At 32.1% G+C, this 57,671-nt stretch carries 52 protein-coding genes, 1 tRNA gene and 1 pseudogene (1 of these 54 running past the window's edge); 28 read left to right on the top strand and 26 right to left on the bottom strand.

Going from position 1 to position 57,671, the window contains the following annotated elements:
* The 3 genes in view from mreD to rodA are tightly spaced (each overlapping or abutting the next) and all read left to right on the top strand, a layout consistent with a single transcriptional unit that may run on beyond the window.
* On the top strand, nucleotides 1-140 hold the 3' end of the coding sequence (gene mreD, locus IF125_RS09265) for a rod shape-determining protein MreD (protein ID WP_225542288.1). The gene continues 376 nt to the left of window position 1, outside the view; the window shows 140 of its 516 coding nt (coding positions 377-516); the start codon falls outside the window, past its left edge; the stop codon is at nucleotides 138-140.
* On the top strand, nucleotides 137-2,122 hold the full coding sequence (gene mrdA / locus IF125_RS09260; RefSeq protein ID WP_225542287.1) for a penicillin-binding protein 2: 1,986 nt from the start codon (nucleotides 137-139) through the stop codon (nucleotides 2,120-2,122). Before mreD ends, mrdA begins: the two co-directional genes overlap by 4 nt.
* Nucleotides 2,091-3,635: a rod shape-determining protein RodA gene (gene rodA / locus IF125_RS09255; protein WP_225542286.1), complete on the top strand. Its 1,545-nt coding sequence runs from the start codon at nucleotides 2,091-2,093 to the stop codon at nucleotides 3,633-3,635. The genes mrdA and rodA overlap by 32 nt, the downstream gene beginning before the upstream one ends.
* A 54-nt stretch (nucleotides 3,636-3,689) precedes the next feature.
* Here rodA and IF125_RS09250 read toward each other — a convergent pair whose 3' ends face one another.
* The 14 genes from IF125_RS09250 to IF125_RS09185 all read right to left on the bottom strand — a co-directional run bounded on the left by IF125_RS09250 (nucleotide 3,690) and on the right by IF125_RS09185 (nucleotide 18,629).
* On the bottom strand, nucleotides 3,690-4,982 hold the full coding sequence (locus tag IF125_RS09250; RefSeq protein ID WP_225542285.1) for a TlpA disulfide reductase family protein: 1,293 nt from the start codon (nucleotides 4,980-4,982) through the stop codon (nucleotides 3,690-3,692).
* Nucleotides 4,983-5,047: 65 nt separating this feature from the next.
* The gene (locus IF125_RS09245) at nucleotides 5,048-5,284 is read right to left on the bottom strand and encodes a hypothetical protein (protein WP_225542284.1); all 237 of its coding nucleotides are present in this window, start codon (nucleotides 5,282-5,284) and stop codon (nucleotides 5,048-5,050) included.
* 15 nt (nucleotides 5,285-5,299) lie between these two features.
* A complete protein-coding gene (locus IF125_RS09240) occupies nucleotides 5,300-7,360 on the bottom strand; it encodes a T9SS type A sorting domain-containing protein (protein WP_225542283.1) in 2,061 nt (686 codons plus the stop codon).
* A gap of 95 nt (nucleotides 7,361-7,455) precedes the next feature.
* Nucleotides 7,456-8,604, bottom strand: coding sequence for an ATP-dependent Clp protease ATP-binding subunit ClpX (gene clpX / locus IF125_RS09235; RefSeq protein ID WP_225542282.1), 1,149 nt, complete (start codon nucleotides 8,602-8,604; stop codon nucleotides 7,456-7,458).
* A 232-nt stretch (nucleotides 8,605-8,836) separates the two neighbouring features.
* Nucleotides 8,837-9,502 (bottom strand): ATP-dependent Clp endopeptidase proteolytic subunit ClpP, encoded by a 666-nt coding sequence (clpP, locus tag IF125_RS09230; RefSeq protein ID WP_225539713.1) that lies wholly within the window; start codon nucleotides 9,500-9,502, stop codon nucleotides 8,837-8,839.
* Nucleotides 9,503-9,552: 50 nt separating this feature from the next.
* Entirely contained in the window at nucleotides 9,553-10,872 is a 1,320-nt protein-coding gene (locus IF125_RS09225) for a trigger factor (RefSeq protein WP_225539712.1), read from the bottom strand.
* A 278-nt stretch (nucleotides 10,873-11,150) separates the two neighbouring features.
* The gene (accC, locus tag IF125_RS09220) at nucleotides 11,151-12,515 is read right to left on the bottom strand and encodes an acetyl-CoA carboxylase biotin carboxylase subunit (RefSeq protein WP_171622392.1); all 1,365 of its coding nucleotides are present in this window, start codon (nucleotides 12,513-12,515) and stop codon (nucleotides 11,151-11,153) included.
* Between the two features lie 19 nt (nucleotides 12,516-12,534).
* Nucleotides 12,535-13,017, bottom strand: a complete 483-nt coding sequence (gene accB / locus IF125_RS09215; protein WP_171622393.1) for an acetyl-CoA carboxylase biotin carboxyl carrier protein — start codon at nucleotides 13,015-13,017, stop codon at nucleotides 12,535-12,537.
* A 125-nt stretch (nucleotides 13,018-13,142) separates the two neighbouring features.
* The gene (gene rpmF / locus IF125_RS09210) at nucleotides 13,143-13,340 is read right to left on the bottom strand and encodes a 50S ribosomal protein L32 (RefSeq protein WP_019975824.1); all 198 of its coding nucleotides are present in this window, start codon (nucleotides 13,338-13,340) and stop codon (nucleotides 13,143-13,145) included.
* A 54-nt stretch (nucleotides 13,341-13,394) separates the two neighbouring features.
* Nucleotides 13,395-13,976 (bottom strand): YceD family protein, encoded by a 582-nt coding sequence (locus IF125_RS09205; RefSeq protein ID WP_225539709.1) that lies wholly within the window; start codon nucleotides 13,974-13,976, stop codon nucleotides 13,395-13,397.
* Between the two features lie 72 nt (nucleotides 13,977-14,048).
* On the bottom strand, nucleotides 14,049-15,122 hold the full coding sequence (gene pdxA, locus IF125_RS09200) for a 4-hydroxythreonine-4-phosphate dehydrogenase PdxA (RefSeq protein WP_171622395.1): 1,074 nt from the start codon (nucleotides 15,120-15,122) through the stop codon (nucleotides 14,049-14,051).
* 9 nt (nucleotides 15,123-15,131) lie between these two features.
* Nucleotides 15,132-15,608: a hypothetical protein gene (locus IF125_RS09195; protein ID WP_171622396.1), complete on the bottom strand. Its 477-nt coding sequence runs from the start codon at nucleotides 15,606-15,608 to the stop codon at nucleotides 15,132-15,134.
* Between the two features lie 9 nt (nucleotides 15,609-15,617).
* Nucleotides 15,618-16,004, bottom strand: coding sequence for a RidA family protein (locus tag IF125_RS09190; RefSeq protein ID WP_171622397.1), 387 nt, complete (start codon nucleotides 16,002-16,004; stop codon nucleotides 15,618-15,620).
* A gap of 12 nt (nucleotides 16,005-16,016) precedes the next feature.
* Nucleotides 16,017-18,629, bottom strand: coding sequence for a putative LPS assembly protein LptD (locus IF125_RS09185; RefSeq protein ID WP_225542281.1), 2,613 nt, complete (start codon nucleotides 18,627-18,629; stop codon nucleotides 16,017-16,019).
* A 72-nt stretch (nucleotides 18,630-18,701) separates the two neighbouring features.
* On the opposite strand from IF125_RS09185, the gene IF125_RS09180 reads away from it, so the two are divergent.
* The 14 genes from IF125_RS09180 (at nucleotide 18,702) to IF125_RS09115 (ending at nucleotide 29,712) form a co-directional block, all read left to right on the top strand.
* Nucleotides 18,702-19,997: an N-acetylmuramoyl-L-alanine amidase family protein gene (locus IF125_RS09180; protein WP_225532447.1), complete on the top strand. Its 1,296-nt coding sequence runs from the start codon at nucleotides 18,702-18,704 to the stop codon at nucleotides 19,995-19,997.
* A 59-nt stretch (nucleotides 19,998-20,056) separates the two neighbouring features.
* Entirely contained in the window at nucleotides 20,057-21,031 is a 975-nt protein-coding gene (locus IF125_RS09175) for an MlaD family protein (RefSeq protein ID WP_225542280.1), read from the top strand.
* Between the two features lie 57 nt (nucleotides 21,032-21,088).
* The gene (locus tag IF125_RS09170) at nucleotides 21,089-22,414 is read left to right on the top strand and encodes a (Fe-S)-binding protein (RefSeq protein WP_225542291.1); all 1,326 of its coding nucleotides are present in this window, start codon (nucleotides 21,089-21,091) and stop codon (nucleotides 22,412-22,414) included.
* A gap of 68 nt (nucleotides 22,415-22,482) precedes the next feature.
* On the top strand, nucleotides 22,483-22,911 hold the full coding sequence (locus tag IF125_RS09165) for an LNS2 domain-containing protein (protein ID WP_225542279.1): 429 nt from the start codon (nucleotides 22,483-22,485) through the stop codon (nucleotides 22,909-22,911).
* A 30-nt stretch (nucleotides 22,912-22,941) separates the two neighbouring features.
* The gene (locus IF125_RS09160; RefSeq protein ID WP_225542278.1) at nucleotides 22,942-23,733 is read left to right on the top strand and encodes a (Fe-S)-binding protein; all 792 of its coding nucleotides are present in this window, start codon (nucleotides 22,942-22,944) and stop codon (nucleotides 23,731-23,733) included.
* A gap of 305 nt (nucleotides 23,734-24,038) precedes the next feature.
* Nucleotides 24,039-24,458, top strand: coding sequence for a cold shock domain-containing protein (locus tag IF125_RS09155; RefSeq protein WP_171622403.1), 420 nt, complete (start codon nucleotides 24,039-24,041; stop codon nucleotides 24,456-24,458).
* An 18-nt stretch (nucleotides 24,459-24,476) separates the two neighbouring features.
* The gene (locus IF125_RS09150) at nucleotides 24,477-24,668 is read left to right on the top strand and encodes a cold-shock protein (protein WP_171622404.1); all 192 of its coding nucleotides are present in this window, start codon (nucleotides 24,477-24,479) and stop codon (nucleotides 24,666-24,668) included.
* A gap of 116 nt (nucleotides 24,669-24,784) precedes the next feature.
* Nucleotides 24,785-25,252, top strand: coding sequence for an ABC transporter ATPase (locus IF125_RS09145; protein ID WP_225542277.1), 468 nt, complete (start codon nucleotides 24,785-24,787; stop codon nucleotides 25,250-25,252).
* Between the two features lie 115 nt (nucleotides 25,253-25,367).
* Nucleotides 25,368-25,979: a LemA family protein gene (locus IF125_RS09140; RefSeq protein WP_171622406.1), complete on the top strand. Its 612-nt coding sequence runs from the start codon at nucleotides 25,368-25,370 to the stop codon at nucleotides 25,977-25,979.
* A 15-nt stretch (nucleotides 25,980-25,994) separates the two neighbouring features.
* Nucleotides 25,995-26,435 carry a TPM domain-containing protein gene (locus IF125_RS09135; RefSeq protein WP_225542276.1) on the top strand — a complete coding sequence of 147 codons (441 nt, stop codon included), beginning with the start codon at nucleotides 25,995-25,997 and terminating at the stop codon, nucleotides 26,433-26,435.
* Entirely contained in the window at nucleotides 26,416-27,228 is an 813-nt protein-coding gene (locus tag IF125_RS09130; protein ID WP_171622408.1) for a TPM domain-containing protein, read from the top strand. The genes IF125_RS09135 and IF125_RS09130 overlap by 20 nt, the downstream gene beginning before the upstream one ends.
* 11 nt (nucleotides 27,229-27,239) lie before the next feature.
* Nucleotides 27,240-27,737, top strand: coding sequence for a hypothetical protein (locus IF125_RS09125; protein ID WP_171622409.1), 498 nt, complete (start codon nucleotides 27,240-27,242; stop codon nucleotides 27,735-27,737).
* 80 nt (nucleotides 27,738-27,817) lie between these two features.
* A complete protein-coding gene (locus tag IF125_RS09120) occupies nucleotides 27,818-29,185 on the top strand; it encodes a deoxyguanosinetriphosphate triphosphohydrolase (RefSeq protein WP_225542275.1) in 1,368 nt (455 codons plus the stop codon).
* Between the two features lie 74 nt (nucleotides 29,186-29,259).
* On the top strand, nucleotides 29,260-29,712 hold the full coding sequence (locus IF125_RS09115) for a GNAT family N-acetyltransferase (RefSeq protein WP_225542274.1): 453 nt from the start codon (nucleotides 29,260-29,262) through the stop codon (nucleotides 29,710-29,712).
* Between the two features lie 66 nt (nucleotides 29,713-29,778).
* Here the strand turns inward: IF125_RS09115 and IF125_RS09110 are convergent, their stop codons facing one another.
* Entirely contained in the window at nucleotides 29,779-30,309 is a 531-nt protein-coding gene (locus IF125_RS09110; RefSeq protein WP_225539700.1) for an RNA methyltransferase, read from the bottom strand.
* An 80-nt stretch (nucleotides 30,310-30,389) separates the two neighbouring features.
* Here IF125_RS09110 and mutS point away from each other — a divergent pair, with 80 nt between their 5' ends.
* The 7 genes from mutS (at nucleotide 30,390) to IF125_RS09075 (ending at nucleotide 40,439) form a co-directional block, all read left to right on the top strand.
* On the top strand, nucleotides 30,390-32,945 hold the full coding sequence (mutS, locus tag IF125_RS09105) for a DNA mismatch repair protein MutS (RefSeq protein ID WP_225542273.1): 2,556 nt from the start codon (nucleotides 30,390-30,392) through the stop codon (nucleotides 32,943-32,945).
* Between the two features lie 10 nt (nucleotides 32,946-32,955).
* Complete coding sequence (locus tag IF125_RS09100; protein ID WP_225542272.1) at nucleotides 32,956-33,759, top strand: M48 family metallopeptidase; 804 nt, start codon at nucleotides 32,956-32,958, stop codon at nucleotides 33,757-33,759.
* Between the two features lie 90 nt (nucleotides 33,760-33,849).
* On the top strand, nucleotides 33,850-35,754 hold the full coding sequence (gene acs, locus IF125_RS09095) for an acetate--CoA ligase (RefSeq protein ID WP_225542271.1): 1,905 nt from the start codon (nucleotides 33,850-33,852) through the stop codon (nucleotides 35,752-35,754).
* 125 nt (nucleotides 35,755-35,879) lie between these two features.
* Nucleotides 35,880-36,326: a hypothetical protein gene (locus tag IF125_RS09090; protein WP_225542270.1), complete on the top strand. Its 447-nt coding sequence runs from the start codon at nucleotides 35,880-35,882 to the stop codon at nucleotides 36,324-36,326.
* Nucleotides 36,327-36,415: 89 nt separating this feature from the next.
* The gene (locus IF125_RS09085) at nucleotides 36,416-37,063 is read left to right on the top strand and encodes an O-methyltransferase (protein ID WP_171622417.1); all 648 of its coding nucleotides are present in this window, start codon (nucleotides 36,416-36,418) and stop codon (nucleotides 37,061-37,063) included.
* Nucleotides 37,063-37,824, top strand: coding sequence for a C40 family peptidase (locus IF125_RS09080; RefSeq protein WP_225542269.1), 762 nt, complete (start codon nucleotides 37,063-37,065; stop codon nucleotides 37,822-37,824). The genes IF125_RS09085 and IF125_RS09080 overlap by 1 nt, the downstream gene beginning before the upstream one ends.
* Nucleotides 37,825-37,949: 125 nt before the next feature.
* Nucleotides 37,950-40,439 carry a cation-translocating P-type ATPase gene (locus tag IF125_RS09075; RefSeq protein ID WP_225542268.1) on the top strand — a complete coding sequence of 830 codons (2,490 nt, stop codon included), beginning with the start codon at nucleotides 37,950-37,952 and terminating at the stop codon, nucleotides 40,437-40,439.
* Nucleotides 40,440-40,475: 36 nt separating this feature from the next.
* On the opposite strand, the gene IF125_RS09070 is transcribed toward IF125_RS09075, so the two are convergent.
* The 8 genes from IF125_RS09070 to hemH all read right to left on the bottom strand — a co-directional run bounded on the left by IF125_RS09070 (nucleotide 40,476) and on the right by hemH (nucleotide 47,734).
* Nucleotides 40,476-41,246, bottom strand: coding sequence for an alpha/beta fold hydrolase (locus tag IF125_RS09070; RefSeq protein WP_225542267.1), 771 nt, complete (start codon nucleotides 41,244-41,246; stop codon nucleotides 40,476-40,478).
* An 87-nt stretch (nucleotides 41,247-41,333) separates the two neighbouring features.
* Nucleotides 41,334-41,900: a guanylate kinase gene (gene gmk / locus IF125_RS09065; protein ID WP_171622421.1), complete on the bottom strand. Its 567-nt coding sequence runs from the start codon at nucleotides 41,898-41,900 to the stop codon at nucleotides 41,334-41,336.
* A complete protein-coding gene (locus tag IF125_RS09060; protein WP_225532446.1) occupies nucleotides 41,900-42,760 on the bottom strand; it encodes a YicC/YloC family endoribonuclease in 861 nt (286 codons plus the stop codon). The genes gmk and IF125_RS09060 overlap by 1 nt, the downstream gene beginning before the upstream one ends.
* Before the next feature lie 137 nt (nucleotides 42,761-42,897).
* Nucleotides 42,898-44,127 (bottom strand): imidazolonepropionase, encoded by a 1,230-nt coding sequence (hutI, locus tag IF125_RS09055; RefSeq protein WP_225542266.1) that lies wholly within the window; start codon nucleotides 44,125-44,127, stop codon nucleotides 42,898-42,900.
* An 82-nt stretch (nucleotides 44,128-44,209) separates the two neighbouring features.
* Nucleotides 44,210-44,419, bottom strand: a complete 210-nt coding sequence (locus IF125_RS09050) for a hypothetical protein (RefSeq protein ID WP_171622423.1) — start codon at nucleotides 44,417-44,419, stop codon at nucleotides 44,210-44,212.
* A gap of 70 nt (nucleotides 44,420-44,489) precedes the next feature.
* Nucleotides 44,490-45,542, bottom strand: coding sequence for a DUF3078 domain-containing protein (locus IF125_RS09045; protein ID WP_225539694.1), 1,053 nt, complete (start codon nucleotides 45,540-45,542; stop codon nucleotides 44,490-44,492).
* A gap of 26 nt (nucleotides 45,543-45,568) precedes the next feature.
* Nucleotides 45,569-46,669, bottom strand: a complete 1,101-nt coding sequence (locus IF125_RS09040) for a DUF3078 domain-containing protein (RefSeq protein WP_225542265.1) — start codon at nucleotides 46,667-46,669, stop codon at nucleotides 45,569-45,571.
* Between the two features lie 81 nt (nucleotides 46,670-46,750).
* Complete coding sequence (gene hemH, locus IF125_RS09035; protein ID WP_225542264.1) at nucleotides 46,751-47,734, bottom strand: ferrochelatase; 984 nt, start codon at nucleotides 47,732-47,734, stop codon at nucleotides 46,751-46,753.
* Nucleotides 47,735-47,842: 108 nt separating this feature from the next.
* Here hemH and ruvB point away from each other — a divergent pair, with 108 nt between their 5' ends.
* Together ruvB and queG are read left to right on the top strand one after the other, a co-directional pair.
* Nucleotides 47,843-48,880 carry a Holliday junction branch migration DNA helicase RuvB gene (gene ruvB / locus IF125_RS09030; protein ID WP_171622427.1) on the top strand — a complete coding sequence of 346 codons (1,038 nt, stop codon included), beginning with the start codon at nucleotides 47,843-47,845 and terminating at the stop codon, nucleotides 48,878-48,880.
* A 189-nt stretch (nucleotides 48,881-49,069) separates the two neighbouring features.
* On the top strand, nucleotides 49,070-50,017 hold the full coding sequence (gene queG, locus IF125_RS09025; protein ID WP_225542263.1) for a tRNA epoxyqueuosine(34) reductase QueG: 948 nt from the start codon (nucleotides 49,070-49,072) through the stop codon (nucleotides 50,015-50,017).
* Between the two features lie 85 nt (nucleotides 50,018-50,102).
* Here the strand turns inward: queG and IF125_RS09020 are convergent, their stop codons facing one another.
* From IF125_RS09020 to IF125_RS09010, 3 genes and pseudogenes are all read right to left on the bottom strand, one after another.
* On the bottom strand, nucleotides 50,103-50,879 hold the full coding sequence (locus IF125_RS09020) for a superoxide dismutase (RefSeq protein WP_225542262.1): 777 nt from the start codon (nucleotides 50,877-50,879) through the stop codon (nucleotides 50,103-50,105).
* 323 nt (nucleotides 50,880-51,202) lie between these two features.
* Nucleotides 51,203-52,079: pseudogene (locus tag IF125_RS09015) on the bottom strand (IS982 family transposase).
* A 454-nt stretch (nucleotides 52,080-52,533) separates the two neighbouring features.
* Nucleotides 52,534-52,618: transfer RNA gene (locus IF125_RS09010), tRNA-Ser, on the bottom strand.
* Nucleotides 52,619-52,940: 322 nt separating this feature from the next.
* Here IF125_RS09010 and IF125_RS09005 point away from each other — a divergent pair.
* Both IF125_RS09005 and IF125_RS09000 read left to right on the top strand, forming a co-directional pair.
* A complete protein-coding gene (locus IF125_RS09005; protein ID WP_171623745.1) occupies nucleotides 52,941-54,380 on the top strand; it encodes a glyceraldehyde-3-phosphate dehydrogenase in 1,440 nt (479 codons plus the stop codon).
* 182 nt (nucleotides 54,381-54,562) lie between these two features.
* Nucleotides 54,563-57,538 carry a hypothetical protein gene (locus IF125_RS09000; protein WP_225542261.1) on the top strand — a complete coding sequence of 992 codons (2,976 nt, stop codon included), beginning with the start codon at nucleotides 54,563-54,565 and terminating at the stop codon, nucleotides 57,536-57,538.
* Nucleotides 57,539-57,671 lie beyond the last annotated feature (133 nt).

Genomic DNA, 57,671 nt, shown 5'->3' with positions numbered 1-57,671 from the left:
ACGTAGTTTTATTACTTTTAGAAAACTTTAAACCATCTGGAATCGGATCTTTGATGCTAAAAGCTTTAATTAATTCGGGAATAACTTTTGTGTTTGTTTTCATTTATAAAATTTTATTTAAAAATAAAGTTGGAGTATGAAAAAGTTGATGGTTGTTTATGCGTTAATCCTGTTTATAGTTGTACTATTTATAGGACGTTTAGCGTATTTGCAATTGTTTACAGATCGATATACGCTGAATGCGTTTAATACATCTATCAAGCAAGAAATTGTATATCCTAATCGTGGTGATATCCTTGATCGTAACGGAAAATTATTGGTGAGTAATACTTATTCGTACGAATTAGATGTTATTCCAGCCAAAGTTGTGGACAAAGATGGAGAAGTTATAAATGATTTTGATAAAGCAAAATTCTCTAAAATGGTTGGTATTTCAACCAAACAATTCGATTCGATTTTAACTAAAATTACTTCAGCCAAAGATTATAAAAAATTATCTCCATATCCTTTTCTAAAAAATATTTCGCGCGAAAATTTTGCTCGAATGCAAGAACAATTGTACTTGTATCCAGCATTTAGTATCATCAAACGTCCCGAACGCAAATACATGGTAAATTCTGCAGGAAATATATTAGGTTATATAAACGAAGCGAATCAAGCATATATTAAAACAGATTCTACCTATTATCAACCAGGTGATTTAGTAGGAATTGCAGGTGTTGAGAAATCGTATGAAAAAGATTTGCGTGGTGTAAAAGGTGTGAAAAACTGGATTGTAGATCGAACAATGAATGTTGTTGGACCTTATAAAAATGGAGATTACGATCGTGCAGTAAAAAGTGGTAAAACAGTAAACTTAACTATCGATTTTCGCTTACAAGAATTAGCAGAACAAATGCTCAAAAATAAACGAGGAGCTGTGGTTGCAATTGATCCTACGAATGGAGAAATTTTAGCTTTAGCTTCAGCGCCTACCATTAATCCAAATGATTTTTTGAATTCTAAATTAAGAAATGCTTTAATCAATGACTCAATTTCTCGTCCTACCTATGATAGAGCTTTACAAGGATCATATCCGCCAGGTTCTACGTTTAAAGTTTTGACTGCTTTAGCAGGAATGCAAATGGGGACCATGACAGAGCAAACGACTTATGTTTGTAAGCACGGTTATCGATACGGACGTATGCATATTGGTTGTCACTGTGGAATGTATTATGAACCACAAGGTTTAGAACGGGCAATAGGAAAATCTTGTAACAATTATTTTTCTGAAGCTTATCGAGATATTGTCAAGAAAGATCCCAATAATTATGGCGTTGGAATGAATGAATGGGCAGCGATTATGAATAGTTTTGGACTTGGTAAATTCATGGGAACTGATTTACCAGTAGGTAGTAAAGGTCTTATTCCAACGGAAGATTTTTATGACTCTCGCTTTGGAGAAGGGGTTTGGAATCCTTATCGAATTATTTTTAACGGTATGGGACAAGGAGATATCAATACAACGCCTTTGCAAATGGCAAATTTTACAGCTGCAATTGCGAATAAAGGATATTTTTATACCCCACATATTGTGCGTAGAATTGATGGAAAACCTCTGAAAGATTCTACTTACATAGTAAAGAAAAATACGTTAGTTGATCCGAAATATTTTGATATCATTCATAGAGGAATGCGAAATGTTTTCACAATAGGAACAGCTCGTGGCTTTGAAACAAGTAGTTTTGTTCAATATGGAAAAACGGGAACGGCACAAAACTCGCATGGACAAGATCACTCTTTGTTTATTCTTTTTGCACCTGCTGATAAACCAAAAATAGCCGTAGCTGCAATTGTCGAAAATGGACATTATGGAGCAACTTGGGCAGGTCCGATGACGAGTTTAGTAGCAGAATTATATCTTACAGATACGATTAAACGTACACCTTTATTAGAACGAATGAAAAATGGTAATCTACAAGGAGAATATCGTCGTCAGTGGATAGATTATTTAAAGAGAAAAGGTTTGTATATAGAACCAGTGAAGAAAGATTCTTTAGGAACGAAAGCAGGTGAATTAAGAACAAATAAAGATTCAACAAAATTTAAAAATGAGTCAAAACAGATTACTAAAAGGAATTGATTGGACCGTTTTGATCCTTGGGTTTCTAATAGTAACCTTCGGAATTATGAACGTTTACAGTGTCAATCCAGATTTAGGTCAAAAACAGCTAATTTGGTTTGGACTTGGGATGGTCATGATTTTAATTTTGATCATTGTGAGTGGAAACAATCGTAATTTTTTCGAAATTTATAGTCCCGTTTTTTATATTGTCTCCTTAATCCTCTTGGTAGGGGTTTTGATTTTTGGTAAAGAGATTAATGGAGCAAAAGCTTGGTACCGTTTTGGTCCGTTGAGTTTGCAACCCGCTGAGTTTGCAAAAATTGGTACAGCTTTGCTGATTGCTAATTTTATTAACCATTCCAATGCCAATTTGAAGGATATCAGTTTTGTAGGAAAAGTCTTGCTTGTTATTGCAATTCCAGTGGCTCTGATTCTGTTGCAACCCGATTTAGGATCAGTGATTATTTTCTGTTCGTTTAGTATAGCGTTGTATCGAGAAGGATTAAACCCGTGGATTATTATCGCACCAATCATTTTATTGGTTATTTTCCTTATATCAATTGTACAAATTCCTTTTTATGTTTTATTAATTTTAGGATTTATAATTCTTACAATTGCACTATTAATTTTGGCTTTCAATTACAATCAAAATGTAATTGATGTGATGCATGGGATATTAATAGGACTATCGATTTTCTTTCTATTATTGATAGGAATATGTTATTTGGTCGAAGATTTATCCGAATCAACGAGAGAATCTTTTGGACATCTTTTTCCTATGCGTTCCTTATTTTTCTCGGAACCAATCTTTTTTAACACTGTTTTCTTTGGATTAATTGGTTTTGCAATATCGATAATTCCTGTGTTAATTTTGAAGTTAACCGAACAAAAGGAAATGAATAATTCACCTTTCAAAACTCAAAATGGGTTGTCTGCAAACGTGTTGAGTTTTAGTATTATTGTTTCGATTGTTTTATTACTATTTGCAAGTACGGTTAGTTTTATTTCACCTATTATTTTCGAAAAATTACCAAAACACCAAAAAGAGCGTGTAATGGTTTTATACGAAGGAGAAGCAAAATACCGTGATACTTCTGGATATAACTTATTGTATGCAAAAACAGCAATCGGTTCGGGAGAATTATATGGAAAAGGATATAATCAAGGAACGATTAAGAAAGGAAGATTTGTGCCTGAACAACAAACAGATTATATTTTTACCGCAGTAGGCGAGGAGTGGGGCTTTATAGGAAGTACAGCTTTGGTTATTGTCTATGCCATTTTTGTGGGACGATTATTTTTCTTAGCCGAAAATCAAAAGAATAAGTTTGCACGATTTTATGGATACTCCGTTGCGTCAATTTTATTCTTTCACTTTTTTATCAATATTTCGATGGTAATCGGACTTTTCCCAACAGTTGGAATTCCCTTACCATTCTTTAGTTATGGGGGAAGTTCCTTATGGGGATTCACTATTTTGATAGGAATCTTCTTAATTATTCATTATAAGAACAGTCAAGGATTTATATAAAAACATATAGATTAAAAAAGCTACATTCCAAGGATGTAGCTTTTTTATTTGTGATTATTTGGATACTTCTAATTCAGAAATATGACTTACTTTTTTGATTAATTTATTGTCTTTATCGATTAATAATAAAGTAGGAGTAGATTCAATTCCAAATTCAGTAGCAATTGGTGAATCCCATCTCAAGAGATCAGAATAATTGTACCACGATAAATCTTTTGTAGCACTCTCAAAAGCATTTTGATCATAGTCTAAAGAGATTGCAACTATTTCACCACCTTTTGCTTTAAAGTCTTTGTAAAACTCTTTAATATGAGGAACCTCTTGTTGACAAGCAGGACACCAAGATGCCCAAAATACAATTAGTTTTTGATTGGCTTTAATATCATACAATGATTTCTTTCCCTTTACAGCTTTATCAAATGTGATATTTGGAACCTGTTGTCCAACCTGTATTAAACTAACACCAGCTATCTTCTTTAATTGATCTGTAACTTTTCCTTTTAGTCCATTTATTTTTTCACCATATTTTTGATGAAAATTAGCATATTCTTTTTTTGGAACAAATTTTAGAATTGCCGTCAAAACATTTTGACCTCTTGTAGTTTCAATATTTGTTTTTCCTAAAATTTCATCTGTCGCAGCAATCAAATTATCTTCGATATTTTGGTTTCCAGCAGTAGATAATTTGGTGTTGATATAAGCAAAAATCAAATCATTGAACATTCCAGATTGCTCCAAACGAAGATCGTCATTTGAAAAATGATTCAGAATCGATTCTATAGTCGAAGTATCTCTATTATTTTGTGCTTGTTGCTTTAGATCATTTAACACATTTATATAAGTGACTAAATCAGAAAATTTTTCACTTCTTTTTAAATCATTGATTCGTTTATCTTCTTTTACCATTGCCGTATAAAACTCATCAGTTGGTTTATACATTTGCATTAAATATGGAAAAACTTGATTTTGAATTTCGTTTAATGGTTGTAACGCCAAAACTTTATTATATTCATTTTGTGCACTACCTTCAATAACTTGAAGTTTAGAATTTATTTCTTGACCTGTAACTGTTTTAAATTTCAAATCTTTGTTATCTGTCAGTAACGATAAATTTTCTCCTGTTGGTAAATCGATACGTACAAAACCATTGTATTTTGATGGTACTTTTGCAGTGAAATTACCATTGTTGTCAGTTTTGGAATTGTTGATTAATTTCAATTCAGCATTTTCGTAAACCTTTACTAAAACTGGTTTATTGGCGTAATTTTCTAATTGACCAGAAATTGTAAACTGTCCAAAAACAGAGCTTCCTAAAACAATAAGAGGAATTAAAAATTTATTTTTCATAATTTTTTGTGATATAAAAAAACCTCAATCATTTGATTGAGGTTTAAAAGTATGATTATTATTAATTAAATCAAAGATTTTTTGTATTTGTTCATAGCGAAATATACAACAGCTACTGCAATTGCAAATCCAATTAAATAAATTGTATACTCATCGATTGGAGTTGCTGGATTTCCAGGAGTATTTGTATCTGGAGGTGGTGGACCACAATCTGGATCTAGAGGATCGCACCCTTGAGCATATGTTGTTAGAGCAAATACATTAAATATAAATAAGGTTAGTAGTAATCTAAAATTTTTCATAAGGTTAGCGGTTTATTAATTAATTGTTTTTTGAGATACAACTTTTCCATCTTTATATGTAATAACTACTACATGTACTCCTGTAGTAAGATTTAATTTGTAATCTGAGTTAGTAGAAATATCTACATTACGAGAAATTAATCTTCCTGTTATATCATAAATTTCAATCTTGGCATTTGTATTTTTATCCTCAAAACGAACGTATTTGTTCGTCTTATCTTTATAAATATAAGTTGCATTATTTTTATTTAAATCATCAGTTCCCAAAACTAGAGGAGCTTCATTCCAATAAAGCTCAAATTGATCATTTATGTTAGGATTTGCAACAAATTTTATCTGAGTATTAGCATCTACTTCAACAACATTATTTTTAGATTTATCTAATAAATAGTATTTACCGACAGAAAAGTTATCCACTCTATTTAAAATTGATTGTTCAAATAATCTTAAATTGATCGTATAGTTATGCCCTTCAATTAAATTATTAAATCCAATACCGATTGGTTTTCCTATATAATCTAGCGAGTTAAATTGGTTCAATAAAGTTTGTGAGTTAGTTACAATAGTTCCATCATTTTTTTCTTCAAAAATGAATATTGGATTTTTTGAAATAGATTCATTTACTGAATTCCCTGTAGTATAAAAATTTGAGTTCACTAAATAAGCAGCATCTCCAAGTATTGAATTATCTTCCAATAAAAATAATTCTAACTGAGTAAAATCATTACCTGCAATTAAACCTTTACTTTGTAAGCTTGTATCTTCTAGTAAATTATAACTACTTGTGTCGTTACTCGATCTAGCATAAAGGCCTGAAGTGCTTCCATTTGTAAAGTCATAAATAAAAGTTTTTTGTCTATCCGCTATATTAAAATTTGCTGTAACGATATTACTACCACCATTATTAGCTTTAAGCATTGTATAGTAATCAATTTCGAAGTACTCAAATGGTTTAACTATTAAAGCGTCAGGATTTCCTGCCCAAAAATATGGATTAGCTCCAGTTTCAGATTTTTGTAAATAAGCAGTAATTCTAGTCGTGTTAGTATTACTTCCACCTGTTTGATCATCCCAGTTAACAAAGTAATTATTAGCTAATTTATGTATTCTGAATTTAATTGTAGTAGGTTCAAAAGTTTCAGTAGGACCTTTAATCGCTCCATTAACAACAAATTTTATCCAAGAATTAGCAATAGATACATCACTTAAATCCAAATTTGATGTAAATGGATTTGAAAAACGATGTAAATTCTTTCCATAGCGAGAATTTGTATCAGGAGCATTATTTCCTAAGTATGATACGAACTCCTCGTTATAATTATTTCTAAGATTTTTCCAATTACCCCAAGTTAATTCAGAAAACTGTTCTTTAGTTTTATTTACAATTCCACTTTCGACATTGTTTAATGTTACAGCTTTGTTATTTGGCTTACCGTAAGTAGCGAATTTATTTGAAGCTGATATTCCTTCAAGAAAACTTTTAAAGGCACCATTCATTGTATTAATAGTGTAGTTAGCACCAGCAACTACACCTGTTCCTTTAGGAACATTATCATATTCTGTTTCTTTAACATCCCAAGCAAGTATCGTTTGGTTATATCTGTTAGTTCCACAGTTCGAATTTACAGCACACTCTCCTCTAAATGCAGAAGAGTTAGAAGTAATATTATTAATTATATTTTCAATTTTATCATCTTGATAAGGTAAACCAAATGGGTAATAATCATTTAGAGATGGATTGATATTAGATCTTTCGATTGCTAATTGTCCAGAAACAGAAGATGCTTGATCAATTATTAATTGACCATATTCCGTACTAGTACTGTACTTATTTACGAAGTTTTTTCCAATAGTATTTTCATTCGTAAAACCACCTTGTATTTGAATATTTCCTTCGTTAATTATTTTTTCTGTAGTTCCTGATGTAGCATCAGTCTTAACATTTACATTTCCTCCATTATAGAATAAAGTACTTGGATTTACTTTAACGATAACTGCATCTTTTATATATGTGTCTTGTGCAGAAGCACTATACATCGCACTAAGTGCGACTAAAGCAAGTAGATTCTTTTTCATATATTATATTATTTTTGGTTAGGCATCCTTTAAATTTTATTAAAATCAATACAAATATAAACAAAACTTTTATTAAAAAGTTATTATGCAAATAATTATATAATTACTTTTTCTGGTAAATCTTTGATATCATACATTAGATCAGTAAAGATTTCTTCCGTAACTGCTCTCAATCCGCGAGCTCCCAACCCTAGTTCATTGGCACGGTCTACAATTTTATTAAGGGTTTCGTCCGTCACTACAAGCTCTTTATCATCTAAGGCAAATAGCTTTGTATATTGTTTGATAAGCGAGTTTTTTGGTTCTGTCAAAATAGCTCTCATCGCTTCTTTATCTAACGCTTTAAGATAAGTTATAATAGGCAAACGTCCAATTAATTCTGGAATAATACCAAAGTTTTTCAAATCTTGTGCGTTTACTTCGTCCAAAAGATTTTCGACTTCTTTTTGATCGTCGTTTTTAAAACCAATTACATGTTTTTTCAAACGATCTGCAATGTGTTTTTCAATTCCAGAAAAAGCACCTCCAGCTATAAATAAAATATCTTTTGTATTAACTTCTATAAATTTTTGGTCAGGGTGTTTACGTCCTCCTTTTGGTGGAACATTAACCACAGTTCCTTCCAGAATTTTAAGTAAAGCTTGTTGAACGCCTTCTCCAGAAACGTCTCTAGTAATAGAAGGATTATCGCTTTTTCGTGCTATTTTATCTACTTCGTCGATAAAAACGATCCCTTTTTCAGCAAGTTCTAAATTGTAATCTGCAGCTTGTAAAAGTCGAGTTAAAATACTTTCTACATCTTCTCCTACATATCCTGCTTCTGTCAATACAGTTGCGTCAACAATTGCAAATGGTACATTTAATAATTTAGCAATTGTTTTTGCTAATAATGTTTTTCCACTTCCAGTTTCTCCAACTAAAATAACGTTCGATTTGTCAATCTCAACATCATTATCTTTGTCTAGTAATATTCTTTTATAGTGATTGTAAACTGCAACAGACAATATTTTTTTTGCCTGATCTTGACCAATCACATAATCATCTAAAAACTCCTTAATTTCTTTAGGTGATTTTAAAGTTAGAGGTTTTATCAAATCGTTATTTGCATTAAATTTCGATTCTTCTAAAACTATACCATGCGCTTGCTCAATACAATTATCACAAATATTACCGTCAATTCCAGACACTAAAATATTTACTTCGTTTCTGCTTTTTCCGCAAAAAGAGCACTTATTTTCTTCCAATTTTTTATACTTAATTAAGCTGCAAAGGTACTTATTTTGTTTTAGATAGAAAATATTTCTTTGTTAATTTGTAGATGTTTTTAAGTATTTTTATATAGGGCTTTATAATCTGCTTTTTATAACTGTTGTTTTTTACTCATTTTTATTGATTTACTACGTTTTTACTTGTAGAAAACAAAAAAGGATTCTAAATAATTAGAATCCTTTTTTGTTATAATTTTTGAATTAGAAATTATTTTCGAGGTAATAAAACTTCGTCAATCATTCCATATTCTTTTGCTTCTATAGAAGTCATCCAGTAATCACGTTCACCATCTTTTTCGATTTGCTCGAAAGTTTGACCAGAATGGGTTGCAAGAATGTCGTATAATTCTTTTTTCAATTTCAAGATTTCTTTCAATGTGATTTCCATATCAGTTGCTTGACCTTGAGCACCACCTAATGGTTGGTGAATCATTACGCGAGAGTGTTTTAGAGCCGAACGTTTTCCTGCTGCTCCTGCACATAATAGAACTGCTCCCATAGAAGCGGCCATACCTGTACAAATTGTCGCAACATCAGGTTTTACCAACTGCATCGTGTCGTAAATCCCTAATCCAGCATAAACACCACCACCTGGTGAGTTAACATAAATTTGAATGTCTTTTGTGGCATCTACACTCTCTAAGAACAATAATTGCGCTTGAATGATGTTTGCAATTTGATCATCAATCGCAGTTCCTAAAAAGATAATTCTATCCATCATCAATCGAGAGAAAACGTCCATTTGTGCAACGTTCAATTTTCTTTCTTCAACAATGTAAGGCGTTGTGTTTTGGATATAACTCTCCATATGTAAAGAGCTAATTCCTTTGTCTAACAGCGCATATTTTTTAAATTCTTCTCCTACGTTTTTCATTATTCAATTTAGATTTTAAATGAAAGGTATAAAGAATTTTTTAGAAGTGATTAAGCTTCTGCTAATTCTTTATTTTTTTCAGTAATGATGTCTACAAACTCGTCAAATGTTACTTCTTTTTCGTTCAATTTTACATTGTTTTTAAAGATATCTAACATTTTGTCTGTAAACACTTGGTATGATAAACGGTTGTATTCTTCCTGATTTTGTAAAGCAGACATTGCAATTTGTTGTAATGTATCTTCTGGAATAGAATTTTGACCGTACATTTTTAATTGATCTTTGATCGCAGCAAAAGCAGCTTCTTTTACTTCTTCAGCATTTACTTCAACATTGTTCAATTCAGCAATTTTAGCTTCGATTAATTGGTAACGTAAACCTTTGTCCATTTTAGCCAATTCTTCTTTCGCTTGTTCTTCAGAAGTTACATTTTCGTTAGAAGAAATTAACCATTTAGTTAAAAATTCTGTTGGTAAATCAAACTGAACTGTCTCTAGTAATTTAGCGACAACATCGTTGATAATTTGTTTGTCAGATTCTTTGTTGTACATGTTTTCTGACTCTTCTTTGATTTTGTTACGGAAAGCTTCTTCTGAATCTACAGCTCCTTCTCCATAAACTTTATCAAATAATTCTTGGTTAACTTCTGCTTTTTCAGCTTTGTTAATTTCTTTGATTGTATAAGTTACTTTAGTTCCTTCTTCAGTAACTTCTGTGTTCAATTGTTGAGCAGCTTCTTCAGCAGTGTCAAAAATATCGTTAGAATTTACTTCTACAACATCACCAACTTTTTTACCAATAAATGCAGAAGCATCTTTTAATTCTTCTAAACGGATAAATGTTGGTTTAGCTTCTTGACCTTCTACAGCAGCTTCTACTTTTAATACTGCTTCAGCTTCAGCTTCAGCTAATGATTTTAATGATCCAAAACGAGCAGCGAAGTTGTCAACATATTTTTGGATTTCGTCTTCAGCAACTTTTACTTTGTAGCTTTCAACTTCAACTTTAGATAAGTCAACCTCAAATTCAGGAGCTAATCCTAATTCGAAATCAAATGATAATTGATCAGCATTCCAATCAACTTCTTTCATTACAGGAACTGGATTTCCTAAGATTGATAATTTTTCTGTGTTGATGTAGTCAGAAACACTTTTTTGTAAGATTTCGTTAACTGTATCAAAAATAACAGCTTGCTCGTATTGTTTTTTTACAAAACTCATTGGAACTTGCCCTTTACGGAATCCTTTGATGTTAGCTGTTTTTCTGTATTGGTTCAATACATCAACTACTTTCTCTTGATAATCTGCCTTGTCAACAGTTACAGTTAATACTGCGTTTAATTTGTCTGTTGTATTTTTAGTAATATTCATCTACCTTAAATTTGGAGTGCAAATGTATAAAATTTTAATCATTTTTAATAGAAGAAAATGAAAATCCAAGCAATTCATTCTCTATAAATTAACAATTGAGATTGAATCTTATCAAATTGTTTAGATTTAGATTTTTAGTTGTCTTGATTATAATTTATCATTCACAAATTCTGATTGATATTTTCAATAATTAAGCCAATAGAAAACATCTGTCAGATTGACATAAAAAAAGTCCAGTAGATGATTCTACTGGACTTTTATATTTAGATGCTATAATTTTATAGTTCTCCGTAATTTGCGTAAGATTCATCAAACTGAAAATCTTCCATAAATTTCGTTGTATAGTTTCCTGCTACAAAATCTGGATGATCCATTAATTGTAAATGGAAAGGAATTGTTGTTTTGATACCTTCAATATAAAACTCACCTAATGCACGTTTCATTTTCTGAATTGCTTCTTCACGTGTTTGTGCTGTTACGATTAATTTTGCAATCATCGAATCGTAGTTAGGTGGAATTGTATATCCAGCGTATACGTGTGTATCTACACGGACACCATTACCACCAGGAATGTTAATATTTGTGATTTTTCCTGGAGAAGGGCGGAAGTCATTGTATGGATCTTCTGCATTGATACGACATTCGATTGAATGTCCTTGAGGGTAATAGTTTTTACCAGAAATAGGTTCACCAGCTGCTAACATAATTTGTTCGCGAACTAAGTCGAATCCTGTTACTTGTTCTGTAATTGGGTGTTCTACTTGGATACGAGTATTCATCTCCATAAAGTAGAAGTCTCCGTGTTTATCAACTAAAAACTCAATTGTACCAACACCTTCATAACCGATATATTCACAAGCTTTAACTGCTGCTTCACCCATACGTTTACGTAAATCGTCTGTCATAATAGGAGAAGGAGTTTCTTCTGCTAATTTTTGGTTACGACGTTGAATAGAACAGTCACGCTCAGATAAGTGACAAGCTTTACCGTTTTGGTCACTTGCAACTTGAATTTCGATATGACGAGGTTCTTCAATCAATTTTTCCATGTACATACCGTCGTTACCAAAAGCTGCTGCAGCTTCTGTACGAGCAGATTCCCATGCGTGTAACAAATCTTCTTCTTTCCAAATTGCACGCATCCCTTTACCACCACCACCAGCAGTAGCTTTCATCATTACAGGGTATTTTATTTCGCGCGCAACCTCTAAAGCTTGTTCATAGCTTTCTAACAAACCGTCAGAGCCAGGAACAACAGGTACTCCTGCTTCTTTCATTGTAGCTTTAGCATTTGCCTTATCTCCCATACGGTCGATATTATCAGCAGGCGCTCCAATGAATTTTATTCCGTTAGATGCACAGATTTTAGAAAAAGTAGAGTTTTCAGATAAGAATCCATAACCTGGGTGAATAGCATCCGCGTCTGTAATTTCTGCAGCCGCGATGATGTTAGCCATTTTTAGGTATGAATCTTTACTTGGAGCAGGACCAATACACACCGCTTCGTCTGCGAAACGTACGTGTAAAGATGTTTCGTCCGCTTTAGAGTAAACAGCAACCGTTTTGATTCCCATTTCTTTTGCAGTACGTATAATACGCATTGCAATTTCACCTCTATTAGCGATTAATATCTTCTTAAACATAATTTTTAGATGTAATTGATTAAGCTGGATCAACTAAGAATAATGGTTGATCGTACTCAACTGGACTTGCATCGTCCACTAAGATTTTAACAATTTTACCAGAAACTTCAGATTCAATTTCGTTGAATAATTTCATTGCTTCAACAATACATAATACTTTACCTGGAGCGATAGAGTCACCTACACCTACGAAAGGTTCTTTTCCTGGGCCAGCTGAACGGTAAAATGTTCCAATCATAGGAGATTTTACTGTGATTAAATTGCTGTTTTCTTCTTCTGATGGAGTCGTAGAGTTGTTTGCTGGTGCAGCAGCTGGCGCTTGTGGCGCTGCAGCTTGTGCTACAGGAGCTTGAGGTACATAAAATTGTTGAGACGCAACTTGCGCAGGTACGCTTGCTAAAGTTTTGATTTTAATCTCGATGTCATCTTGTTTGATGCTTACTTCAGCAACTTCTGCTTTTGATACGAATCTAATTAAATTTTGAATGTCTTTAATGTCCATATAATGCGGTTTTTTTATTTGACCTTTATGTTTGTTTTAATAAAACGATTTCAAAGGTATTGAAAAAAAAATAAAAAAAGCTGTTTCTTTTATAGAAACAGCTTCAAAATCTTTATAAGATTATATTATTCAGTAACTTCTTGTACTTTTTCTAATACTACTTTTCCTTTGTAGTATAATTTCCCGTCAGACCAATGAGCTCTGTGGTATAAATGTGCTTCACCAGTTGTTTTATCGATTGCTAATTGAGGAGCTTCGATTTTGTAGTGTGTTCTACGTTTATCTCTTCTTGTTGACGACTGTCTTCTCTTAGGATGTGCCATATCTAACTACTTTTTTTCTTTATTTCTATAATTTATTTTAATAATAAAAACCAATTAAGGTTTCAAATCTTTCAATTTTGCCCAACGTGGATCAATGTCGTCATTATCGTCGACATCACCATTATCGTTGTCATCCTCATCCTCATCGTTTTCTGCATCTTCGTCTAATTCGTAAATGCTATACTGATCAAGTAAGTCTATCATTTCAGAATTACTTTCTCCATTTAAAACATCAGGATGAATTCGTTTTGTTGGTACTGATAACATTGCTAATTCATAAAGAATTTGTGCAAGGTTGATTTGGTATTCTTCACGAGGAATAACCCAAATTTCAAAATCAGTATCGTCAAACTCGTCGCCAAATTTAACAATTAATTCTGCATTATTCGAAATTTCTTGCTGAAACAATTCTCCAGTTAAATCGCAAGGAACAGTAATGTTTCCTTTTAAGCTAATTTCTAACTCGAGCATTGTTGATTTTTTATCTAAAATGATTGATGCAATCATCGTAGGATTTTCAAAATCTTGCTCAATTTCAAATAAATCAAAGAACGATTGTGATAATTCGAACGTAAAATTACTCTTACCAAAAGGCAAGCTTGTAAATATAATATTATAATTTTTCAACTTGTCCATACCACAAAAAGGTGTGCAAAGATAATCTAATTTATTTAAAATTAATAGCTCTTTACAACTTATTTTAATTTTTTATTCTTTATTATCGCCTTTCTCTAGTTTTAGAGGAATATGTTGCAATACATTTTTAGTTAACTCTTGATATTCGTTTCGGTTTTTGAACAATTCAATTGCTGTAAAAATAGCTTCTTTAAAAGATTCTTCGTTTGCAATTCCTTTTCCTGCAATATCGTAAGCTGTTCCATGATCAGGAGAGGTACGAACAAATTTTAATCCAGCTGTATAATTTACACCTTCATCAAAACTAATGGTTTTGAAGGCTACCAAACCTTGATCGTGATACATTGCTAAAACAGCATCAAATGCATCTAAATTATGGGGACTAAAAAAGCTGTCAGCTGAATAAGGGCCGAAGACCAATTGATTTTCGTTGATACATCGTTCGATAACAGGAGAAATAATTTCTTTTTCTTCAGAACCCAACAAACCATTATCACCAGCGTGAGGGTTAAGTCCAAGAACTGCAATTTTTGGTTTTGAAATTGCATAATCTTCTACTAAACTTTTATGAATTTGTTGAATTTTAGCGTAAACAGATTTTGTATGAATGTTTTTTGCTACTTCACCTATTGGAATGTGTTGTGTAACCAAACCGACTTTTAGTTTTTCTGAAACCAGAAACATTAAGGGTTTTCCTCCCCAAACTGCACCCAAAAATTCTGTATGTCCAGGAAAATTAAAATCTTCGGACTGAATATTGTCTTTGTTTATAGGAGCGGTTACTAAAACATCAGTAAAGCCATCTGTTACAGATTGTGTTGCAGCTTTTAGAGATTGATAAGCATGTTCGCCAGCTTCTTTGGTTATTTTACCAAAATGAACATCGATTTGATCTTTCCAAAGATTAACAACGTTTATTTTACCGTCAACAATTTGACTTGCATCTTGAATGCCTTGAAAATTGATTCGGTCAAATTTTAATTTATCTTTTTGGTAAGATAAGAGTTTTGTTGAGCCAAAAATAACAGGAGTAAAAAACTCTGTCATTTCTTTTTCTTGTAGAGTTTTTAGAATAACTTCTATTCCAACTCCATTATAATCGCCAATCGAAATGGCAACTCTTGGTTTTCTATCTTTTTCAGACATAATTTAATTTTAATAAGATTGGCTTGATGGTTTGTGTTTTTTGAAAAACTTTTTGTAAATCAAATCTACAATTAAACCTCCAATCCATGATGAAAAGAATAAAACAGGACAAATAGCAATTTCGTACCAAGTTGGGTGATATGGTGTGAATAATACATCACCTAATGCTACGATTAAAACAATAAAACCGACAAACATGGTGTAGGCTTGTTTTGCTCTTTTTACAAGTAATGCGGTGATGACACCTCCAACTAAAGCAGCAATTCCGCTAATTGCTAACATTGATCCAAAGAATTGAACTTTAAAATTTTTTCCTTCTCCGTGCGAAAAGTATTTGATGACATGTCGCCATTCAGGGAAAATTTTATCATCCCAATGTAATCTGTTCGCATTGTATATAAGTCCAAATTGAAGAATTGCATAGATGACAATTAATCCTACAATTACAGCAATAGTGTTTCTTAATACAGTTTTGTCTTTAAGCATAATTATTTATTAGTCTGCAATCGCAATTACAGATATTTCTACATTTACATCGCGGGGTAAACGAGCAACTTCTACACATTCTCGCGCAGGGTAATTTGTATCATTGAAATAAGAAGCATACACTTCATTTACGGCATTAAAATCGTTTAAATCTTTTACGAAAATTGTTGTTTTTACAACATTATCTATTGTTGTGCCGCCTTCTTCAAGAATAGCGATAACGTTTTTCATGACTTGGTGTACTTCGTCTTGAATGCTTGATGTTACTAATTCGTTTTTCTCTACATTAAAAGGAATTTGTCCTGAAGTGTAAAGAAAACCATTGTATTTTACTCCTTGCGAATATGGTCCGATAGCTTGTGGCGCTTTGTTCGTATGAATAATTTGTTTTTTCATGTTTTGATATTTTTAGTAATTAAGTCTTGATCTGTCGTTATACTTCAAATCTTGTAGGATCGAAGCTTTGATTCCGATGAAGAAATCATAACTTTTGTAAGTTCCCATTGGAGTCCAGTTAAACGATAAAGTAAAACTACGTAAATCTCGTTCAAATCCGAAACGAACATAGGTGATCTCATTCGTAATAAAATCGTATGTAGCGTTAGCTGAAATTGCCCAATAAGGTGTTGGAGAGATTTTACCATTCAATGCAATAGAACCTGTGCTATCTCCTTTTCGCTGTGTTCCTTTTGTGTAGTTATAGCTGATGTTAGCCGTTAAACTCCATGGAATAGCGAATTGTGCGTAATTATCGCTGTCGTAATAGAAATTTTCGTCACGTACGGTTCCTCTTTTTTTATAGTTCTTGGCATCGAAACCTTTTCCACCAAATGTACTGTTGTCAAATGTATATCCAGTTCCTAATGTCATATTCGAAATACGAAGATCTCCTAATCCCATTTTGTCAACATATTCTGCAACTTCATTACCAGAAGCATTGATGTAGCGTCTAATTTTGTATGGATTTACGGTTGATGAAAATTGAACATTAACTTTTCGGTCAAATAAAGAAGTCATTCCATTAATATTTATAGGAGAAAGTTTGAATTCTTCTGCAGAAAAATTATAGGATGAACTTAAACGTAAGTATTCAAAAATCTTTACTTTTTTGAAACCTTTCGGATCATTATCATTTTTTACTTTCATCTCTAAATTGTTCGAAAGTCCAAAATTTAAGGAATTAGTCAATCCTGGAATTCCTACACCATACAACATGTCTTGGTATTGATTGTACCATATTTCTTCTTGATTTTGATCTTTGTAAGCTTTGTAATATCCCCAAGACTCACCTTGAAAATCTGGTGTGTAACTATAGCCAATTGAAGGCGTAATCACATGTTGAATACCTAAGATTTTAGCATCTTTGTTAGGATTAAGGTATAAGCCATAAATATTCGTTGAAACAGAAGCATTGAAATTAAATGTTCGATACGAATTAAATTCTTTTAAAGTTGTGTCTTCAATTTTTCCATTCACTGAATTGTAACGTTTAATTAAACGATTATCACCCCAAACTTCATTGTAATCTGATGATAAGGTTAATGGAAAATAATTAGCAAGTGTTATTCCTGTCTGTAAACCAATTTTGTGATTTGCACCCATACGCATTTGTTCTTTCCACATTTTATCTGTGAAAATATCGTTATCATTTGTGTTCACTTCGTTTCCAGCTTGCATACTATACGTTAGTCCAAGGTTTTGTAATAAACCTTCTTTTGGCATATTTTTCTTTGCAAATGGAAAAATACGAGACATGGTTAAGTTAAGACGAGGAAATGCAATGTTAATATCACCCGTATTGTAGTTCTGAGAATGCGACATACTCAATTGAGCTGTTAAGGGTGCGTTCTCAAAGTTCTTCGTCAAGTTAATAGATGAGTTGACATTATTTGTGAAAACATCTCCTGTATTAATGTACTGATTTCGTACAGATTCTCGGTAGTATTTTGAACTCGAAAAGTTGACATTTGCGTTGAATAACCAATACGGATTTGCTTTAGGATCTTGACTATGCGACCACATTACACCAAACAGATTTTGTTTAGAGAATGCATTTGCTCCATCTGTAATTCCTTTAATTCCAGTTAATCGATTTTCTACATTTGCCGATAGTCTACCATTGTATTTATAACGTTTTTTATAATTCGATTCAGCTCTCGCTGCCCAACTACCTTTTGTGTAAATATCTCCAGAAAGTTTTAAATCGAAATTATCACCAAATGGAACATAAAAACCTAAATCTTCGATAAAGAAACCAAGATTTGTACGTTCACCTGGACGTGGCATTAAGATTCCAGCTGCACGTTTTGCGCCCATTGCTGGAATATACCCAAATGGTAATGCTAAAGGGGTAGGAACATCATAAATCCACATATTAATAGGTCCGGTAATCAAGGTTTTCTTACCATTTTTATCAATCATTTTTCCTTCTTTGGCACGAAGAAAATAATCTGGACGTGTATCTTTTCCTTCTTTAAAATAAGTATCCGTTGTAAAATCAGCACGTTTCAATAACATAACCGAATCGTTGACGCGCTTGGCTTTATCAGCAATAATAATTCCTTCTTCTTGTGTCATGCGAATGTTATACGCAATTCCGACTTTCGTTTTGAAATTTACTTTGAAAGCATCTTGCAAAATTTCTTGTTGACCTTGTGTAAACTTCGTTTTTTCAATAATGTTACCAATAGAATCACGTTTACCTTCGGCATATACATCACCCGTATCCCAGTTTAATTCTATGTAATCGGCATCAATAGTCATGTCACCATAAACAACATGTGCCTTACGCAAAAGGTAAGTCATACGTTTTTTACGGTTATGAATTTCATCTTCAGAACTGTGCTCTACTACAAACTCTAATTTCTCTTTTACAGGGATAATCGTATCTAATTTCACAGAATCAGAAACAATTTTAGAGTGATCTTTATCGTTATTATTTTGCTTAACTTGCCCAAAAGAAATGGTGCAAACCATAACTGGACTAAAAAATAAAATCGATTTAATTGCCTTTGTAAACAAATTGAAAAACTTATTTTTTATAAATTGCGTCAAAATTAATCAAAAAAACAAACCTATAGTATGAGTTTAAAAATGATTAACATACAAAAGTATTTATTTTTTGCGATGATGTTGGTATTTTCTACACTTTCATTTGCTCAAAAAAAACAAAATTTTGTAATTGTTATAGATGCTGGTCATGGTGGTAAAGATGTTGGAGCAAGGGGAGTCGCTGATTATGAAAAGAATATCACGTTAGATGTTTCGAAAAGATTAGCAGAATTAATAAAGAAAAATCACAAAGATGTTAAAGTTATTTTAACACGCGATACAGATGTTTTTTTAGAATTGTGGGAACGTACAAAAATTTCGAATGATAATCATGCAAATTTATTTGTTTCCATTCATTGTAATTCGGCTGATAATAAAAGTGCGACGGGTACAGAAACATTTGTGATGGGATTGAAAAGATCAAACGAAACAGACGAAGTATCGAAACGCGAGAACTCAGTTGTGTTTTTAGAAAAAGATCAAGAACGTTACGAAAAATTTAATCCAAATGATCCTGAGGCTGTTATTGCTTTCGAAATTATGAATGCAGCTTATAAAGAGCAATCGATTCGTTTTGCAGATTTAGTCGAAAAAGGTTTTGTAAACCGAGATTTCAGAAAAAGTAGAGGAGTGAAACAAGCTAATTTTCACGTCTTAAGAGGAAATGCTTCACCTTCTGTTTTGGTAGAGTTAGGATTTATTTCGAATTATGATGAAGGAAACTATTTAGCCTCTAACGAAGGAAAAGAGCAGTCTTCTCAAACAATTTATGAAGCGTTCAAACAATTCAAGAAAGAATACGATCGAAGAAGTGGAATAGAATATGAGGAAGAAAAACCTAAAACTGTAAAAAAAGTTGAAAAACCTGTAGAAGGAAAAAAATTGAAGATCAAGGTAATGGAATCTAAGATGAAATTTTCTGCCACGTCGCCACAGTTGAGGGGTTTAACAGATTTAGACGTTATTCAAGAAGGAGATAAATATGTGTACTATTATGGTGAAACAGATTTACAATCCCGAGCAGATGATTTGTTGCAAACAGTAAAACGTAAAGGTTTTTCAGGTGCTAAAATTGTTGAATTTGAAACAAATAAAAAATTAGAAGGTGGTAAAAACTACCGAGTACAATTCATGACATCTAATAAAAAATATAGAGATAAAGACGATAAATTCAATGGACTTACAAATGTATTGAGGGTGAAAGAAGGTGGACTCCAAAAATATTATTTTGGTGCAGATAAAACAATGGAAGCAGCTCAAAAAACATTGAAACAAGTTCAAGATAAAGGTTTTAGAAATGCGTTTATCGTTACATTTAATGGTGAAGAACCAATGTAAGCGTAATATAAAGTGTTTCTTTACAAATTAAATTTTATTTTTGCATAAAATCATATCAAGTGAAATTATCTAAAGAATTCAAAATTGGAATCATAACCTTGTTAACCTTAGTAGGTTTCTTTATGTTGTTCAATTTTTTGAAAGGACAAAATATCTTTTCATCAGGACGTTTATTTACAGTGAAATACGAAAATGTAAATGGATTAGCACCTTCAAAACCTGTTTCTGTAAACGGTTTGAGAGTAGGTCAGGTGAAAGAAATCAAAATTATAGATACAGCCAAACCAATTTATTTTGAAGTGGTGATTTCTGTAGAAAAAGACATCGAGTTTTCGAAGAAAACAGTAGCGGAAATTTATGAACCAGGAATTATGTCTGGCCCAGAGGTTCGGCTATTGTTGGATTACGGACCAGATATTGCAAAAGACGGAGATTTTTTACAAGGACGAATTGCAGGAGGAATGTTAGACGGTTTGTCAAAGCAATTAACACCAACGCAAGCAAAATTGGACAGTGTTTTATTAAGCTTTAATCAAACATTAGGAAGTGTAAACAATGTATTAGATCCATCAACTCAGCAAGATATTAAAGCCATGTTGAGAAATTTAAACCACACAATTGATTCGTTTGATAAAACTGCAAAATCATTAACAGCAACATCAAATAGTGCAAATCGTTTGATTGAAACGAATGAAAAAACATTAAATTCGACACTTAACAATGCAAACGCAACAATGGCTTCTGCAAAAGCTACAGTCGATAAATTTGGTGAAACTGCAGATAAATTGAATGCATTAGAGTTGGATCAAATAATCAAAAATTTTGAAAAAGCATCCAATAATTTGAATATCTTGTTAGAAGATATGAACAATGGAAAAGGATCTTTAGGAAAATTAGCAAAAGATGAAACGCTTGCCAATGAATTGGAAGCTGCTATTAAAAATATGAATGCGCTGGTTGAAGATTTAAAGAAAAATCCAAGTCGCTATGTTAATATCTCTGTTTTTGGTAAAAAACAACCAGTACAACCATAACATGGATTAAAAAAAATATTAAAACTCAAAACTCACAAAAAAGACTAATAAAAAATGATGAAGTACATTCCAAATGTAATTTTTCTCTTAATTATGATTGGGAGTATTTGGTTCTTTGCAAAAAATGTAAAGAAACTGATACGTAATATCAAATTAGGAAAAGAAATTGATCGTTTAGACCATCCAGCTGAAAGATGGAAAACGATGGCACGTGTCGCGTTAGGACAAGGTAAAATGACAGTACGTCCGTTAGCAGGAATCTTGCATATTTTTGTATATGTAGGTTTCGTTTTAATCAACATCGAAGTTTTAGAAATTATTATCGATGGTGTGTTTGGAACGCACCGTGTGCTTAGTTTCTTAGGAAGTTTCTATAACGGAATGATTGCATTTTTCGAAATTTTAGCCTTTTTGGTTATGATTTCATGTATCATTTTCCTTTTCAGAAGAAATGTCGTAAAAGTTGGACGTTTCTGGAAACCAGAAATGAAAGGTTGGGCAAAAGACGATGCAAATTATATTCTTATTATGGAAATTGCATTTATGTTAGCCTTATTTACAATGAATGGAGCAGATCAAGTATTGCAAGTAATGGGAGCAGAACATTATGCAAAAGTAGGATCTTTTCCTATCTCATCTTGGCTAACAGCCCCAATAATTAGTCAGTTTGATGATGTTACATTTATTACACTTATAGAAAGAGCAGCTTGGTGGTTTCACATCATTGGGATTTTCTTTTTCTTAAATTATTTATATTATTCAAAACATCTTCACATCGTTTTGGCTTTTCCAAATACTTGGTTTTCTAAATTGGAACCAAAAGGAGAATTCAACAACTTACAAGCTGTAACAGATGAGGTAAAAATGATGATGGATCCTAATGCAGATCCATATGCAGCACCCGCTGAACCACAAGGCGAACCTGAAACATTTGGTGCAAAAGATATTTTTGATTTAAATAGAGTGCAATTACTTAATGCCTATACATGTACAGAATGTGGTCGTTGTACAGCCGAATGTCCAGCAAATTTAACAGGTAAAAAACTATCTCCTCGTAAAATTATGATGGATACACGTGATCGTTTAGAAGAAGTAAGTAAAAATATCGACACAAATGGGAAGTTTGTTGATGATGGAAAAATGCTTGTCAATGATTACATTACACCAGAGGAATTATGGGCGTGTACATCTTGTAATGCCTGTGCACAAGCTTGTCCAGTAAATATCGATCCATTATCAATCATCGTTGATTTGCGTCGTTATTTAGTCATGGAACAATCTGCTGCGCCACAAGAGTTAAATATGATGATGACAAATGTCGAAAACAATGGAGCTCCTTGGCAATTTAATAATGCAGATAGATTGAACTGGGCAAATGATTAAATTGTAAAATACAATTACTCATTCTCGAAGAACTATTAATTTAAAAATAATACAAAAACAACACACACATGGAAAATTTCTTAGAGGAAAAAATTGAAAACGGAGAAAGAGTAAGTCCTATTTTACCAGAGAATATCAAAAATTATTTAATTGATATTGATGGAACAATTTGCGATGATATTCCTAACGAAGAACCAGAACGTATGTTAACTGCAGCTGTTTATCCAGATGCTTTAGAAACGTTGAATAAATGGTATGACGAAGGGCATATTATTACATTTTTCACATCGCGTATAGAAGAACATCGTGAATACACAGAAATTTGGTTGAAAAAACATGGTTTTAAATATCATGGACTTCTAATGGGGAAACCTCGTGGAGGTAATTACCATTGGGTAGACAACCATTTAGTAAAAGCAACACGATACAATGGTAAATTTACAGATTTGGTTGAAAAAAATGTTTCCATTCAGGTATTTGATGATGGTAAACATTAAACCAAATCCAATCAAATAACACAAAAAAATATGTCAAGTATTACAGTTAAAACAATGGCTCAGTATATGGCCGAAGGTAAACAACCAGAAGTTTTGTTCTGGGTTGGTTGTGCCGGAAGTTTTGATGATAGAGCTAAAAAAATAACAAGAGCATTTGTTAAAATTTTAAATAGCATCGGAGTCGAATTTGCAGTTTTAGGGACAGAAGAATCTTGTACGGGGGACCCCGCAAAAAGAGCAGGAAACGAATTTGTTTTCCAAATGCAAGCAATGATGAATATTGAAGTTTTGAATGCTTACGAGGTAAAAAAAATTGTTACAACTTGTCCGCATTGTTTCAATACCCTGAAAAATGAATACCCAAGTTTAGGAGGAGATTACGAAGTGTTACACCATTCGCAATATCTTCAACAATTAATCAACGAAGGTAAATTAAAACTAGAAGGTTCTGAAACATTCAAAGGTAGACGAATCACGTTCCATGATCCATGTTATTTGGGTCGAGGAAATGATGTGTATGAAGCGCCTCGTGAATTAATTGAAAAATTAGACGCCGAATTAGTTGAAATGAAACGTTGTAAAACACGTGGACTATGTTGTGGTGCAGGCGGTGCTCAAATGTTCAAAGAACCAGAAAAAGGTAACAAAGACATTAATGTCGAGCGTACAGAAGAAGCGTTAGAAAAAGAACCGCATATTATTGCGACTGGTTGCCCATTTTGTAATACAATGATGACTGATGGGGTAAAACATTTTGAGAAAGAATCTACTGTATTAGTAAAAGATTTAGCTGAATTAATTATGGAAGCGAAAGATTTATAGTTAATTTCAAAAAATATAACCGTTGTAAAACCGCCTCTTTTTAGGCGGTTTTTTTATTTAAAAAAAAATGAATTGGATAGAATGACGAATACTTAAAATATTAGATGTACATTTGCAAAGTATTAGAGACAAGATTTTAAGCTTTAATTTACTTTTTTAATTATATTTTTTGACTTCAGTCAACTCATTTTATTAATTTTTGTACTTCGAAATTATTACTCTAGAATTGATATTCATTTAGTTGGGTATTTATTTTTTTATCTCTCTTTTATATAAGTAACAATAAAATTTGATAAAAAATATCTATGGCAGATTCCACATCTAAAAAGGAAAAAAATAAAAAAAGAGCATTAAAAAAAATAGAGAAAAAAAATAAAAGAGAAAATCGTAAAGAAAATAATAACAAAGGAAAATCATTAGAAGAAATGATTGTTTATGTTGATGTTTTAGGAAACTTTACAGATATTCCTCCTCACCTTCAAGACAAAGAAAAGGATTTATTGAATAACTCTAGATCAGAAGATAAAGATGTTTTTATAACAGGTGTAGTTGATAATTACAACGATCAGAAAGGTTTTGGATTTATCAAAATAACAAATTCTACAGAGAAAGTTTTTTTCCATTTCAAAGAATCGAAAGAATTATTAAAAGTAGGAGATGCAGTAGAGTTTAAAAAAGCAATAAGCGAAAAAGGCTACAGAGCGACTCAAATTTCAAAAAATTAATTATTAAATAATATATAAATGCAAGAAGGAACAGTAAAATTCTTTAACGAATCAAAAGGTTTTGGTTTTATTTCAAGTGCTAATGGAGGTGAAGATATTTTCGTACACGTATCAGGATTAGTAGATAGAGTTAATGAAAATGACAGAGTAACTTTTGACCTAGAAAAAGGTAAAAAAGGACTTATGGCAGTAAATGTAAAAAGAATATAATTTTATTCATAGTTTTTATTAAAAGAAGGGGATTGGAAACAATCTCCTTTTTTGCTTTTTGCTCATTAGCTAAAATAATTTCGTAACTTTGAATACAAATTTTAAATGAAGAGAAAATGAATTTAGCAGACGAATCAAGAATTTGGATTTTTCAAGCCAATCGTAAATTCTCGGCAATAGAAAAAGAAGTTATTACAACAAAATTAAATACTTTTATTGCAGATTGGAATGCACATGGAGCTGAACTTTTAGCTGATTTTGTTTTACCGTATGATCAATTTATTGTAGTTGCAGTAGACGAAAATCAAGAAACCGCAAGTGGATGCTCAATTGATAAGTTGACGAAATTAGTACGCGAAATAGATGCTGCTTATTCGTTTGATTTATTAAACCGTATGTTAGTTTCTTACGAAAATGAGGAAGAAATCTTCATCGAAAAATTACCGAATTTTAAACAAAAAGTAAAAGAAGGTGCTATTAAAAATGTAAACGTTTTCAATAATGGTGTTTCTTCTTTACACGATTTTAAACAAAATTGGTTATTACCTATCGAACAAAGTTGGGCTAAAACATTACTAAATTAAGCCTTAAAATAGTAGAAAATATCTTCGCCGAGTTTGCTTAAAAGCTCGGCTTTATTTTTGATAAAAGATTGTTGAAAAAATACTATTTTTACATATTAATAAATAAAAAATAACTATGAAAAACAAAGGATGTCTTATTGGAGGTGGAGCTTTAGTTGGAATAATTGTAATTATTGGACTATGGTTAATGTCTGTTTATAACGGATTAGTACCTATGCAAGAAAATGTAAAATCGCAATGGTCGAACGTAGAAAATACATACCAAAAACGTTCAGACTTAGTCAATCAGTTAGTTGGAACTGTAAAAGGTGCTGCGAATTACGAAAAAGAAACATTAACTGCTGTTATAGATGCACGTGCAAAAGCAACATCAAATCAAATAAAAATTGATGATCCAAATCAATTAACACAAGAAAATATTTCTAAATTCCAAGCTGCGCAAGATCAATTAGGATCTACATTAAGCCGTTTATTGGTATCTGTAGAAAGATACCCAGAGTTAAAAGCTGTAACAGGATTTACTAATTTACAAGCTTCTATTGAAAGTATGGAACAAGAAGTTTTATTCGAAAGAAAAAAATACAACGAAGCAGCAAAAGTGTATAATACTAAAATTAAAACATTCCCAACTAATATGATGGCTGGAATTGTTGGTTTTACAGAGAAAGGATATTTCGAAGCTGCGGCAGGAACTGAAAATGCTCCTACAATAGATTTTTCTAAATAATAAAAAATCATCACTATGGGAAAAAAGAAACATCAATTTCTTTCTTCAAAAGATGAAAAAAAAATAATCGAAGCCATTCAAAAAGCCGAGAAAAATACAAGTGGTGAGATTCGAATTCATATTGAATTCGAATCTTCTCCAAATCATTTTGATAAAGCTTTAGAGGTTTTCGAAAGATTAGAAATGTATAAAACAAAAAACAGAAATGGTGTTTTATTCCATGTTTCTCCAACCGATCATAATTTTACAATTATCGGCGATGAGGGAATTGATAAAGTAACACCTGATGATTTTTGGGATGATATAAAAGAAGAAGTTATCAAACATTTCAAAAAAGAAAATTATACAAAAGGCCTTTGTGAAGGAATTAAAAAAACAGGCAAAGCACTTAAAAAATATTTTCCTTATCAAAAGGATGATACAAATGAACTTTCAGATGAAATTAGCTACAATTAAATATTTTTTTCTAACATTTTTCTTTTCAATTTTAACCGTTTTTGGGCAGACACCAGATGAATTGGTTAAGATGAAAAATCCACCAAAAAAGTTAGTGCAGGATTATGCACACGTTTTTGATGCAATGCAATTGAATGATTTAGAACGAAAATTGGTAGCGTATAACGACTCTACTTCAACTCAAATTTTGGTCTTAACAGTAGAGTCTTTGGATGGTTATCCCTTGGAGACGTTTGCAAATGAAATTGGAGAAAATTGGGGTGTTGGAACAAAAGGTAAAGACAACGGAGTTGTTATTGTATTGAGTGAAAAAGATCGTAAGATTACTATCAGAACGGGATATTCAGCTCAAATTTATTTACCTCCAAGTGTCAATAAATCCATAATCGATCAAGTGATTATTCCTTATTTCAAAAAAGGTGATTACGCTGGTGGAATAAATGCTGGAGTTAATTCTATTTTTAAAGCATTTGCAGGACAATATAAACAAGATAAACCAAAATCTAATGAACCCGAAATGGATTGGTTTGTTCTTATTTTTGTTATTGGATTTTTCATCTTTATCTTTATTATGATGTCAAAAGGTAAAGGAGGAAATAATAATGGAAATGGAGGAAATGGTGGCAGACGAAGTCTGTTAGATGACATTATTATTATGAACACTGGAAGTTCTGTTTTCGGTAGTGGAGGTTTTGGTTCAGGAGGAGGTTCTTGGGGCGGCTCTTCTGGCGGAGGCTTTGGAGGTTTCGGAGGAGGAAGCTTCGGAGGCGGTGGAGCATCTGGTAGTTGGTAATGTTTTTAAATATGAATAAAAAAATACTAATTGTTTTAGTCGTACTAATTGGCTTCTTAAACATATTGTTTTACGTAGGTGAGTTCTTTTTTATTAAGAAGTATTCTCTATATGGTAATAGTAATTTTAGTTCTAATATAGTTGTATTTTTTTCTTTATTGATAAGTATTATTTTAGCATTTGTATATAAAAAAATGCCTATTGTTTTTAGGATGTTAATTCTTATATTATGTTTTTGTTTTATTTACGTTGTATCAATTATTTTCTTTAAGGATTTTTATGTTAATGTAGATAAAGCTTTGGCAATAAATTATCCAATTAAGAATGTTGATAAATTTTATGATCACAATGATCCGATAGTAAAATTAGAAACTAATAATGGTAAGATTTATTACTATTTTCAAAAAACAACTCTAGGAGATATCGAAATACCTAATGATGAAATTAAAAATATAAGACTTAAAAAAAGTATTTTTGATTCTGAAGTATTATATGATTATATCAAATAAATATTCAAAATCCGAACGAAACCGTTCGGATTTTTTTGTGACTGAACATTATTCGTTAAATTCGTTTTCTAAATCAGTTTATGGAACTTCTAAATCATATTTACACCAATCAGCGTAGCAATACAAACGATACTTCGGATGCACGATCAGCCTATCAGCGCGATTATGACCGCATTATTTTTTCGTCTGCGTTTCGACGTTTGCAAAATAAAACACAAGTTTTTCCTTTGCCGGGAAGTGTTTTTGTACACAATAGATTGACGCATTCGTTAGAGGTTTCGTCTGTTGGTCGTTCGATGGGAAATTTGGTTGGGAAATTTGTTTCAGAAAATTATGATTTAACGAATGAATCGCAAGAATTTTACAATTATAGTATTCACGATGTGATTTCGGCTGCTTGTTTGTGTCATGATATTGGAAACCCCGCTTTTGGGCATTCAGGAGAAGATGCGATTGCGTCGTATTTTGATCGTCACGAAGCTGATTTGAAGCAATATTTTACCGAAGCTGAATGGGCTGATTTAATTAATTTTGAAGGTAACGCAAATGCAATCCGAATCTTGACACAACAACAGAACGGAAAGTCGGAAGGCGGTTTACGTTTAACCTATTCTACTTTGGCGGCGATTGCAAAATATCCTTGCGAATCTGTAGCGAAAGATAAAAGTCAATTGCATCGTAAAAAGTTTGGTTTTTTTCAGGCGCAAAAAGAAGCGTTCAGAACAATTGCTGAAAAAACAAATATGATTATGGAGCAAGATTCACCCATTATTTACAAACGACATCCGTTTGTGTGGTTGGTGGAAGCAGCAGATGATATTTGTTATTCGATAATTGATGTTGAAGATTCGCAACGTTTAGGCATTATTGATCACGATAAATGTCGAAAATTATTCTTGAATTTGGTTGAATCATTAGATCCATCCCAAATTGATAAAACGAAAAATACATTGAAATCGATTTCAGATAAAAATGATCGAATAGCTTATTTACGTGCAAAATCAATTAACCTATTGACACAAAAATCGGTTGAGGTCTATCAAAATAATTTTGATCAAATTGTAAAAGGTGAATTTAAAACGGCTTTGTTAGATGTGATCAAAAATGAAACAGAACAAGTAACTAAAAGAGTTTTGGACGAAATTCAACGTTTTTCAATCGAAAATATTTACAATCATCGTTCAGTTTTAGAGATTGAGAATGCAGGTTATAATGTCATGTCAGAATTACTTTCTCAATTTATTCCTCCAATCTTAAAAGACGAAAAAGAACGAAAGACATTCGAGAAAAAAGCTTTACGTTTGGTTCCTACTCAATTTTTGTATGAAAAAGGAACTAAATATCAAAAAGTGATGGGAATCTTAGATTATGTTTCAGGAATGACGGATAATTATGCAACAGAGTTATATCGTCGCATAAAAGGAATAGAAATAGGAATGACGATATAAGTACTAAGTTAGAAGTTTTTAATTCTGATCTTCTCGAAGAATCAAAAAAAGATACAAATAAATAATACACAACAATGATAAATGTAACAATACGAGAGGCAAGAAAAGAAGATTGTCCTCGAATTTTAGAATTAATTCACGAATTGGCTTTATATGAAAAAGCACCTGAAGAAGTTACAGTAACTTTAGAAGAAATGGAAGAATGTGGCTTCGGAGAAAAACCAGTTTGGGGATCTTTGGTAGCAGAAGTAGATGGTAAAGTGGAAGGAATCGCGTTACACTATGATCGTTATTCAACATGGAAAGGACGTAGATTGTATTTGGAAGATTTAATTGTGACCGAAAAAATGCGTGGATCTGGAATTGGTAAATTATTATTGGATGAGTTAATTGTTTACGGAAAAGCGAATAATTATCATGGAATGGTTTGGCAAGTGTTAGATTGGAACGAACCAGCCATTAATTTCTACAAAAAATACAACGCTGATTTTGATCCAGAATGGATTAATGTCTCAGTTAATTTTTAAAATAATAAAAAACTCCAAATTTTATGAAATTTGGAGTTTTTATTTTTGCTTAACGCTTAATCTCAACTATCTCATAAATCCTTCATACCATTTCCATAAAATAATTCCAGTACAAACCGAAACATTTAACGAATGTTTTGTACCAGATTGCGGAATTTCAATACATGTATCACATTGGTCAATGATAGATTGTTGTACACCATCCACTTCATTCCCCATGATAATTGCATATTTCTGAGATTGATCAATTTCAAATTCATTCAATAAAACTGAACCTTCTGTTTGTTCAATTGTTACAATTTGATAACCTTCTTCTTTTAGTTTGGCAACCAATTCATTCGAATCTTTTACATATTCCCAATCTACTGAGTTTTCTGCACCAATTGCTGTTTTATGAATTTCTTTATGTGGAGGTGTTGCCGTAATTCCACACAAATAAATTTTATCAATCAAAAAAGCATCTGATGTTCTAAAAACTGCCCCAACATTGTGCATACTCCTTACATTATCCAAAACAACAACAATCGGATTTTTTTCTATTTCTTTATATTCTTCGGTCGAAACTCGACCTAATTCATCTAATTTTAGTTTTCTCATCACTTCGTTTTTGACTAACTTAGCTGTTCAAAAGTTATAATAATTTGACAAAAGTAGTAAAGAATAAGGAAACTCCACTTATGAAGCAGTATAATCAAATCAAGGCGAAATATCCTGATGCGATGTTATTATTCAGAGTTGGAGATTTTTACGAAACATTTGGAGAAGATGCAGTGCGTGCTTCGCGTATTTTAGATATTGTGCTAACAAAACGTGCTAACGGTTCTGATAATAGTGAATTAGCTGGTTTTCCGCATCATAGTTTAAATACCTATTTACCAAAATTGGTAAAAGCGGGATTACGTGTAGCAATCTGTGATCAGCTCGAAGATCCTAAAACGGTAAAGGGAATTGTAAAACGTGGTGTAACCGAATTAATCACGCCTGGTGTGGCGTTGCAAGATGAGGTGCTGTCTTCAAAATCGAATAACTTTTTGATGGCTGTACACGAAGGTTCAAAATCGTTTGGAATTGCTTTATTAGATGTTTCGACAGGAGAATTTTTGGTTTCAGAAGGTCAAGAAGATCAGGTTGCGAAAATTATTCAATCGTTTCGTCCAAGTGAAGTCATTTATCAAAAACGGGTCAAATATAATTTTTCTGATGTCAAAAGTAAATTTTTATTAGATGATTGGGCTTTTCAATATGATTTTGCGATTGATAAACTAACAAGTTTATTCAAAACAAAGAATTTGAAAGGTTTTGGAATCGAAGATCTAAAAGAAGGAATCATTTCAGCAGGTGCGATTTTAGCTTATTTAGATGATACGCATCATTTCGAAATTCAACATATTACTTCAATCCAACGCCTTAATCAAGAGAATTTTGTGTGGATGGATCCCTTTACCATTCGCAATCTTGAGTTGGTTTATTCACCACATCCAAAAGGAGTTACGTTACTGAATATTTTAGATGATACCAAAACACCAATGGGTGCACGTTTGCTAAATCGTTGGATGGTGATGGTTTTGAAAGATTTAAAATCGATTCAACGTCGTCAAAATATTGTCGAATATTTCTATAAATTTGGTGATTTACGTTATGATTTGCGTGAAAAATTGGCTCAATTAACAGATTTAGAACGATTAGCTGGAAAAGTTTCAACTGGTAAAATTACGCCACGACAATTATTGCAATTGGCGCAAAGTTTGAAAATTTCGGAAGATATAAAAGAGGTTGCTGAACAATCGAATATCAAAGAAGTATCAGATTTATTTAGACGAATCGAACCAATTGAAAAATTGACTCAAAAGATTTTCGATTCGCTTACAGACGAACCCCCTCATCAGATTGTCAAAGGAAATGTAATTCGAGAAGGTGTTTCGGAAGAATTGGATCGCTTACGTAAAATTCAATTTTCTGGAAAAGATTTTTTAGATCAGATGTGTCAACGTGAAACAGAACGAACTGGAATTTCATCGTTGAAAATTGCGTTTAATAATGTATTTGGATATTATATCGAAGTTCGAAATACACACAAAGATAAGGTACCGGAAGAATGGATTCGAAAGCAAACATTGGTCAATGCAGAACGCTATATCACGGAAGAATTAAAAGAATATGAAACACAGATTTTAGGTGCAGAAGAGAAAATTTTAGCCATCGAAAATCAGTTGTTTATTGATCTTCTACAAGAAATTATTACCAAACTTTTACCTATTCAACAAATAGCAAAAGCCATTGCATTTTTAGATGTTCTATCCACTTTTGCAGAAATTGCGGAAAAGAATTCGTATTCCAAACCTTCTCTTAATGATGGTTTTGAATTAAATATAAAAGAAGGTCGCCATGCAGTTATTGAACAACAATTACCAATTGGAGAACAATATGTATCGAATAATGTTGAGTTAAATTCAGAGAATCAACAAATTATTATGATTACTGGACCCAATATGTCTGGTAAATCGGCACTTTTACGTCAAACAGCGTTGATAGTCTTGATGGCGCAAATGGGAAGTTTTGTTCCAGCACAAGCTGCTAAATTAGGTATAATAGATAAAGTTTTTACGCGAGTTGGAGCTTCAGATAATATTTCTTCAGGCGAATCTACGTTTATGGTCGAAATGAATGAAACAGCAAGTATCTTAAATAACATTTCGGAACGAAGTTTGATTTTGTTGGATGAAATTGGTCGAGGAACTTCAACGTACGATGGAATTTCGATTGCATGGGCAATTGCAGAATTTTTACATCAAAGTGCGTTGAAACCAAAAACATTATTTGCAACGCATTACCATGAATTAAATGAAATGTCGAAATCAATGGAACGTATCAAGAATTTTAATGTTAGTATTAAAGAAACAAAAGATACGATTTTATTTTTGAGAAAATTAGTTCCTGGGGGAAGCGAGCATAGTTTTGGTATACATGTTGCTAAAATGGCGGGGATGCCAAAACGAGTGGTGGATAGAGCCAATGATGTGTTGAAAGTTTTGGAAGCGACCAAAACAGATGAAGGAATTCCCAATAAAACGGAGAAAATAACGCAAGATAATATGCAGTTAAGTTTCTTTCAGTTGGATGATCCAATTTTAGAATCGATTCGTGAAGAGATTATGAACACAGATATTAATACTTTAACACCTGTTGAAGCATTGATGAAACTGAATGAAATTAAAAAGAAACTCGGTAAATAAACTTAAAAATATGAAAAAAATAATTTTAACTGTAGCAGGAGCTTTAGTATTAGCTTCATGTGCTACAAATCCTGTCACAGGAAGAAAATCATTATCATTAGTCTCAAATGCAGAATTAATGCCAACTGCTTTTACACAATATGATAAAGTATTAAAAGAAGGAAAAGTAATCACAGGTACAACTGATGCAAAAATGGTTCAAACCGTTGGAGACCGTTTAAAATATGCAGCAGAAAAATATTATCAACAGAAAGGAATTTCGTCTCAATTGCAAGGTTATCAGTGGCAATTTACATTATTACAAGCGAATGAAGTAAATGCTTGGTGTATGCCTGGAGGTAAAGTTGCAGTTTATTCGGGAATTTTACCTGTAACGAAGGATGCAACAGGTTTAGCGGTTGTGTTAGGTCACGAAATTGGTCACGCTTTGGCTGGACATAGTGCGGAGCAAGCTTCTCAGCAAATGGCAGCACAAGGTTTAGGACAAATAGTTGGAGGATCCATTGGAAACGCAGAATATGCAAAAGTTTTTGAACAATTATATCCTGTAGGTGCACAAGTTGGGTTGTTAAATTATTCTCGTAAGATGGAGTTAGATGCTGATGTTACAGGGTTATATTTAATGGCTATGGCTGGTTATGATCCTTCCCAAGCAATTCCTTTTTGGGAACGTATGGCAGCAAAAAGTGGAAACGCTGAAGTTTCAGAATTTTTGAGTACTCACCCTTCTGATGCAACACGTATTTCGAAAATTAAAGAATCATTACCAACAGCAATTGCTTATTACAACGCAAGTCCGTATAAAGGAAAATAGAATAGTTTTTATTCATTTTAAAAATATAAGCGAGTTAATTTGATAAATTGACTCGCTTTTTTTATATTTAATTTCAAAACCACAATTAAAATGATAAATGATTTTAGAATTAATTCGTTTTCTGAATACAAGAAAGCGTACAGAAAAAGTACTAAAAATCCCGAGAAATTTTGGGACAAAATAGCCGAAAACTTCGTTTGGCACAAAAGATGGGACAAAACTTTGGAATATAATTTTGAAACAGCGGATTTCAAATGGTTTCAAGGAGGTAAGTTAAATATTACGGAAAATATTTTAGATCGTCATTTAGAAAAAAATGGAAATAAAACAGCCTTAATTTGGGAACCGAATAATCCATTAGAAGAAACTCGAATTATTACGTATCGTCAATTGCATTCAAAAGTTTGTCAATTTGCAAATGTGTTAAAAAACAATGGCGTACAAAAAGGTGATCGTGTGTGTATTTATATGCCAATGATTCCAGAATTAGCGATTGCGATGTTAGCTTGTGCAAGAATTGGAGCGGTGCATTCTATTGTTTTTGCAGGTTTTTCTTCTGCTGCAATCGCATCTCGTATCAATGATGCACAATGTAAAGTTTTGGTTACTGCCAATGAAGTTTTTCGTGGTACAAAATCAATCAATTTAAAAGCAATTTGTGATGAAGCGTTAAAAGTCTGTCCTTCTATTCAAACTTGTATCGTTTATCGTCGTGCAATAGAACCAACTTCTATGGTCGGTGGGCGTGATAAATTTTGGGTTGATGAAATGTATAAAGTAAATAATAGTTGTCCAGTAGAAATAATGGATGCAGAAGATCCATTGTTTATTTTATATACTTCGGGTTCTACTGGAAAACCAAAAGGAATGGTGCATACATGTGGAGGGTATATGGTTGAAACGGCTTATTCATTTGACAATATTTTTCAAATGGATAAAAACGATATTTATTGGTGTACAGCGGATATCGGTTGGATTACAGGACACAGTTACATTATTTATGGTCCATTGGCTTGTGGAGCAACCTCGGTTATGTTCGAAGGAATTCCAAGTTTTCCTGATTTTGGACGTTTTTGGGAAATTGTCGAAAAATTAAAAGTTACCCATTTTTATACTGCTCCAACAGCAGTTCGTTCATTAGCTCGTGAATCATTAGACTATGTAGAAAAATATGATTTATCAAGTCTAAAAGTTTTAGGGTCAGTTGGAGAACCAATCAACGAAGAAGCATGGCATTGGTTAAATGATTATGTAGGGAAAGGAAATTGTCCGATTGTCGATACATGGTGGCAAACCGAAACAGGATCAATTATGATTTCGCCTTTGGCAGGAATTACACCATTACGACCTACATTTGCAACGTTGCCATTACCAGGAATTCAGCCCGTTTTAATGGATGATAATGGACATGAAGTAGAAACAATCAACGAAAAAGCAGAAGGTCGTTTGGCGATTAAGTTTCCTTGGCCTTCTATGGCAAGAACTATTTATGGAGATCATAAACGTTACGTCGAAACCTATTTTTCTACTTTTCCGGGATATTATTTTACAGGCGATGGCGCTTACCGAGATGCGATGGACAATTATAGAATTACAGGTAGAGTAGATGATGTCGTGATTGTTTCTGGACATAATCTTGGTACAGCACCTGTTGAAAATGCAATCAACCAAAATGAAGCAGTTGCAGAGAGTGCAGTTGTAGGTTTTCCACATGATATCAAAGGAAATGCGTTGTATGCATTTGTGATTTTACAAGATGGTGTAGAAGTTTCGAAAGAATTAGAAGCAGAAATTAAAAATGAAGTAGCACATCTCATTGGACCAATTGCAAAACCAGATAAAATTCAGTTTGTATCAGGTTTACCAAAAACACGAAGCGGAAAAATTATGCGTCGTATTTTGAGAAAAATCGCCAGTGATGAAACTGATTTTGGAGACACTTCAACGTTGTTAGATCCAGATATTGTTACAATAATTCAAAAAGGAAAAATTTAAACTCAGGTTGAGGTTAAGACTAAGTTTAACAAAATAATTTTCAAAACAAAAAGCATTACCCAAAAAGTAATGCTTTTTTGGTTTTATTATTTTGTAGTTTAGTGATTAAAATAGATTAGTTAAGTATGAATAAATTTTTACCCTCTTTGAAATTGAAAACTAAAGAAGATAGAAAAGAAAATATTATACAATGGTTTGGGTTAATATTGTTTATCATAATTGTATATCTATTTATTCATTTTAGAAATCAAAATTTTTTAGGACAAATAAAAGACAAAAGATTATATACTGTTGGAATTATTTCTGGATTTTCGAGAACAAAATCTACAAAATTTGTAAAATATATTTATTCTTATAATGGACATTCTTATGAAAGAGAGAGTTCTATAAGTATTAATAAATATAAAATAGGAGATAGGGTATTAGTTGTTTATAATCCAGATTATAAAAATGGAACAATATTACCTTATTTTATTGACGATTCTATAAAAGAACCTATGAATGGATGGGAAAAACCACCAATGAATATAACAGATGAAGAGGTTATGAAGTATTTAGAAGATAAATATTAGTTGTTTTTCGGAATAATTTTCTCATCGAAACGCCTTTTATATAGCCAAAGTTTACCACTTTTTTGTATTTTTGTACACTTTTTAATGGCATGATAAAAATTTCACCAATTTTAGAATCGTATTTAGATCATCACACAGACCAAGAACCAGAAATCTTGAGTCGTTTACGTGTTGAAACCTATCAATGTACAACACAACCGCACATGATTTCGGGCGAATACCAAGGTCGCTTGTTAAGTGTTTTGTCAAAAATTTTAGCACCAAAAACTATTGTTGAATTAGGAACTTTTACAGGTTACGCAACATTGTGTTTGGCAGAAGGTTTGACATCTGATGGAAAAATCATTACGATGGATAAAAATGATGAATTGGAATATTTGTGCAGAAAATATTTTGATGAATCTGAATTTGCTTCAAAAATTGATTTTAGAATCAATGATGCACGCGAAGAATTAGAAACAATCGAGAAAAATTCTGTAGATTTAGCTTTTATTGATGCTGATAAAGAGAGTTATCCTTATTATTTTGAAAAAGTTTTAGAACTTTTACGTCCAGGAGGAACCATGTTAGTTGACAATGTTTTGTGGTACGGAAAAGTAATGATGGAAGAGGAAGATAAAAAAGATCCTTCGACAAAAATTTTGAAAGAATTTAATGAAATGGTAACGAAAGACAAACGAGTAGAGTCGATAATTTTACCAATTCGTGACGGAATTACATTAATCCGAAAAAAATAATGAAATACGCTATTTGTCAAGTAAGTGTTGCGCCCTTGCGCTCCGAAGCAAGAGATTCATCAGAAATGGTGAGTCAAGTTTTGTTTGGAGAAAAGTTAATTATTTTAGAAGAATTAGAAAAATGGACAAAAGTTCAGCTGACTTTTGATGGATACGAAGGTTGGTTAGATCCGAAACAAATTATTACTATTTCTGAAGAAGAATACAACAAAGATTTCATGGAGAAATTTGCAATCAATCCGTACAATCATGCGATGGAAAATGGATTGCCTATGACGTTGACTATTGGAGCTGAAGTTCGATCTTTGAACGAAAGTAAGATTCGAATTGGAACAAAATGTTTCGAATATTTTGGCGTATATACTTCTGGTAAAAAATCAAAAGATCAGTTGGTTGAAATAGCAAAAGCTTACTTAAATGTACCTTATTTGTGGGGTGGTAAATCATCTTTTGGAATAGATTGTTCTGGATTAACACAACAAGTGTACAAAATTGGGGGATATAAAATACCACGAGATGCTTATCAACAAGCAGAAATGGGAGAAGTGTTAAGTTTTGTAGAAGAAGCAGAACCTGGTGATTTAGCATTTTTTGATAATGCAGAAGGTCGTATAATACATGTAGGAATTATGTGTGGTAAGGGAAAAGTTTTACATGCACATGGTAAAGTTCGTATTGATCCTATTGATACCAATGGTATTTTTAATACCGACTCCCAAAAATATTCGCATAAATTAAGATGCATTCGCAAACTTATATAAACCAAAAAAGACTATTGAATTTCAATAGTCTTTTTTGGTTTGAATCTAAATATTAATTAGACGATGTACAAACTCGTTTTTTCATTTGAATTAATTGTATTTTTAAGCTTATATAAATCAGTTCAATGAGTATCAAAATTCCGAGTCATTTAAAAGGATTATCTACCACCGAAGTAAAAGAATCACAACAAAAATATGGCTATAATGCTATAAAGGATGAACATAAAAGTACATGGTACAGTATGTTGTTTGATATCTTGAAAGAGCCCATGACAATTATTTTAATTGTGGTTTCAGTTATTTATTTACTTGTAGGTGATTTAGGCGAAGCAGCGTTTATGTTTGTTGCGATTCTTGCTTTAACAGGGATTTCTTTTTATCAAGATAGTCGTAATCAAAAAGCGTTAGAAGAACTCGAAAAATTGAACGAACCGTTGAGCTCGGTTGTTCGTAACGGCGAATTAATCGAAATCCCTACACACGAAATTACGGTTGGAGATTTATGTGTTACAGAAGAAGGAAAAATGATTAATGCAGATGGTAAAATTGTTCATAGCAATGATTTTTCTGTAAACGAATCGGCACTGACAGGTGAGAGTATGTCAGTTTTTAAAGATACCGAACATCCAGAAATTTATAGTGGAACCTTAACCGTTTCGGGATTAGCTTTTTTTGAAGTAACAAGTATTGGTGCTGAAACAAAATTAGGAAAAATAGGAACTTCACTTTTATCAATTAAAGACGAAAAATCACCTTTGCAGATACAAATTGAAAAGTTTGTAAAAGGAATGGCGATTATCGGAATCATAGTTTTCTTATTAGTTTGCGTTGTAAATTATATTCAAACGAAAGATTTTATCAATAGTTTATTGAGTGGATTAACATTAGCAATGTCTATTTTACCAGAAGAAATTCCTGTTGCTTTTACTACTTTTATGGCTTTAGGATCGTGGAAGTTACTACGTCAAGGAATTATTGTTAAAAAAAGTAGCGTTGTAGAAACCTTAGGGAGTACAACAGTAATTTGTAGCGACAAAACAGGAACAATTACCGAAAACTCGATGCAATTAAAAGCTGTTTATGACTTTAAAACCAATGCAATTTATGAAGAAGATAAGTTTCAGAATAAAGCAATTGCGGAGTTAATTGAGTATGCAATGTGGAGTAGTGAACCTGTTCCTTTTGATCCGATGGAAAAAACATTGCATCGTGTTTACGAGGCGACACAAAAAGATGTTAGAGCAAACTATCAGATGTTTTACGAATATCCATTATCAGGAAAACCTCCAATGATGACGCATTGTTTTCGAAATGCTGAAGATCATCATATTATAGCTGCAAAAGGAGCTCCTGAAGCTATTTTACAAGTTGCTCATCTTTCTGAAGAACAAATAACCCAGTTGCGAAAGGTGATTCGCGATTTAGGAACACAAGGATATCGACTTTTGGGTGTTGCAAAAGCGACTTTTGGTTCGACTGATTTTCCAAAACAACAACAAGAATTGCCCTTTGAATTGTTAGGTTTTGTGGTGTTTTATGATCCACCAAAGAAAGGTATAAATGAAGTGTTTCAAAAAATATATGATGCTGGAATAAAAGTTAAAGTAATCACAGGTGATAATGCCGAAACAACAATGAGTATAGCTAATCAAGCAGGAATTATTCATGCCGAAGATCATATAACTGGAGCTGAAATTGCTCATCTTTCGAAAGAAGAATTGGCAAAAACTGCAGATGAAAAAGTTTTGTTCGCACGTATGTTTCCTGAAGCGAAACTAGCAGTTGTAAATGCATTAAAAGATAACGGAGAAATTGTTGCCATGTTAGGCGATGGTGTAAACGACGGACCAGCTTTAAAAGCAGCACATATTGGGGTTGCAATGGGAGAGAAAGGAACAGAGATTGCGAAGCAAGCTGCACAATTGATTTTAACAAATGATGATTTTGGTAAATTAGTGATTGGAATTGAAGCTGGAAGAAGAATTTATACCAACCTAAAAAAAGCAGTTCAATACATAATTTCAATTCATATTCCGATTATATTAATCGTTTCCTTGCCATTATTTTTGGGTTGGGCATTTCCTCAAATTTTCACACCTGTTCATGTTATTTTCTTAGAGTTGGTTATGGGACCTACATGTTCGATTGTCTATGAAAACGAACCTTTGGAAAAGAATTCTATGAACGAAAAACCTCGTCCTATGACGGAAACTTTTCTGAATTGGAAAGAGCTTTCGACAAGTATTATTCAAGGATTAGCCATTACATTAGGTTTGCTTTTTATTTATCAATTTACCTATCAATCTGGTGGAGATGAAGATAAAACACGTGCAATGGTCTTTACAACACTTATTTTTTCGAATATTTGGTTGAGTTTAACGAATCGTTCATTTTATGATAGTTTATGGTCAAGTTTTAAAAATAAAAACTACCTAATGTTGGCTGTGATTATTTTAACCTTGTGTATTTTGTTTTCGATTTTATATATACAACCAATTTCGAAGTTTTTTAAAGTAACATCATTAAATGTAAATGAGCTAAGTTTAGCAATGATAGTTGCTGTAGTTTCGGTTTTATGGTTCGAAATTTATAAATGGATAAAACGTAAAAAATAAAAATGATTTAATGAATAATCATCGAGTTTATTGAGATTATAATGTATCAATAAACTCGATTGTTTTTTCAAAAGTAGGTACTTTATTTTCTTTAAAAGGCGTATGTTTAGCGTCAGGAACGATATAATTTTCTTTTCGTCCATTTACATTGTCGATAATTCCAATCACTTGTTCCATTGTTCCAAATTCGTCATCAATTCCTTGAATAACCAAAGTAGGACATTTTATATTTTTTAATTCTTCGCGAATATCAAAGTTTACAAAATCGGTTCTTAGCCATGTTTCGGTCCACATTTCAAATACTTTTTGCGTATTATCTCCGTGATATTTTCTTAAACGTTCTTTTAGGTTTGTTTCTGCGTAAGCAATTTTAGCAGCTCTAATTCCATTCAGGGTTACTTCTTCTACGATGACATGAGAACCAACAACTACAATTCCTTTTAGATTTTTGTGGTACTTAGCTGCATACAGTAATGCAATTGTACCACCATCACTATGTCCAAAAAGAATAATTTCTTTAAAGTTGAAATGGTTGACAAGTTGATTTAAAAAGTCCGCTTCATCGTGCATATAAGTTAACTCGCGACGATTTATTGTAAATGGAGATGATTTTCCATAACCTTTTCGATCATAAATAAACAGATTACAATTACTTTTTTCGGCAACTTCTTTTGGGAAATCCCTCCAAAGTTGTGTACACCCTAAGGAATCGTGTAAGAATATTAGTGTAGGTCTTTCTGGATTAATTTCGTGGTGAATGTAATGAATTTTAGCATCGTTGATTTCTAAACAAGTTTGGATTTCCATTTTTTATTGTGATTTTCAGAATTAAAGATAACAAAAATGCCTCGAATAAATAAAATCGAGGCATTTGTATAGGATTAGGATAAATTATTAGTTGATAAAATCAGTAATAATATCTAACGTTTTTGCTTTTGCAGTTTCTAAATCATCATTCAAAAGAATAGTATCAAACTCTTTTGCTTTTTCCATTTCGATTCCCGCTTTATCAATACGCTGTTTCAACTTATCCTCGCTTTCGGTATTACGTGAAATCAATCGTTCTTTTAAAATATCTAATGAAGGTGGATTAACAAATACGGTTAAACATTCTTCTCCGTATAATTTTTTGATATTCAATGCACCAATTACATCAATATCAAAAATAACAGAATTACCTTCAGAAGTAATACGATCAACTTCCGATTTTAATGTTCCATAAAAATTATTACGATACACTTCTTCGTGTTCTACGAATTCGTCGTTTGCAATTTTTGTTTTAAATTCTTCTGGAGTTAAGAAATAATAGTCTTTTCCGTGAACTTCACCTTCGCGTTTATCTCTTGTTGTACAAGAAATAGAAAATTTGATGTGATCTAATTGTTCTAAAGCATAGCGAACCAAAGTTGTTTTTCCTGCGCCTGATGGTGCTGAAAAGACAATTAACTTTCCTTTTTTCATTATAAAATGTTTAACGATTGTTCTTTAATTTTTTCCAATTCATCTTTCATTTGAACGACAATTTTTTGCATTTCAGAATGATTAGATTTTGAGCCTAAAGTATTGATTTCTCGTCCAATTTCTTGAGAAATAAAACCTAATTTTTTACCATTAGATGCTATTCCCGCTAATTCTTTTAAGAAATATTCGCAATGATTTTTCAAACGAACTTTTTCTTCTGTGATGTCTAATTTTTCCAAATAGAAAATCATTTCTTGCTCAAAACGATTTTGATCAACATCAACTTTTAATTCTTCTAAACGTTTGTTGAAACGTTCTTTAATTGTTTCAATACGTTCTTGTTCAAATGGTATAACTTGAGTTAAAAGTTCAAGAATATTATTTAAGTTTAATGTTAAATATTTTTCTAATACTTTTCCTTCATCTAATCTAAATTGATTCAAAGCATTGATTGCTTCGATGATTGTTGCACGAATTTGATTCCATTCTTCTTCGTTCAAATCATCTTGCGTATACGAAATAACATCAGGCAAACGCATGATAACTGGTAACAATTCGCCGTCAGTCACATTTGGAGTGATCGACTTGAATTCTTCCATATAACTTTTGATTAATTCAGCATTTATAGATTGATTTCTTGCAGCTGGATTTAATTCAACCAACATCGAAAAATCAATTTTCCCACGTTGAACTTTTTCTGAAATAAGATTTCTGATTTCTAATTCTTTCTCGCGGTAAAAAGAAGGGATTCTTGTGTTCAAATCCAATGTTTTACTGTTCAAAGAACGGATTTCTATCGTTACTTTTTTTTCAGGTAATTCCAATACGGCTTTACCGTAACCTGTCATAGATGCTATCATAATTGTAAAATTATGCGAGCAAAATTACAATAAATTAACGTAATGTGAACTTAATATCGCTTTTAATGACTTTAAAGTTTTACATTTAGTTGAAATTTATATATACGCAAACACCATCACTCCTGATAATATTTATACTATTGATTAATCAAAGAACCATTTTTCCAAACATTTGTTGGTTGTAATTGTCCTTGATAATAAATAATATTACGATAATCGAAGGTAGAGAAGCTGATAAAATCGGCTTTTTTATCTTTTTCTATTGTTCCACGATCAGTTAAATTCAAAGCCTTTGCAGCACGAAAAGTAATTGCAGCTAAAACTTCAGCCATTGATAATTTCTCAAAAGTAGCTAATACAGAAGCTTGTGTCAATAGACTTCCCATTGGAGCTGAACCAGGATTCCAATCTGAAGCAATCGAAACACAACAACCAGCATCTAACAATTTTCGGGCAGGCGCATATTGCATTCCCAAACCAATAGAAGCACCAGGTAAAACTGTTGCTACAACATCAGAATTGGCTAGATTTTTCACTTCTTCTTTTCCAGAAAATTCCAAATGATCTGCGCTCAATGCATGGTGTTTAGTGGCTAAATAACTTCCTCCAGCCGTAAATTGATCGGCGTGAATGGTAATGTCAAATCCTTGTTTTTTGGCTTCGTTCAAGAAATAATCACCTTCTTCAACAGAAAAAGCAGATTGTTCCACAAAAATATCTATGCGGTTTGCTAATTCTTCAGATTTTAATTTAGGAAAAACTTCTTTTACCAATAATTCTAAATATTCTTTGTTCGAACCTTCAAAATCTTTTGGTTTCATATGCGCGCCTAAAAAAGTCGGAATCAAATCAATTTCACTTTCTTGATTCGCCATATTTATAGCTTCCAACATCTTGATTTCACCTTCAACAGAAAGTGCATAACCCGATTTTACTTCAGCCGTTGTAATTCCTTGTTTGGCTAATTGCGCAATATGTTTTAGTGTAATATCTTTCAGTTCATCAACCGTTTTTTTACGTGTTTCTGTCACGGTAGACCAAATTCCACCACCACTTTCTGCAATTTCTAAATAGGTTTTTCCGTCCAAACGCATTGCAAAATCTTTGGCGCGATTTCCTCCAAAACAAACGTGTGTATGCGAATCGACAAATCCAGGAAGTAAAACCTGTTCTGTTTCAATTCGTTCAATTTCGATGTTTGGATGTTGTTGAGAAATCGTTTCGAAATGACCAATTTCTACAATTGTTTCATTGTCAGTAATAATCCCGCCATTTTCAAGAATATCGACTTGATTTTCGTGAATTGCGCCTTTTAAAGGTAAATTGGCAAGTGTTATAATTTGTCTGAAAGGACCGATTAACTTCATTTTGTTGTTTTATAACACAAGTTTACGAAATTTAACGGAGATTGTATTCGAATTTTGAAACTCGTTTAACGAACTTCGAAGTTTATTTTTTCTTCAAATAAGTAGGGTCGTTAGGGTATTTGATTACTTTAACCAACGTTACGATAGAGATGAAAACAAAAATTAAAATAACAATACTATTTACGATAACACGACTATTTTGATCATTAACTAACCCTATGTTAAGCTCGTAAGCAGCCCAAATTATAATTAAAACTTGTGGTAAAAGCGCACCAAAAATATTTTTTGTCATTTTATTCTTCTATTGAATTGTAAAGATAAAAAAAATAAAAAACCTGCTTATCAAAAGCAGGTTGAAAATATTATTGAGTGACTAATTTTGTTTCATTAAGAATTGGTTCATTCTTCAGAATATTAGTTGCGACTTCTATGGTGTTTTCTTTTTCTTCGAAGATTGGTGCTTCTTGTATGAAGGCTGTTGTTGATGCCTCTTCAACTTTTGGAGGCGTGTTATCAAATTTATAATTAAACCCGATTCCAAGCGTTTGTTTTACTTGAGTTTTTTTAATTTGATCTTCGTCATACAATAAGTTGACAGCAACTTGAGCCGAAACAAATTTATTGACTTTAAGGTCTAAAATTCCTTGATAGGCAACATCCATATTTCCGAATTTTTTTAAGTAATCAGCATAGATTCCTAAACGGCTGTCATAGCTAATACCATCCATTATTTGTAATTTGTATCGCGCGCCTAAATAAGCACCAAATTCAAATAAGGTATTGTCACCATCATTCTTAAGTCCAAAATTTCCTTTTTGTTGTAAATCTTTATCCAAAACAAATGTAACTCTTGGTGTAAAAGGATGAATGTTTACTTGAAAATTCTCGTTCGGTTTATAATCAACACCCAATCCTAAACTTAAATAACCTGGCGCCATTAGATTTGAAATTTTTTCTTTTGGATCTAACGAATAATCATATCCTTCTGTAAATTGCGTTCGGAAATTCATCGCTGCAGCCAAATACCAATTATTTCCGATGTTATAACCGTAAGATGAAGTTAAATCGATCACATCATTTGTTTTTCGAGAACTTTCTCCTTTATTGGTTTGAATTCCATAACCTAAAACGATACGATTGTCCCAAATATGTTTTTCACGGGTTAAATTGAATTCGTAATCAACATTCGCATTTAAAGCAAATGAATTTACACCTCCTGCAACCCAATTGGAAAAAGCACTTTGAGAGAATAAAAGTGAATTGTTACCTGATACAAACCAACCATGTTGGCGACCGTCAAATTTTTGATCTTTTAAATAGCGTTTACTATCAGTTGCAACTATCCCATCTTTTATAGTTTGAGCAAAAGACATCATAGAAGCAAATAAGGCTAAAGTGACTAAATGTTTTTTCATAAATAGTTAAAGTTGTTTTCGTTTAATTATTCCCAAAATATTGATTCAGATTTGATATAAGTAGCTTTTTCATCAATGGTATTTTTTTCGAATACTTGATCATAATTACGTTTATCCAATTTGACTTTTGGCAGATGAATAGGAGCAATGCCAGTTGTATCGAAGTAGGGAAGAATCTCTTTTTTTCTTGATTTCTTTTTCGGTTTCTTTTTCGTACTGTCTATTTTGTAAGTTAACCCAATACCTAAGGTTTGCTTAAATTGTGTTTCTTTCACTTGGTCTTCATCATAAATTAGATTTAAAGCCAATTGAGTAGACATAAAGTGATTGATTTTCATGTCTAATAATCCTGCGTAAACAATATCTAAATTGTAAAACTTATTCGAATAATTAGAGAATATACCAATATTGTTATCGTAGATTACATTTTCAAAAATTTTTACTTTATAACGACCACCTAAATAGGCTCCAACTTCGAAAAGTAAAGCATCTCCATCGTTGCGCAAACCATAAGTTCCTTTTGTCTGTAAATCCTTATCTGCAACAATTGTGGTACGAGAAGTTAATGGTTGAAATGTTACAGAAAAATTAGAATTAGGTGTATAATTTGCACCGACCCCTATTGTAATATACGCAGGAGCAAATAAATTTGATAGTTTCTTTTTGGGAGTTGCTCCATAATCATAACCAGCAGAAAACTGAGAACGAATATTAAGCGATGTAGTTAGATACCATTTTTCTTTAATCAAATATCCATACGAAGTTGTAAGATTGATGTTATCTGCAGTTTTACGTGTTCCATTGGTTTTATTATCTAAGAATCCATATTCTAAAATAAAACGATTGTCCCAAAAATGTTTCTTTTTTCGGAAATTGAATTCATAATCAGCTTTTGCATTGAGAGAAACCGAATTTTCTCCTCCGGCCATCCAATTAGAAAATGTATTTTGATTGACGGTTAACGTATTTGATCCATAAATTTCCCAACCTGATGCACGACCTGTTGTGTCTACTTTAGACTTTAGATATTTTCGCCCATCAATAATTAGATTTCCACTTGTATCTAAAAACTGAGCAGAGCTAAAAACGGATAGGACTAAAAATAGGATTGAGATAAATAGTCTCATGTACTAAAAAAAATATCTTTGTTTAAAATTGAAAATTCTAAACAAAGATATCTAATTTATTTTGTAAGGTTAAAATGCTTTTTAATTATTTTCCCAACCTTGAAACCATTTAACTAAAGTATCAATCCAATCTTGACGATCATTTAAACATGGTATGTATGTAAATTGTTCACCACCAGCTTTTAAAAACTCTTCTTTACCCTCCATCGAAATTTCTTCTAAGGTTTCTAAACAATCAGCTACAAAAGCAGGAGTACAAACAGCCAAATTCTTCACACCTTCTTCTGGAAAATGTTCTAACGTTTCGTCTGTATAAGGTTTGACCCAAGGATCTTTTCCTAAACGAGATTGAAAGGATGTGTAGTATTTATCTTTTGGTAATTGCAAGTAATCTGCCACTAACTCTGTTGTCTCTAAACATTGATTGCGATACGTTTCAATTGGTAATTTGCTAACTTTTGCTGCTCTTAGTGCTTTTTTATCGTGACGTTCTGGAATTCCATGATAAGAAAATAATAATTTATCGTAATTCTCGGGTAAATTCTCTTTGATAGAATCTCCTAAAACTTTAATATAATCAGGATGCTTGTAAAAAGCTTTTAAGAAATTTACTTTCACATCTTTGAATTTTTTCTTCTGAACTTCTAATACCTTATCTGCAACAGTTTCTGTTGTTGACATCGTATACTGAGGATAAAGTGGAACAACTAATATATCGCGAACGCCTTTATTATAAAGCTCTTGTAGTCCAACTTCAATCGAAGGATTTTTATAACGCATAGCTAATCCCACTGGAAAATCTAATTGCTCTTGAACTTTTTGTTGTAAAATTTTTGAATAAATAATTAATGGAGAACCATCCTTTGTCCAAATCTTTTTATACGCTTCAGCTGATTGTATCGGTCTTTTAGGTAAAATAAAAAGTTCTACGATCATTTTACGAATCAACCAAGGTGAGTCAATCACTTTCCCATCCATTAAAAATTCACGTAAATATGTTCTTACATCTTCAACTTCGGTAGAATCGGGCGATCCTAAATTCACTAATAATATTCCTTTGCTCATAATTCTTTTTATCTAAAAAAATATTGCGTTCTTTGTAGGTGTAAAAGTACGGCGGATAATTTAAATTGTTCTTCGTAATATTATCATTATAATTTATATCATCATTTTATGTCAGATTTATTAAATCCTGATAAAGAATTTTATCCAGACGACGATCTTAATCACGAAAATACCGTGCGTCCGCAAAGTTTTGATGATTTTGCAGGACAAGCTCATATTCTCGAAAATTTAGAAGTATTCGTAAAAGCGTCTAAACTTCGTGGAGAAGCCTTGGATCATGTTTTATTACACGGACCTCCAGGTTTAGGAAAAACGACATTGGCAAATATTATTGCGAATGAATTAGGCGTTGGAATAAAAATTACTTCTGGACCAGTTCTCGATAAACCGAGTGATTTAGCAGGTTTATTGACAAATTTAGAAGAAAATGATGTGCTTTTTATTGATGAAATCCACCGAATGTCACCTGTTATCGAAGAATATTTATATTCGGCAATGGAGGATTTTAAGATCGATATTATGATTGAGTCAGGACCTAATGCACGTTCAGTGCAAATAGGCTTGAATCCTTTTACCTTAATAGGCGCAACAACACGTTCTGGTTTATTAACTGCTCCTTTACGCGCTCGTTTCGGAATTAATTTTAGATTCGAATATTACAATGTAGAACTTTTAAGTTCGATTGTAGAGCGTTCTTCTCGTATTTTAGATACACCAATTGACGAAAGAGCTGCGATAGAAATCGCTGGTCGTAGTCGTGGAACACCTCGTATTGCAAATGCTTTGTTACGTAGAACGCGAGATTTTGCACAGATAAAAGGAAACGGAAAGATTGATTTATCAATCGCAGAATTTTCTTTAAAAGCTCTTAAAGTTGATGACAATGGTTTAGACGAAATGGATAATCGTATTTTATCAACCATTATCGAAAAATTTAAAGGAGGACCTGTCGGAATTACAACTTTAGCTACAGCAGTTGGTGAAAATGGCGGGACATTGGAAGAAGTTTATGAACCTTATCTCATTCAAGAAGGTTATTTGATGCGTACGGCGCGTGGTCGTGTAGCAACAGAAAAAGCCTATAAACATATTGGTGTGAAATATAGAGGTGAAAATTCTCCTCAAACCGATTTATTTGATTTGTAAATTTGTTCTAAGTTCGCTTTTATTCTAAGCTTGTCGAAGAATCTTTAGATAATATTTTGTTTAAGTTCTCGATAGATTTAAATTAATCTAAGGAATAATTTAAACACTTGAATAGACGAATCGTTTCATACTGATTTTATTGAAGTTTTACATTTAAGATCAATTCAAATTTAATTATTCATAATTAAAATGCTCCTTCAAACAGAAGAACATATTAAAATAAAATGGTCCCAACGAATCAAAGAAAAAGCTGAATTGTTAGGATTTATTTCTTGTGGAATAGCAAAGGCTGACTTTTTAGAAGACGAAGCACTTCATTTAGAAGCTTGGTTAAAAAATGATTTTCATGGAGAAATGCAATATATAGAAAATCATTTTGATATGCGATTGGATCCTCGTTTGTTAGTCGAAGGAGCAAAATCTGTGATTTCGTTGGCGTATAATTATTACCAAGATTTAGATCGAAATCCTAATTCGTACAAAGTTGCCATGTATGCACAAGGTGAAGATTATCATTTTGTCGTGAAGGAAAAAGTGCGCGAATTGTTAGATTTTATTCAAGAAGAAATAGGAGAGGTGAGTGGTCGAGCTTTTACAGATTCTGCACCAATATTAGAACATGCTTGGGCAAAAAAAGCAGGAATTGGGTGGGTTGGAAAAAATTCGTTGACGTTATCCAAACAAAAAGGATCGTTCTTCTTTTTATCTGAATTAATTATTGATTTGGAGTTGGCTTATGATTCTCCAATTGCAACAGATCATTGTGGAAATTGTACGCGTTGTATTGATGCTTGTCCAACAGATGCTATTTTACCAAATAAAACGGTGAACGGAAGTCAATGTATTTCGTATTTTACAATCGAATTGAAAGATCAGATTCCTGCTGAAATGAAAGGAAAGTTTGATGATTGGATTTTTGGTTGTGATGTATGTCAAGAAGTTTGTCCTTGGAATCGTTTTTCGCTTCCTACAAAGGAAACACGTTTTATAAGGCACGAAAGTATCAATCAATTTTCGAAAAAAGACTGGGAAGAAATTACCGAAGACGTTTTCCGAGTAATTTTTAAAAAATCACCTGTCAAACGAACTAAGTTTGATGGATTAAAAAGAAATATTGATTTTGTAAAATTAGAATGAATGGTTAAGTTTTCATTTTACATTCTTTTATAAAAAATGCTCCAAAGAAATATATTACTAATTGGAGCATTGTGTTTTAAGAAGTTTATTTCGCCTTCTTGTAATTATCTTCAACTTGTTTCCAATCCAAAACATTATTGAACGCTTTCAAATATTCATCGCGTTTGTTTTGGTATTTCAAGTAATATGCATGTTCCCAAACATCAATTCCTAAAATTGGTGTTCCTGCAACTTCTGCACCAGGCATCAACGGATTGTCTTGATTTGCTGTACTTGTAACTGCTAAAGAACCATCTTCTTTTACAACTAACCAAGCCCAACCAGAACCAAAACGTTTTGCACCCGCTTCATCCAATTGTTTTAACAATTCTTCTGTAGAACCAAATGTTGCATCAATCTTTGCTTTAAGATCTCCTTTAGGCTCTTTTTGAGGCGTTGGAGACATAATATCGAAATATAGCATGTGATTGTAATATCCACCAGCATTATTGCGTAAAGCACCATTATTCATATCCATTTTTTTCAAAATATCTACGATATCATTTGATTTGATATTGGCTTCTTTTAATGCAGTGTTCATCTTGTTGATGTATCCTAAATAATGTTTAGAGTAATGAACTTCCATTGTTTTTGCATCAATGTATTCTTTTAACTCATCGTAACCGTATTTCAAAGGTTTTATTTGAAATGTCCCTGGGTCAGCTTTTACATCTGTAGGATTACCAACAGTTTCTTTTACTTGAATTGTATCATTTTGTATAACTTCTTCTTTTGTTGTGTCAGCATTTTCCTTCTTCGTTTCACATGATTGAACAAAGAAAAGAACACCCAAAACTGACATCAAAAATACACCCTTTTTCATCTTTTAATTTTATGTAGTTTACTTATAATATTAATATTTCCACTAAAATAACAGATTTTGATTGAATATAAAATTCTTTACTTTTAATTTTCTGTTAAAGTCATCTAATTTTAAAAAATTACTATATCATATTTTTTATTAATTTTATAAAAACCAAAGATGAAATATTACCTAACTTATATTCTATTTATAATTTGTTCAATTTCTTTTTCTCAAAATATAGATGATAAGAGAGATTTGCTAATTAACGATCTTTGTAATATCCTTACAAAAAATAAAAATCTTAATGATTTAGAACGAATTAATTTAACCCGTTGTGCATTTTAAACAATACTGACTTTTAGGTTATTGATATTTCGGTTAAAATATTCTTTGTTAATGAACTGTACAACGGTTAAAGTAGTTATTTTAGCCAATAATCTTGTTTAGAAGCCTTCAAAAGTTTTTGCATAATTGCGTCTAATCATAAACTGGTCACAGAGTTGTGAGAAAAGTGTTTCAATCCTTTTTCGCTGTTTTTTGAATAAATAAAACTGTGGCTTGTAGTCCTTTTGATTAACTCTTTTCGGAGTTTCGAGTTCTATATTGGCATATTTAAATAAATCAATCTGAATCTCAGACGACAAGTAGCCTTTGTCTTTAAGCAAGGTACAATCGAATAATTGTTCTCTGATATCTTTTAAATAATGGATGTGTGAACGGAAGCAGGACTTAAATCCACACTTTGAAAAACTCCATTTATCGAACAAACTGCATGAAGTTTGTAGCCATAAAAATGCATTTTCTGAGAAGCACAAAAGCCTCTGTTTGGATAGCAATAGTCGTCATCTTTACAGATTTTTGAAGTATTGCTCCTCGAGAGTTTACATACTTCTACGGGCATACTGTCAATAATGAAAAACTTCTCAAACTCATTAAAACTTCGGGCAATTTTCATTCGTAGATCATTTATTTTACTGCCCAATCTACGTTTGCGAAGATTATAAACACTACGTTCTATTTTGCATTTTATCGCTTGAGGAATTTGTCGAAAAAGATGATTTTCGCTGTCAATACCCATAAATTTAGCAGTTAATGCAAGACTTATCAATTCCAAATCCTTCAATTTTGGAGGTCGCCTTTGATAGGCCAATAGGTTTTCATTTGATATTTTCGCAAAACTTCCAAAATTCTTTCGTAATTTGCATTCAAGTTGTTCATTGTAAATGTTTTACAATTAATTTAAGTTACTGATTTTCAATCAAATGAACAACTTTTATCTTTTTAATTCATAATGCACAACGGGTATTATATATATTCAATGAATAAAAAAGTGACAGAAAGATTCTTTAAGAAATTTTAATGTTCATTTTCATTCATCATTTAAGTTTCTTTGAAATAATAAACTAAACATTCATATTTTATTATTATTTACTTCTAAAACTACAACACTATTTGTAACCACAAGAATTACAACCAGTATATTATAGCCCGATGTCGCAGATTTGCAATTTGTGATTTTAACTCGATGTGCGAGAGTGAAGGTGTTTCATATTCCTAAGAAAAGGAAAATAGATTCTAAGAAAAACTTACATGCTTCGCAACTATAATTTTTTGTTTTTAGGAGTTGATGAAAACAAAAAGCCCAACAGATTACTCTATTGGGCTTTATCAGCGGAGAGTGAGGGATTCGAACCCCCGGAGGTGTGACCCTCAACAGTTTTCAAGACTGCCGCATTCGACCACTCTGCCAACTCTCCAAAAACGCTGTTTATTGCGTATTGCGAGTGCAAATATAGAATGCTTTTTCGAATTACCAAATTAAAATTTCAAACTTTAATTTCACGAAAACGTTTTCGTGAAATATAGCTATTGCTTTAACTTGTTTATTAATATGCTTTTAATCCTATTTTGAGAATGTTATTTTTTAGTGTAAAAATTTATTCTTCATTAAAATTTTGCTGGAAATGATCTGTTTTTAATGACAATCATTAGTTTTTGTAAAAAAAATATACGAAATCGTTATAATTGATTACTTTTGCGAAGAATTAAGTAAATAAACACATTTAAACATTTTCTAAAATGAACCACTCTTCTTATGATCAGCAACTTGCATCTTTCAATGAAATGAGCAAAAAGGTTGTAGAATTCATTAAAATTGTTTCAGATTTATGGTACGATCAATCTGTTGAATTGGTAATCTTCCGTAATCAATTAGTTGATAAAAACGTTAGTGATATCGTAAATTTACACCAATATGCAGAAGAATTTGTTGAAAACAAAATTGCTATTGATGATACTTTAGCGATTGCAAAAGCAATTTTTCAAGCAAATTTACCAGCTTCTCGACTTGATGTTGGAAAATTAGCAAAAGAATATACTTCAGGAAATTATACTTCAGCAGAAGCTTTTGTTGAAGAAAAATTAGGTGATAGTAGAAATGTAAAAAGTGTAGAGCCAAAAGATGTTGTGCTTTATGGTTTTGGTAGAATTGGACGTTTATTAGCGCGTGAATTGGCTTCTCAAATGGGAAAAGGTCAACAGTTGAGATTACGTGCTGTTGTGACACGCGATAAGCACGATCCGGTTTTATTAGAAAAAAGAGCATCTTTATTGCGTCATGATTCTGTTCATGGTGATTTTGATGGAAATGTAGTAGCAGACCACGAAAACAATGCATTGATTGTGAATGGTGTTACTGTGCACATGATTTCTGCAGCTCAACCAGAAGATATCGATTATACAGCTTATGGAATTAATGAAGCTTTAATTATCGATAACACAGGTGTTTTTAAAGATGAAGAGGCTTTATCTCGTCATTTGAAATCTGTTGGTGCAGACAAAGTTTTATTAACAGCACCTGGTAAAGGTGTTCCTAATATTGTTTATGGTGTAAACCATGAAGAACATAATCCAGAAAATGTAAACATTTTCTCTGCGGCTTCTTGTACAACAAATGCGATTACACCAATTTTAAAAGTTGTTGAAGATAACTTAGGAGTTGTAAAAGGGCATTTAGAAACAATTCATGCTTATACAAACGACCAAAATTTGGTTGATAATATGCATAAAAAATACCGTCGTGGACGTGCAGCTGCTTTAAACATGGTTATTACAGAAACTGGTGCAGGAAGCGCTGTAGCTAAAGCATTACCAAGTTTAGCAGGTAAATTAACTTCAAATGCTATTCGAGTTCCAGTTCCAAATGGATCTTTGGTCGTATTGAATTTAGAAGTTAGTAAAGATACTTCTGTAGAAGCTGTAAACAACTTGATGAAAGACGCTGCGTTGAACGGAGAATTAGTAGAACAAATTAAATATTCGTTGAATAATGAATTGGTTTCTTCTGATATCGTAGGAACTTCTGCTCCGTCGATTTTCGATAGTAATGCGACAATTGTTTCTGCCGATGGGAAAAACGTTGTGATGTACGTTTGGTACGATAACGAATATGGATACAGTCACCAAGTAATGCGTTTAGCAAAACACATTGCAGGTGTTAGAAGATATACATACTATTAATAGTATTTTTTCCCTTTATTTAAAATTAATCCGTTAACATTTATTTGTTAGCGGATTTTTTTTGTAGGATATTCATTTAAAAACACTTAAGTAAATTTTATGTATTATTTTTGTTAATGTTATATTAATGCTAAATATAAAAATTAACATTACTTCTGTTTAACTAAACAAATATTTTATTTATGAAGAAAATTTACTTTAAATCATCCTTATTAACATTATTGTTATCAGGATTTGCTTTTGGGCAAGGTTCTGAAACTTTTGAAACCCAAACAGCCTTAAGTGATTCGTATCAATCAGGTTCATTTGACGGAGAAACAATTGGTATAGAATGGAATTATACAGGTGCAAGAAATGAAGGAGCATACCCCATCACAAATAAGGGAATTTTATTTCAAAAATCTGGTAATACGTTAGAAACTACAATTTATAATGGTATTGGAAAATTATCTTTTGACGTAAGAAAAGCGTATACAGGAGGTATGAATAATAGAAAAATTGAAGTTCTTGTAGATGGAATTGTTGTTTATACTTCACCAACATTTGGGGGAGCTCAAACCGATACAACTATTAAATCTTATGAAGTGGAAATAAATAAGACTGACGCTACATTAATTACATTTAGAAATGCGGGACCTCAGCTTACTTTAGACAATGTTTCATGGACCAAAGCACCTGAAATTACAGAAGCTCCTACAGTTTCTCCTAAAACCATCACAGGTACGTATGGAGTGTTATTAACTGATGGACAAATCACAGCTACGAATAACCCTACATCTTGGACAAAAACAGGGTTATTACCATCAGGAATAGAATTTAATATAAATGAAGGTTTGTTCTTTGGTACACCAACACAAGCAGGTACTTTTACTGCACAAGTTACAGCTACAAATGAAATAGGTACATCTACAGCAGCTGCAGTAACATTTGAAATAGCTAAAGCAGATCAAACCGTAAATTATACATTTGAGAATTTAACTCAAGACCAGGGAACTACTTTTGCTGGGTTACCAACCCAAACAGAACAAGGGATAAATATTGTATATACATCTGCAGATAACTCTATTGTTTCTACAAACGGAAATATCTTATCATTTGAAGGGATTGGTTCTACAACTATTACTGCAACAGCATTAAGTACAGATAACTTTAATGAATATACAACAACTTTTGATGTAAGAGCTAATGATCCAAATGCAACGTATTGTTTTGAGGAAACATTTGATGGTTTAAAAGGTAATAATACAAGTGGAAATGGATCTAATACGGCTTGGAATGGAAATAGCAATTTTCCAACAACATCTAGTGCTTATCAAGCAGGAGAGGCTGTAAGATTAGGAACTAGTAGTAAGACGGGAGCTATCACTTCTAAAACACTTGATGAAATTTCAGGTAATGTTACTGTAAGTTTTGATGTAAAAGGATGGACTTCGGTAGAAGGTAGCATGAATGTTACATTAGGTACAGAAACTAAAAATGTAACATACATTGCAACAATAGCTAACGCCTTTGAAAATGTAACTGTAAGTTTTGACAATGTTGCAGCAGGATCTACCTTGAAATTAGAAACATCTGCAAAAAGAGCATTTATTGATAATGTTAAAATCCAATGTTCATCTACAAATAGTTCTACAACTTGGGAAAATGGGGCTTGGTCGAACGGAGAACCAGATTTAACAAAAGAAGCTGTTTTAAAAGCTGTTCCAACTGCAGGTTTTTGTGCGAAAAAATTAACAGTAGAAAATGAGATAACAATTCCTGCAGGAATTACAATTACAGTAGAAAATGAAGTTGTTAATAATGCAACTTTACGTTTTGAGCATGGAGCTTACTTAACTCAAAACAATGACAATGCAACGAATGTAGGTACTGCTATTTTTAATAGAAAGTCAACACCTATTTATCGTTTAGAAAACATGACATGGTCATCGCCGGTTGTTGGTCAAAATATATTTGAAATTTCTCCAAATACGTTAACAAATCGTTTTACAAGATTTGATGAAGCAACAAATACTTGGGTAGCAAATGTAACTGCATCTGATGTTTTTGAAGCAGGGGAAATGATTGGTTTCAGAGCACCTAATAATTACAACAATTATGGTCAAGGTGAAGCAAAAGTATTTGAAAGCTCATTTACAGGACAAATTTACAATGGTGAAGTAACAATTCCAGTTGTGAAAACAACAGAAGGAAATAATGCAATTGGTAATCCATACGCATCTCCGATTAATTTAGACGCATTAATTGCTGCGAACACAACAGTAGGAGTAAATGCAGTATATGTTTGGACACATTCAAAACATATTGTAGACGGAGTATATCAAGGAGGTTCTAACTGGGCAATTTATAATGGTATAGGTTGGAATGATGCAGCAGTAACTTCTTCAAATCTTGATATAGCACAAGGGTTTATAGCACAAGTAGCCAATACAGGTAACTTAGTTCTTAACAACTCAATGCGTGTTGCAGCTAATAATCCTGTTTATTTCAAAGGACAAAAAAATAGATATTGGTTAACTTTATCAAATAATGAAAATAGTTTTAGCTCTTCATTAATTGGATATGTAAGTGAATCAACAACTGAATATGATCAAAATTTTGATGCAAAACCATTTGATAACAATAATGAAGGATTATATTCTGTTTTGAAAAATGATTTATTTGTAATTCAAGGACGTGGAGATTTCGACAAAGAAGATTCATTTGATTTAACTTTCAATGTTAAAAAAGCAGGAACTTACCAAATCAATTTAGAAAAGTTTGAAGGTGTTTTCGAAAATCAAAATATCTATTTGGTAGACAGAAAATTAGATAAAGTATTTAATTTAAGCGAATTAAAATCTTATTCTTTTGATACAGAAGCAGGAGAAATTAATGATCGTTTCTCAATAAATTATCAAAATAAAACATTATCAACAAATGATTTGTCTAAAAAAGGATTGGTAGTTTATGCTCAAAATAAACAGATTACAATTTCATCTAAAGAATCAATAAAATCAATCAAATTAGTTGATATCTCAGGAAGACAGTTACAAAACGTTCAGAACGTTAATGCAAAATCTTATGTTCTTAACCTAAATGTAAATCCTCAAGTTGTTGTAGTTGTTGTAGAGAATACAAATGGTACAACTGAATCTAGAAAAGTAATTTTAAAATAATTAACGTATGAAATGTAACGTCCTGAAAAAATGATACAGGATTAGACTAATAAAACTTTATTTTAAACAGTACATATATTCGTATTTGTACTGTTTTTCTTTTTGTACGATTTTGGTATTAAATCTTGTTGCT

It is taken from the genome of Empedobacter stercoris, from assembly GCF_020281205.1.
Taxonomy (GTDB): domain Bacteria; phylum Bacteroidota; class Bacteroidia; order Flavobacteriales; family Weeksellaceae; genus Empedobacter; species Empedobacter stercoris.
The sequence above is the reverse complement of the archived record's forward strand: the minus strand, read 5'-3'. Positions and strand labels throughout refer to the sequence as shown.

What these genes read in the sequence shown, in the direction of transcription:
- mrdA (WP_225542287.1), top strand. Translation starts at nt 137, where the DNA reads ATGAAAAAGTTGATGGTTGTTTATGCGTTAATCCTGTTTATAGTTGTA.
- rodA (WP_225542286.1), top strand. Translation starts at nt 2,091, where the DNA reads ATGAGTCAAAACAGATTACTAAAAGGAATTGATTGGACCGTTTTGATC.
- IF125_RS09250 (WP_225542285.1), bottom strand. Translation starts at nt 4,982, where the DNA reads ATGAAAAATAAATTTTTAATTCCTCTTATTGTTTTAGGAAGCTCTGTT.
- IF125_RS09245 (WP_225542284.1), bottom strand. Translation starts at nt 5,284, where the DNA reads ATGAAAAATTTTAGATTACTACTAACCTTATTTATATTTAATGTATTT.
- IF125_RS09240 (WP_225542283.1), bottom strand. Translation starts at nt 7,360, where the DNA reads ATGAAAAAGAATCTACTTGCTTTAGTCGCACTTAGTGCGATGTATAGT.
- clpP (WP_225539713.1), bottom strand. Translation starts at nt 9,502, where the DNA reads ATGAAAAACGTAGGAGAAGAATTTAAAAAATATGCGCTGTTAGACAAA.
- IF125_RS09225 (WP_225539712.1), bottom strand. Translation starts at nt 10,872, where the DNA reads ATGAATATTACTAAAAATACAACAGACAAATTAAACGCAGTATTAACT.
- accC (WP_171622392.1), bottom strand. Translation starts at nt 12,515, where the DNA reads ATGTTTAAGAAGATATTAATCGCTAATAGAGGTGAAATTGCAATGCGT.
- accB (WP_171622393.1), bottom strand. Translation starts at nt 13,017, where the DNA reads ATGGACATTAAAGACATTCAAAATTTAATTAGATTCGTATCAAAAGCA.
- rpmF (WP_019975824.1), bottom strand. Translation starts at nt 13,340, where the DNA reads ATGGCACATCCTAAGAGAAGACAGTCGTCAACAAGAAGAGATAAACGT.
- IF125_RS09205 (WP_225539709.1), bottom strand. Translation starts at nt 13,976, where the DNA reads ATGGACAAGTTGAAAAATTATAATATTATATTTACAAGCTTGCCTTTT.
- pdxA (WP_171622395.1), bottom strand. Translation starts at nt 15,122, where the DNA reads ATGTCTGAAAAAGATAGAAAACCAAGAGTTGCCATTTCGATTGGCGAT.
- IF125_RS09195 (WP_171622396.1), bottom strand. Translation starts at nt 15,608, where the DNA reads ATGCTTAAAGACAAAACTGTATTAAGAAACACTATTGCTGTAATTGTA.
- IF125_RS09190 (WP_171622397.1), bottom strand. Translation starts at nt 16,004, where the DNA reads ATGAAAAAACAAATTATTCATACGAACAAAGCGCCACAAGCTATCGGA.
- IF125_RS09180 (WP_225532447.1), top strand. Translation starts at nt 18,702, where the DNA reads ATGATTAACATACAAAAGTATTTATTTTTTGCGATGATGTTGGTATTT.
- IF125_RS09170 (WP_225542291.1), top strand. Translation starts at nt 21,089, where the DNA reads ATGAAGTACATTCCAAATGTAATTTTTCTCTTAATTATGATTGGGAGT.
- IF125_RS09165 (WP_225542279.1), top strand. Translation starts at nt 22,483, where the DNA reads ATGGAAAATTTCTTAGAGGAAAAAATTGAAAACGGAGAAAGAGTAAGT.
- IF125_RS09160 (WP_225542278.1), top strand. Translation starts at nt 22,942, where the DNA reads ATGTCAAGTATTACAGTTAAAACAATGGCTCAGTATATGGCCGAAGGT.
- IF125_RS09155 (WP_171622403.1), top strand. Translation starts at nt 24,039, where the DNA reads ATGGCAGATTCCACATCTAAAAAGGAAAAAAATAAAAAAAGAGCATTA.
- IF125_RS09150 (WP_171622404.1), top strand. Translation starts at nt 24,477, where the DNA reads ATGCAAGAAGGAACAGTAAAATTCTTTAACGAATCAAAAGGTTTTGGT.
- IF125_RS09145 (WP_225542277.1), top strand. Translation starts at nt 24,785, where the DNA reads ATGAATTTAGCAGACGAATCAAGAATTTGGATTTTTCAAGCCAATCGT.
- IF125_RS09140 (WP_171622406.1), top strand. Translation starts at nt 25,368, where the DNA reads ATGAAAAACAAAGGATGTCTTATTGGAGGTGGAGCTTTAGTTGGAATA.
- IF125_RS09135 (WP_225542276.1), top strand. Translation starts at nt 25,995, where the DNA reads ATGGGAAAAAAGAAACATCAATTTCTTTCTTCAAAAGATGAAAAAAAA.
- IF125_RS09130 (WP_171622408.1), top strand. Translation starts at nt 26,416, where the DNA reads ATGAAATTAGCTACAATTAAATATTTTTTTCTAACATTTTTCTTTTCA.
- IF125_RS09125 (WP_171622409.1), top strand. Translation starts at nt 27,240, where the DNA reads ATGAATAAAAAAATACTAATTGTTTTAGTCGTACTAATTGGCTTCTTA.
- IF125_RS09120 (WP_225542275.1), top strand. Translation starts at nt 27,818, where the DNA reads ATGGAACTTCTAAATCATATTTACACCAATCAGCGTAGCAATACAAAC.
- IF125_RS09115 (WP_225542274.1), top strand. Translation starts at nt 29,260, where the DNA reads ATGATAAATGTAACAATACGAGAGGCAAGAAAAGAAGATTGTCCTCGA.
- IF125_RS09110 (WP_225539700.1), bottom strand. Translation starts at nt 30,309, where the DNA reads ATGAGAAAACTAAAATTAGATGAATTAGGTCGAGTTTCGACCGAAGAA.
- mutS (WP_225542273.1), top strand. Translation starts at nt 30,390, where the DNA reads ATGAAGCAGTATAATCAAATCAAGGCGAAATATCCTGATGCGATGTTA.
- IF125_RS09100 (WP_225542272.1), top strand. Translation starts at nt 32,956, where the DNA reads ATGAAAAAAATAATTTTAACTGTAGCAGGAGCTTTAGTATTAGCTTCA.
- acs (WP_225542271.1), top strand. Translation starts at nt 33,850, where the DNA reads ATGATAAATGATTTTAGAATTAATTCGTTTTCTGAATACAAGAAAGCG.
- IF125_RS09090 (WP_225542270.1), top strand. Translation starts at nt 35,880, where the DNA reads ATGAATAAATTTTTACCCTCTTTGAAATTGAAAACTAAAGAAGATAGA.
- IF125_RS09085 (WP_171622417.1), top strand. Translation starts at nt 36,416, where the DNA reads ATGATAAAAATTTCACCAATTTTAGAATCGTATTTAGATCATCACACA.
- IF125_RS09080 (WP_225542269.1), top strand. Translation starts at nt 37,063, where the DNA reads ATGAAATACGCTATTTGTCAAGTAAGTGTTGCGCCCTTGCGCTCCGAA.
- IF125_RS09075 (WP_225542268.1), top strand. Translation starts at nt 37,950, where the DNA reads ATGAGTATCAAAATTCCGAGTCATTTAAAAGGATTATCTACCACCGAA.
- IF125_RS09070 (WP_225542267.1), bottom strand. Translation starts at nt 41,246, where the DNA reads ATGGAAATCCAAACTTGTTTAGAAATCAACGATGCTAAAATTCATTAC.
- gmk (WP_171622421.1), bottom strand. Translation starts at nt 41,900, where the DNA reads ATGAAAAAAGGAAAGTTAATTGTCTTTTCAGCACCATCAGGCGCAGGA.
- IF125_RS09060 (WP_225532446.1), bottom strand. Translation starts at nt 42,760, where the DNA reads ATGATAGCATCTATGACAGGTTACGGTAAAGCCGTATTGGAATTACCT.
- hutI (WP_225542266.1), bottom strand. Translation starts at nt 44,127, where the DNA reads ATGAAGTTAATCGGTCCTTTCAGACAAATTATAACACTTGCCAATTTA.
- IF125_RS09050 (WP_171622423.1), bottom strand. Translation starts at nt 44,419, where the DNA reads ATGACAAAAAATATTTTTGGTGCGCTTTTACCACAAGTTTTAATTATA.
- IF125_RS09045 (WP_225539694.1), bottom strand. Translation starts at nt 45,542, where the DNA reads ATGAAAAAACATTTAGTCACTTTAGCCTTATTTGCTTCTATGATGTCT.
- IF125_RS09040 (WP_225542265.1), bottom strand. Translation starts at nt 46,669, where the DNA reads ATGAGACTATTTATCTCAATCCTATTTTTAGTCCTATCCGTTTTTAGC.
- hemH (WP_225542264.1), bottom strand. Translation starts at nt 47,734, where the DNA reads ATGAGCAAAGGAATATTATTAGTGAATTTAGGATCGCCCGATTCTACC.
- ruvB (WP_171622427.1), top strand. Translation starts at nt 47,843, where the DNA reads ATGTCAGATTTATTAAATCCTGATAAAGAATTTTATCCAGACGACGAT.
- queG (WP_225542263.1), top strand. Translation starts at nt 49,070, where the DNA reads ATGCTCCTTCAAACAGAAGAACATATTAAAATAAAATGGTCCCAACGA.
- IF125_RS09020 (WP_225542262.1), bottom strand. Translation starts at nt 50,879, where the DNA reads ATGAAAAAGGGTGTATTTTTGATGTCAGTTTTGGGTGTTCTTTTCTTT.
- IF125_RS09005 (WP_171623745.1), top strand. Translation starts at nt 52,941, where the DNA reads ATGAACCACTCTTCTTATGATCAGCAACTTGCATCTTTCAATGAAATG.
- IF125_RS09000 (WP_225542261.1), top strand. Translation starts at nt 54,563, where the DNA reads ATGAAGAAAATTTACTTTAAATCATCCTTATTAACATTATTGTTATCA.